The sequence below is a fragment of the Nonomuraea sp. N2-4H genome, from assembly GCF_045291505.1.
Taxonomy (GTDB): Bacteria; Actinomycetota; Actinomycetes; order Streptosporangiales; family Streptosporangiaceae; genus Nonomuraea; species Nonomuraea fastidiosa.
The window spans coordinates 623,712-680,724 of sequence record NZ_CP147987.1 but is presented as its reverse complement, the minus strand read 5'-3'; the positions used below and the strand labels follow the sequence as shown (position 1 = coordinate 680,724).

Below are 57,013 nucleotides of genomic sequence, written 5' to 3'. Positions count from 1 at the left end.
CTTCACCCACGGGCCCCGCGCTTGCCGTCGGGCACCGCGCTGAGCGCCCGGCCCGCACTGAGCGCCCGGCTTCACGCTGAGTGCCCGACTCCATGCATGCGCAGGGGCACCGGGACTCGACACGCGATGGTGCCTGCCCAGGTCGGGCCTCTTCCGACCCCGAGCAGCCAGGCCATCAACCGACAGCAGCCGAGGCGTCCCGGGCAGTGCCCGGCGCGCCGGCCGGAACGGACGAGGCAGCATCGGAACGGACGGGGCGGCGGCCGGAGCGTCCGGGGCGGCGGCCAGGACGGCCGGGGCGGGGGCCTGAGCGGATGGCGGGCCGATCGACCGCCCTGCACATGCCGGAGATTCGAGCAGGACGGCACCTTCACCCCACCGCAGTACTCCACAGGAGGCCACCGCCGAGAAGCGGGCTGCAGCTCATCACGCCGGATGGCGACAGCGCAAGGCGCACCGAAAGCAACACCCGGCCGGACGTCATCGACCGTCACGGACGTCTGCGATCACCTGCAGACGCCCGCTGCTCCCTGCGGGGCCGCCGAAAAGGGCGACACCCGCAAGCCCCCGAGCGCCACCGCAACGGGTGGGCGCCCCCAAAATCCCGCACACGCCACCGCAACGGGTAATCGCCCGCAGATCTCGCACACGCCACCGCAACGTGTGGACGCCCGCAAATCTCGCACACGCCACCGCACAGACAGACGCCCGCAAACCCGCGAGCGCTACCGCAACGGATAGACGTCCGCGAACCCACGAACGCCGCCAGACCGGATAGACACCCGCAGATCTCGCGCACACCGGCAGGCGGCGCGGACGACCACGGGACGCCTGGAATGCCCGCGGGGGCGACGAACAACACCCGCGGACATCCACGCATGAACGAACTAGTCGCGGTGGAGCTTGCGGTAGGTCACGCGGTGCGGGCGAGCCGCGTCGGGACCCAGCCTCTCGACCTTGTTCTTCTCGTAGTCGGCGAAGTTGCCCTCGAACCAGAACCAGCTCGACCCTTCCTCCCAAGCCAGGATGTGGGTCGCGATGCGGTCGAGGAACCACCGGTCGTGCGAGGTGATCACGGCGCAGCCCGGGAAGTCGAGCAGCGCGTTCTCCAGCGATGACAGGGTCTCGGTGTCGAGGTCGTTGGTGGGCTCGTCGAGCAGCAGCACGTTGCCGCCCTGCTTGAGGGTGAGCGCCAGGTTGAGCCGGTTGCGCTCGCCACCGGACAGCACGCCGGCCTTCTTCTGCTGGTCGGGGCCCTTGAACCCGAACGCCGCGATGTACGCGCGCGACGGCATCTCCACGTTGCCGACCTTGATGTGGTCGAGCCCGTCGGAGACGACCTCCCAAACGTTCTTGCTGGGGTCGATGCCGCCCCGGGCCTGGTCGGCGTACGAGATCTTGACGGTCTCACCGATGGTGATCGAGCCGGAGTCGGGCGTCTCGCTGCCGGTGATCATGCGGAACAGCGTGGTCTTACCGACACCGTTCGGGCCGATGACGCCGACGATGCCGTTACGCGGCAGATCGAACGTCAGGTTCTCCATCAGCAGGCGCTCGCCGAAGCCCTTGGTGAGGTTTTCCGCCTTGATCACCGTGGTGCCCAAGCGCGGGCCCGGCGGGATCTGGATCTCCTCGAAGTCGAGCTTGCGGTACTTCTCCGCCTCGGCGGCCATCTCCTCGTAGCGCTGGAGTCGGGCCTTGCTCTTGGTCTGGCGGGCCTTCGGGTTGGACCGGACCCACTCCAGCTCTTCCTCCAGGCGCTTCTTGCGCTTGGCGTCCTTCTGCCCCTCGACCTTGAGACGCTGGGCCTTCATGTCGAGGTACGTGGAGTAGTTGCCCTCGTAGGGGTAGCAACGACCCCGGTCGAGCTCCAGGATCCAGTTGGCGACGTTGTCGAGGAAGTAGCGGTCGTGGGTGACCGCCAGGACGGTGCCGGGGTACTTCTCCAGGTGCGACTCGAGCCACTGGACGCTCTCGGCGTCGAGGTGGTTGGTGGGCTCGTCGAGCAGCAGCAGGTCGGGCGCCTCAAGCAGCAGCTTGCACAGCGCGACCCGGCGGCGCTCACCACCGGACAGCTTCGTCACGTCGGCGTCGGGCGGCGGGCAGCGCAGCGCGTCCATCGCCTGCTCAAGCTGGCTGTCGAGGTCCCACGCGTTGCGGTGCTCAAGCTGCTCCTGCAGCTTGCCCATCTCCTCGAGGAGCTCGTCGCTGTAGTCGGTGGCCATCTGCTCGGCGATCTCGTTGTAGCGCTGGAGCATCGCCATCGTCTCGGCGACACCCTCCTGCACGTTGCCGAGGACGGTCTTCTCCTCGTTGAGCGGCGGCTCCTGCTGAAGCATGCCGACCGTGAAGCCCGGCATCAGCTTGGCCTCACCGTTGGACGGCTGCTCCAGGCCGGCCATCATCCGGAGCAGCGTCGACTTCCCGGTGCCGTTCGGCCCCAAAACGCCGATCTTGGCTCCGGGCAGGAACGACAGCGTGACGTCGTCAAGGACAACCTTGTCGCCGTGCGCCTTGCGCACGCGCTGCAGCGTGTAGATGTACTCCGGCATGCCATCTAGCTTAGGGGCTCTCAACCCGGGCTTCCGCCGCTCCTCAGCCCCGCCCGCCCCGGCTCTCGCCTCACGACGCGCCCACCGGCCGCCGACGTGCACGAACACACGTCGTAACGCCGTACGAGAACACCCAGCCGCAAGGATCCGCTACGTCAGCGCCCGCCGTCCACTGCCCCCGGGCGCATGAAACGGCGCTTGCGTACCCGCAGCCCGTTCCCAGCGCGGCTCGGACCGGAAGCTCACGGGCTCTGACCAGGGCGTGGGAGGTGACGCCACCGCATCAGGCGCTACGGGGTTGTGCCAGCGGCCGGTGACCGGCAGCCCAGTCCCTTGACAGCGCTGACACAACCCACGACGACGGTGCAGACGAGCTGGACGAGAAGGACGGACGACCTGGAAGACCAACGAGCGGAAGGCGAACGAGACGTAACAGGAGGGAGCGGAGGAAGAGCGAGAGGCCGGCGAACAGGTCGGCCGGCGAGGCAGATCAACTGACGGACAGGTCAGCCAGCGGACACATCAGCCGGCGGACAGGCCAGCCGGCGGACACATCAGCCGGCGGACAGGCCAGCCGGTGAACGAATCAAGAGGTCGGGTCCGGATCAGGATCGGGATCGGGATCGGGATCGGGATCGATGTCGGAGCCAGGGCCGGATTCGGGATCCTGCGAGGCGGCGTCGCCGGGGATCGCGCGGGGCGGCGTGGACTGGGAAGGCGGAGCCTGCGGGGGCACGGACTGGGGAAGCAGGCTCTGCGGAGGCACGGACTGGGGAGGCAGGCCCTGCGGAGGCACGGACTGGGGGGATGGAGCCTGCGAAGGCGGGGACTGCTGTACGGCGGGGATGCAGACGCGGTCGCGTCCCAGCTCCTTGGCCCGGTAGAGCGCCAGGTCGGCGGCCGCGAGGAGGTCGATCAGGTCGTCACCGTGGATGCTCAGCAACGCCACGCCCGTCGAGACCGTGACCTTGACCAGCGTGTCCTCGACGGGGACGGCCATGTGGCTGATGTGCACGCGCAGGCGTTCGGCGACGCGGCGGGCCTCGTCGATGTCGGCGCCCGGCAGCAGGACCACGAACTCCTCCCCGCCGAACCGGCCCACCACGTCGTAGTCCCGCAACTGGCTGCGCAGCGTGGACGCCACCCCGACCAGCACCTGATCGCCGACGAGGTGGCCGTGCGCGTCGTTGACGCGCTTGAAGTGGTCGATGTCGATGATGAGGAGCGCCAGTGACTCGCCGGTGCGCCGCGCCCGCACGATCTCGGTGTCGGCCTCGCGCTGCCAGGCGGCCGCGTTGAGCAGCCCGGTCTTGGCGTCCGTACGGGCGGCCGCCTGAAGCTGCGCATGCAGCAGGCTGCGCTGCAACAGCACCACGGGCGGGAGCGTGAACAGCAGCAGGGCCGGGTTGAGACCGCAGGCGATCGCGACCAAGATGCCCAAGCAGAGCTCGACGACGTCCAGCAGCACGCTCTCCCGGTCCCACAGCACTTCGCGCCAGCTCATGTCGGGATCGGCAGTGTGGGCGGCGATGGCGATGAGACCGGTGTTGAGCAGCGAGAAGAGCGCGGCGGCGGCCACCGCGAACATGAGCGGGCCCCCGCTCCCCCGCGCCAGCACCATCGGGTCGGGGACGAACCAGTGGAACATCAGGGACGCCGTGCACCCGGCGATCCCGATGGCGGCCGAGCTGAAGACCCGGCGGTAGAGGACGGTGGCGCGTACGCGTACCTGCAGCAGGATCTGCAGCACGATGGGGGCGAAGAGCGCGTACAACGGCGGCAGGAGCAACGCCACCGGCAGCCACCAGGCCGACAGCAAATCACGCGACACCCCGGCGGGCATGCCGAGCCGCCGGGTCGCCTCGATGCAGACGGCACCGCACGCCATGAGGGCGGCGAACGTCAGCACGTCCCGCCAGTGGAAGGCGGTGGACGCCGAGAGCAGGATGATCGCGACGAGATCCAGAGTGACGATCGCGCACAGGTAACCGACCAGGGGGCGGCGTTGCCCTAGCAACGGCCAGCGATCGGCCATTGTTGACACACCGTCGCGAGGTTTGATCGAGGCGTGACTGGTCACCGCCATCTCGTCTCCTCTCTGACTAACGATGTGTAACACAATAATTGCGGAGTGTGCGATGTGCGATGGGAACCGATACGTTTGGCAATGACCACACCTGCTCACATCGTGAGCGGGCCATGACGGACAGCCGTGTCGGAAAGGAGCGACCATGGAGCGGGGCGTGACCTGGACATGACAGGCGCCCAAGCCCACTAAGGCGGGTGCCACACCCACTGGCCGTCCCTCGGGGGCGTTCACGAAGCTCCGGCCGGTGCCCCCTCCCCCTCCCACACCTCCTGCTCCAGCCAGAACTCACCCTCACCCGCAGAACTCGTCCGCACCCCGCGGCCTGCGGCTCCGTCGCAATCCCCCTACTACCTGGGCCTCCCCTCGTCATCCTCTCCGGCCGACCCGGTTCCTGTTTCTCCGTCATTCTTTGTCGGCTCCGCTTCTTCTCCCTCCTTCGCACCTGCGACCTCCATCGGGTGAGGTGTTGATGGGATGCGGCCTTCGTTGAGGGCGGCGCGATCACTGGGTGGGGTGGCGGCCCAGGATCACGCCGCCGGAGGGGTAAGCGGAGGGGAGTCATGACGCGCCGGCCGGGGGTGCGAACTTCCGAATGCCAGTACGTTGCGACTCGGATGCCAGTACGGTGCGACTTCCGGATGCCCGTGCGGCGCGACTTTCGCATGCCAGTGCGGCGGGACTCTGGGATGCCCGTGCGGCGCGACTTCCGGATGCCAGTACGTTGCGACTTCCGGAAGCCGTTACGGTGCGACTCCTCCGCGCGGTTACGCCGCTGCTCGCTCTTCTGGCGCCGGGCGTTCCTTCTTCGCCGTGTCGGTGTCGCTCGTGTCGGTGGCGCTCAGGATTCGGACCCTGTCATTGTTCCGGCCCAGCGTGCGGACGACCTTGCCCTTTTCGGCCCGGGCCTCCGAGGTGGGTGGGTGTGCCTGGTCGGCGTCTGCAGTGATGGTCTCGTCGTCGCCGGGGCGCGGAGCGACCGGGGTTGCCGAAGCGGTCGGGCGGGCAGGGCTGTGGCTCATGGCCCAGTCGCGGGTTTCCTCATCGAGCTTGTCGCGCATCTCCTTGCTCAGCGAGCCGATGCCGCCGCGTTCGGGCTTGGTGAACACGCCCGTGCCCCAGCGCAGGTCGTGGCCGACGGCGCTGGCCTCGATCTCGGGCATGAAGCGGCGGTCTCCCTCGGTGCCGAACTCGCGGATGCGGAGCTTGCCCGACACCACCACCGGCTGGCCCGAACGTACGGAGGCCGCGACGTTCTCCCCGAGCGCGCGCCAGCAGCGGACCGTGAAGCAGACCTTCTCGCCGTCCGTCCACTGGCCGGTCTTCCTGTCGAAGTAGCGATGTGCGGTGAGGACCTTCAGAGAGGTGACCTTGGTGCCGTCGTCGAAGCTGTACTGCCTGGGCTCTGCTGCGACGTTTCCGGTGAGCGTGATGTAGATGTCGTTCATTCGATGCCTCCCATGCGGCGGGCCGGCTGCCCGCGACCTGGGCAGTAGGGTGCCGTGGAAGGGCAGGGGCCGAAGGCTCCGAACGGGGTTCTGTGGATGGGGAGGCAGGCGCGGTTACGCCTGTGGATAGCAGTTCCGCCCGTCGATACCTGTCGATACCTGTCGATAAGGGCGCGCGGGTCGAAGTGCCGGCGATACGGCGGGGGTCAAGAGACGCTTCTGGGGGCGGATAGGCGGCCCTGATGTGCCCGTGTCCGGGCGGGCCGTCGCTCTCAGAACCGGCCGTAGCGGGGCGGGCGCGGCGACCGCCGGCCAAGAAGTGCCCGTATCCAGGCGGGCCATCCCTCGCCAGAACCGGCAATAGCGGGGCGGGCGCGGCGACCGCCGGCCAAGAAGTGCCCGTGTCGGGGCCGGGCCGTCATCTCGCGAGTGGCCGTGGTGGGGTGCCTGCTCGTACGGACAAGCACCCCAGCCCGGGCGACAGCCTTCAGACCGACAGGTCTCGCAGCGCCGTGTAGAACGCGTGGTGCCGCTTCAGCTCCTGCTCCACCGGCTCCACCACCATGGTGGAGGATACGGCGGCGACTCGGCGGCGCATCTCGCGTTCGAGGCGTTCGCGTTCCCGCGATGCCCCCAGCTCGACGAAGTTGCGGGAGGCGATGCCGGACAGCGCGCCGAGCCCCAGGACGGACGCCGTCATGAGCCCCACCCACGGCAGTGTCGCGCTGTCGCCGAGCCACTCCAGCGACTGCGGCAGCCGGTCAGGCATGAGCAGCCCGACCGCCAGCCAGGCGAGCCCGGCCACGAACGCCACCACCAGCAGGTACTGCCACACCTTCAGCAGCCACCACCAGACCGGTACGCGGTCGAGCTGCGGCGCCACCTCGGCGAGGTCGTCGGTGAGCTTCTTCGGGAGGTCTCGGGAACGCGACCGCGCCGCCTTGTAGACGGCCGTGCGCCACACCGGGTGCATGCTCGCCGACAGACCGTCGGCCAGCGCCTGCACCGCGTTGGCGACCTCGGCCGACTGCGCGGAGACCGAGGTGGCGCTGATACCGCGGATCTCCTGCGCGATGTCGTTGAGCTTGAGGCTCTTCAGCGGGTCGGCACGGAACTTCGCCACCCACCGCGGGTACGGCCAGCCGACGTAGCGGTTCGACCGTTCTGCGTACATGTTCTCCATGGCCTCGCCCACGGCCAGGCACGCCCACGGCGTCGCACAGCGCGTCGGTGAGCCCCATGCGGCGGGCCTCGTCGACCGAGGACGGCACCGACAGGGCCTCGCCCAGCGGCATGGCCTGGCTGAGCTTCTGCTCGAGCCGCTGCAGGTCGGCTTCGAGCTTCTGGATGGCGGCGCGGCGCCGGGCGACCGCGGTGGCGATCACGCTCTTGAGGCTTTCGATGCCGCGTCCGGTGACGGCCGAGGTCGGTACGACGCTCGGGTGCTCGACGCCCTCCTTGCGCAGCAGGTCGTTGAGGTCGATGACCAGCTCGGCCAGCTCTTCGGTGGTCAGCCGGTCGGCCTGGTTGAGCGCGAACACGGTGACCGCGTCGTGCCCGGCCAGCTCGGTGACGTAGCGGCGGTGGGTGGAGGCGTCGGCGTACTTCTGCGGGTCGAGCACCCACACCACCAGGTCGGCGAGCCCGATGAGCCGGTCGGCCTCGGTGTCGGTGAGCGCTCTGATCGAGTCGTGGTCGGGCAGGTCGAGCAGGATCAGCCCGTGCAGCTGGCTGTCGCCCTTGTCGAGCGCGCTCGCCCGGGAGAAGCGGTGCCGCCACTGGATCTGCAGCCAGTCGAGCAGCGGGCCAGAGCCGTCGAGCCCCCACACGCAGGCGTGGGTACGGGCGGTGGTGGGGCGGCGTACGCCGGTGGGCGACAGCTCAAGCCCCGAGATGGCGTTGAACAGCGACGACTTGCCGCTGCCCGTGCCGCCCGCGAGGGCGACGACGGTGTGCTCCGACGACAGCTTGAGCCGGTCGCCGGCGCGCGACAGCAGCGCCTTGGCCTCCTCGAGCAGCTTCGGATCGAGCCGCCCTCTTCCATGCTCAACCACCTTGGCGAGCGCGGACAACCTCTGGGCGAGCCCAGGCCGGGTGGTCGTGGTCGTGGTGGTCATCGAGCGACCTCGAGATTGTACGTTGCCTGATAGAGGCGGGTTGCGACGGACTCATCCGGTATGCCGGCGGAGTCGAGCGCCTTCACGTAACGCATGGCCTCCTCATCGAAGAGCATGCCGATCCTGGCCCGCAGATCACTGAACGCCTTGGTGCCGATGCCGCGCAGGGACTCGGCGCCGAGCAGGGCGTTCACCAGCCGGTGCGGCACGCCCTCGCCGTTGCCCCCGCTGAACATGGCCACCATGAAGATCAGGGCCAGCGACTCGGGATCGAATGAGACGATCTTCGACACCGAACGCTTGGCCACGCCCTCCGTGCGTACCAGCTCGCCCAGGTGATCCTGCCAGGACGCGATGGCCCGGCCCGCGTGGCGTACGAGATCGTCCGACGGCCTGTCGAGGTCCTCCCCGAGCTTGGCCCCCAGCTCCGAACGGTGCCGCCAGCGCGCCGCCACCTCCTTCGACGCCCGGTTGGCCGCGGCGACGATCACCGATTCGAGCCCCGACCTGATCGCCGCCTTGAACGCGAGCACCCGCTCCGGCGCCTGCTTGGCCGCCCGGCCTTTCCTGCGCAGGTGCAGCGCCCGCATCAGGTCACCGGACCCGGCGAAGTCCTGCCAGCGCGCCAGCACCTCGCCGTGCAGCAGCGAGCCGTTCTTCGACGCGGCGTCGATGTCGCGCATCGCGCCCGTGAACGCCGTCTCGACGTCGCTGCGCAGCTCCGCCCTGAGCGCGGCCTGCGCCTCAAGGTGCTTGGCCAGCGCGGGCACGCGGGTGCGGAAGCTGTTGAGCACGCCGTTCAGCGTCTCGCGTACGGCCTGCGCCCGCCGCGCCTCGTCCACCGACAGCTCCGCGAGCCACAGCCGCAGCTCCGTCACCTCGCTGTCGGGCAGCCTGCCGTCGGTCACCTTCGACTCGTGGATGACGAACCGCTCGATCTCGCCGAGGCCGTACTCGGTCAGCATGCGGACGAAGTGCTTCAGCACCACGTCCGCCGACTTCTCCGGCACCCGCGACAGCACGATGGCCATCCGCGCGCCGCGCTCCTTGGCCAGGCGCAGCACATTCCAGGCCGGGGCGTCGGCGTAACGGGCGGCCGTCGTCACGAAGATCCACAGGTCGGCGGCGTCGAGCATGCGGCGGGCGATCTCGTGGTGCTCCTCGACCACCGAGTCGATGTCGGGGGTGTCGAGCAGCGCCACGCCCTGCGGCAGCTTCTCCGTCGGGACGATGACCACGCTGTCCAGGCCCGCGTCGGGGCCGGCTTGTCGAGCCGCCGCAGGCCGCCCAGCAGCTCGCCCTCGGCGAACCACTTGTGGTCCTCCGGATGGCAGACCAGCACCGGGACGCCGGTCGTCGGGCGGCGTACGCCCGTACGCGAGACGTTCTTCTCGGCCAGGCTGTTGACCAGCGTGGACTTGCCCGCGCCGGTCGAGCCCGCGACCACGATGAGCGCCGGGGCCGTGCTGGTCTTGATCCTCGGGACGACGTAGTTCTCCAGCTGGGCCAGCAGTGCCTGCTGCGCCTGCCGCGCCTCGGCCGAACCCGGGAGGTCTTCGCAGAAGCGCACGTCGGCGACGGTCTCGCGGAGGGCGTTCAGTGCCGAGGTGAGCGCTTCGACCGTCTCGGGCGGCAGCTCCTCCACACGCTCGCCGGGACCCGGCGGCGACACCTCCGGCCAGGAGTCGTCGCTCTCCTGCGCCTCGCTCTCCTGCGCCTCGGTCTCCTGCGCCTCGGTCTCCTGTGCCGCTGCTTCCGGTACGCCGGTCGCCTCCTCGGCCTGCGCCTCGCCCGCTGCGGCCGGCTCCTTGTCGTCTACGGTCTCGGCCTCGTCTTCCGCGCGCTCGTCCGAGCCCGGCTCCGCGTCCGAGCCCGGCTCCGCGTCCGAGCCCGGCTCCGCGCCGGAGACCGGCTGCTCCGCTGCGTCCGCCGGCTCGCCGGAGTCCGGCTCGCCCCGGCCTTCCGGCTCGTCCTGAGACTGAGGCGCGACGCTCTCGCCGGTCTCCGATGTTCCGGGTTCGTCCGTACGTACGGAAGCATCGGTCTCCTGAACGGGCGCGGCGGCGTCCCCGGCGTCGTCCTGCCGCAGCACGGCCGGCTTCTCGAACAACGAAGGACGCCCCGAAGGCGGCGCGGGCGCGCCGGAGGCGGGCCCGGCGGCCGGAGTGTCGATCGACGGGAACGACGGCCAGTCGATCGACGGCATGGACGGCGCGTCCGTGGACGGAAACGACGGCCCGTCGGTGGACGGCCGCTCGCCGGGCGGTGCGGGCTGACGCAGCGCGGCCGGCTTCTCGAACAACGAAGGGCGTCCCGAAGGCGGCTCGGGCTGCTGATCGACCTTGCGCGCCGGACGGAACGCCCACGAGGTCCCGTCATCGGACGCCGAGCGACTTTCCGCTGCGGGGCGGCTCTCACCGCCGCCTCGGGTACGGGGCGTTCCAGGCGGCCCGTCGCCGGACGGCGTACGGGGGCCGCGAGCCGCGGTGGCCGACCGGCCTGGCGCCGGTGGCGGGAACTCCGCTGAAGGGCTGTCGGTCGTAGAGGGGTCTTGCAGCACGGCTGGCTTTTCGAAGAGCGAAGGTCTGGGGGAAGAAGGTTGTTCGGAGAGCGAACGGGGGCCGCCAGGTTGCCCGCCGGACGCCGGCTTGCTGCTTTCGGCCTCGGCGCTCGGGCCCGGCGCGGCTCCGCTGAGCGCACCCAGCTCGGTGTCAACCGGCAGGCCGGCCGCGGCGACTTTGGCGAGCACGTCGGCCACCTCGGCCTTGAGGCCACCGCGGGCTCCTGCGCCGCCTTTCGAAGGCGCCTCGCGCTCCGAGGAAGCGGCGTCTTCGGTCTCATCGGCCCGGCCGGTCCCGGTCTCGCCGGAATCAGCCGCCGCCGCGCCTTCGGCAGCGGACGTCACGGCCTCCGGCGCGGGGCAGGCGCTCTCGGGTGCGGGCTCGGCTGACTCGCCGTCCGGGGCGGGCTGGGCGGTGCCTTCGCTCGCGCTCGCTGCGGGTGCCTCCGCTGCCGGCTCGTCGTCCAGAACGTCGCCCGGCACCCTCGGCTTGCCGGGTCCGGGCGACTCGGAATCCGCCGGCTCGGGCGTGTCCGCGGACCCGCCCGCGCCCTGGCCGGGGGTGGTGTCGTCGTGGACCTCGGAGAGATCCTCGTCGGTCACCGGGCGGAAGCTCACTGTCTGCTCCCCGGGCGACTCGGGCCGCCCGTCATCCATGGCCGTGTTCACGGCAAGCGCTCCGCTCGAACCATCTCGACCTCCTGGCCGATCCTCACGACGTCGCCGACGATGACGATCGCCGGCGGCCGGATCCCAGCCGCGGACACGCGGTCGGCCACGGTGGAAAGCGAAGCGGTGACCGCCCGCTGGGTCGGAAGGGTACCGTCCTGCACCACCATTACGGGAGTCTCCGGCGAACGTCCGTCACGGATGAGCGCTTCTGCGACCTTCGGGAGGCGTTCGAGGGCCATCAGCAACACCAGCGTGCCCTGGGAACGCGCCAGTGCGGGCCAGTCGACGGTGGAGCGGGGATCGTCGGGTGCGACGTGTACGGAGATGACGTGGAACTCCTGGCTCACCCCGCGATGGGTGACGGGCACGCCGGCCGCGGCGGGCACGGCGACGGCGCTGGTGAGGCCGGGCACGATGGTCACCGGGATGCCGGCTTCGGCGCAGGCGATGAGCTCTTCGCCGCCCCGCCCGAACACGAACGAGTCGCCGCCCTTGAGCCGGACCACGAACTTGCCCTGCCTGGCGCGATCCACGAGCAGCTCGTTGACGGTCTCCTGGGGCAGCGAGCGGCCGTAGGGGACCTTGGCGGCGTCGATCAGCTCGACGTCGGGGGCGAGCTCGTCGAGCAGCGCGCGGGGCGCGAGGCGGTCGGCGACGACGACGTCGGCCTGGGCGAGGAGCTGGCGTCCGCGCACGGTGATGAGGCCGGGGTCGCCGGGGCCGCCGCCGACGAGGGCGACGCCGACGGGTTTGGTGCGGTTTCGCCGGGCGTCGACAGTGCCGTCGCGCAGCGCGCCGACGACGGCGTCGCGGATGCCGGCTGCCCTGCGCGGGTCGCCGCCCGCGGTGACGGCCACGCTGATCTCGTCGACCCGTCCGGTGGCGGGGGTCCAGGCGGCGGAGGCGTCTTTGTCATCGGCGCGCACGCACCACACGCGCTTGGCCTCCGCCTCGGCGGCGACCGCCGTGTTGACCGATCGGTCGTCGGTGCACGCCTGTACGAGCCAGGCCCCGTCGCAGTCGCCGACCTCGTAGGGCCGGGCGTGCCACGTGACCCTTCCCGCGGCGATCAGGTCGTCGAGCGCCGGTGTGACGGACGGCGAGACGACCGTGACCTCCGCACCGGCCTCTAGCAGCGCGGGCACCCGGCGCTGGGCGACGCGGCCGCCGCCAACGACGAGAACCCGGCGGCCGGAAAGCCGCAGGCCGAGGAGGTAGGGACCCATGGGGGGAATCTCCCGTTCGCGAAGGTTGTGTTAAGAGGTAAACCTACCGGCTTCGCCTGTGTCATTTGCTGCGCACACGTTAACGACCGCTGTTGCGATCCCCGCGCCTCTCCCGCGAGGCCCGCCTTCATCGTGACCACGGCGTCCGGCCATCGCTGTCAGGGTCCCAGGATAACCCGCCTCCGCAGGTGAGCACCGGTGTCCACAGAATCGCGCCGCAGCCCCACAACGCGGCGTCCGGGAACGCGGCCGATCTCGCCCATCGCGCGACATCCGGGGAAACCGCACAGCGTCCCTCACCGCGCGACATCCGGGGAAGCCGCACAACCTCCCCCATCGCGCGGCGTCCCCGGGGAGGCCGCGCGGCCTCCCCGGGGACGGCCCCGTCCAGGTCCTTGAGGTCACACCTGCTTCTCGGTCACCCCCGCCGAGTCGAACGTCGCCACCTCGTGCAGCACCCGTACCGCCGCGCACACCGTCGGGTGCGCGAGCAGCCCGCCCGTGCCCTCGCCGAGCCGCAGCTCCAGGTCCATGATCGGGCGGAGCCCGAGGTGCTCGAGCGCGGCGCCGTGCCCGGGCTCCGCGGAACGGTGGCCGGCCACGCAGTGGTCGGTCACGGCCGGGTCGAGCGCGGCGGAAACGAGCGCGGCGGCGCCGGAGATGACGCCGTCGAGGATGACCGGCACGCGCAGGGCGGCCCCGCCGAGGATGAAGCCCGCGATGGCGGCGTGCTCGAACCCGCCGACGGCGGCGAGCGCCCGCAGCGACTCGCTGGGCGAGGAGGCCACGCCGGCGAGCGCGTGCGTACGCATGGCCTGGCGGACGATGCCGACCTTCAGCTCGTACGTCTCGTCGTCGATGCCGGTGCCCCGCCCGGTCACCTCGCCGGGGTCCCTGCCGGTGAAGGCGGAGACGAGAGCGGCCGATGCGGTGGTGTTGGCGATGCCCATGTCGCCGGTGATGAGGCAGCGGGCGCCGTCGGCGACGAGGTCCTTGGCCACCTGGATGCCCACCTCCAGCCCTCTGACGGCCTGGTCGACGGTCATGGCGGGGCCCTGCGACAGGTCGGCGGTGCCGTACGCGATCTTGCGGTTGACGAGGCCGGGCGCGTCGGGCAGGTCGGCCGCGACGCCGACGTCCACCACCGTCACCGACGCGCCCGCCTGGGCGGCGAAGGCGTTGGCGACCGCGCCGCCGTTCAGGAAGTTGGCGACCATCTGCACGGTCACCTCCTGCGGCCACGGGCTGACGCCGCGCGCGTGCACGCCGTGGTCGGCGGCGAAGATGGCCAGGGCGGCCGGCTCGGGCATGGGCGGCGGGCTGACGCCTGCCGCGCCCGCCAGGCGGATCGCGACCTCTTCAAGCGCGCCGAGGGAGCCGCGCGGCTTGGTGAGGCGGTCGTGGTGTGCGCGGGCGTCCGCGAGCGCCTGCGGGTCGGCGGGCCGGATGGCGGAGAGCGTCTCGGCGAGCACGAAAACCTCCACTTACGGGACGAGTTGGAGTGCTTCCTCGTATCGGTCGATGACGACGTCGGCGAGGGTTTCGCAGTCGCCGATCACCTCGGCGCAGCGGATGTCGAGATCGGGGTGCCCGGCGCCGTACGCCAGCGCCTGCGCCCACACGCGCTCCAGCAGCCCGCCGGCGAACAGCAGGTAGGGCACCACGATGACGCGCTTGGCGCCCAGCCGGCGGCAGCGTTCGAGCCCGCCGGGCACGCCGGGCGGGGTGACCGAGACGAACGCGGTCTCGACGGTCATGAAGTCGTAGGCGTGCGTCTCCCAGAACAGCCGGGAGACGCGGTGGACGTCGGCGTTGGCGGTGGCGTCGGTCGAGCCCTCGCCGACCAGGACGACGGCGGTCTCGCCCGGCTCGACGTGGGCGTGCGGGTCCTCCGACGGCGAGGAGTCGACGGCGCGCAGCCGGGGCCGCGCGCCCGCCAGCTCCAGCGAGCGCGGCCTGGAGATCTCGGTGGCCGCCTCGTTGAGCCGCTCGGCCAGCAGGGCGAGCACGCGCGGGTCCGGGCCGAGGGGGCGGCCGTAGTCGTAGACCAGCGTGGGGTGGCGCTGCTGCTCCAGGGCCATCGCGGCGGAGAACTCCTCGCCCATCCTGCTCAGGCTCAGCGGCAGCGCGACGAGCCTGTGGTGCCCCCTGGCGACCAGGGAGGCGACGGAGTCGCTCAGCCGGGGTGTGGCCCGCTCGAGGTAGCCACCCGAGACGTCGGCGCCGGTCTGGTCGAGGCGGCAGCGCAGGCGGTGTACGAACCTGCCGAACTCGGCGGCGTAGGCGTCGTCCTGGGAGCCCTGCCCGATCAGCAGGAGCGGTGGCTTCATCGTGGGGGAATCTCCGGTGCGGTGGACAAAGACACGCGAGGATAACCGATGGGCGCCGGTAGGGAACAGGTCACGCTGTGTGGGCGGGCCTCGCGTGCACGACGAAGACGGGATCCGCGGGGGTCAGGCCGTGCGCGCCGTCGGGTTCGACGCTGAGCCTCGACGCCAGGATCTGCGTGCCCTCGCCTCGGTAGCCCTGCTCGCGCAGCCGGTCGAGCACGGCGGGCACCTGCTCGACCTTGCGTAGCGCGCAGACGAGCGTGCGCGGCCTCCTGACGGCGCAGGCGTCGATCACGTCGAGCCCGCCGCCGCCGACGAAGACGGCGTCGGGGTCGGGCAGCGGCTCCAGGGCGGGCGGCGCCTGCCCTCTGGTGAGAGCCACTTTCACGCCGTGCGCGAGCACGTTGCGGCGCAGCTCGGCGCAGCGGGCCTCGTCCCGTTCGACGGCCACGACGGCCGCGCCGAGCCTGGCGCACTCGACGGCGATCTGGCCGACGCCCGCGCCGACGTCCCAGACCAGGTCGCCGAGGCGCGGCCCCAGTTTGGCCAGCACGTACGCCCTGACCTCCGGCGGCATGACGTCGTCGCCGAACGTCAGCGCCCATTCCCGCGGCCCCGGCTGGGCGCCCGCCACCCAGCCGCGTTCCCCGGGCCGGTGCAGCGGGTCGATGACGAGCACCACCTGGGGGTCCTTCCACGGCCGGGTGGTGGCCTCGCCCATGCGGCTGTGGGTGACGCGCTCGTCGGGGCCGCCGAGGTCCTCGCAGACGATCAGGGCGCGCGGCGTGGTGGGCGCCAGCTCCCTGGCGATCTCGGCGGGGCCGACGCCGGGCGCGACGAGCAGGGCGACCTTGGGGTGCGCGCGGCAGGCGTTGACCACGCGGGTGAGCTGCTCGGGGCCTGACGGCGCGACGACCAGCGCGTCATCCCAGTGCAGCCGGGCACCGGCGAAGGCCCGGCCGACGAGCGACGTGGCGGGCAGGACGTCCGGTTTGAGCCCGTGTGCGCGCAGTTCGCGTACGACGCCGAAGAAGCCGGGATCGCCGGGCGCGAGCACGACCGCGGGCCCTTCGCCGTGTTCGAGATGGTCGTCGATGGTCTGCAGCAGCGCGCCGTCTCCTGCGGTCGCCGCGTTCAGCTTGAGCCGCCCGAGAATGGCGTCGGGGCCGATGACGAGCCCCGCCTCGTGCAGCTTGGTCACCGCCTTGGCCGACAGCTCGGATCCGTCCCAGCCGACAACCGTGATCATGCGCCTCACCGTCCTCAATTCAAGGGTGACGGCTGCGGAGGGGTTTCACAAAGGGTGGCGAGGTCAGTCCGCCGTGCCTTCAGGCCAGGTCCGAGGGGATGAGACTGTAGACGATCAGGTCCTCGCCGGCCAGGGACGAGCGGGCGATGCCCTCGCGGACGAAGCCGGCCTTCTCGGCGACCCGCTGGGACGCGGTGTTGACGGTGGCGGCGCGGAGCTGGAGCCGGGCGAAGCCGTGCCGGTCGAACAGCCAGCGCGCGATGGCCCGCACGGCCTCGGCGGCGTAGCCGTTGCCGCGGGCCCAGGGCGCGGTCATGTAGCCGACCTCGGCGGTCCTGTTGTGCCAGTCGAGGTCGCGCAGGTCGACGTTGACCGCATACCGGCCGGTGGTGAGCTCCTCGGCGGTCCAGGCGATGCCGAGGCCGCGGATGCGCTGGCGTTCGGCGTGCGCGATGTAGGCGCGGGCGTGCTCCTCGGTGTAGCCGCGCGGGACGCCGGTGAACTCCTGGGTGACCGGGTCGGCGCCGGTGGCCGCCAGGTACGGCGCGTCGCGCGGCTCTTGGGGGCGCAGCCGCAGCCGCGGGGTGAGCAGGTCGTCCTTGGGCAGCATGGGGCCTGGTGCTGGGCTGTCGGTGCGCAGCAGGCCGAAGACCACGAGGTCGTGGGTGCCGTCGTCGTCCAGCACGCCGTCGCGGATGACGCCTTCCCAGGTGAAGCCAGCTTTGCGGGCGACGGCGAGCGAGGCGAGGTTGTCCAGGTTCGCGGTCAGCTCGATACGGCGCAGCCCGACCGTCTCGAACGCCCACTTCGTCAGCCCGCGCACCGCCTCGGTGGCGAAGCCGCGGCCCCGGTAGAGCGGGTGCACGCCGTAGCCGACCTCGGTCGTTCCGGTGCTCCACGAGGTCTTGAACAGGCTGATCGCGCCGACGATGAGCCCTTCGGCGTCGGTCATGGCCAGGTGGATGCCCTGCCCGCTGCGGCGCAGCTCGTGGACGCCGTGCCGCAGCCAGTGGTCGACTCCGCCGGTCTTGACGGGCGCGCCGGGCGGCAGGAACCGCGCCCCGGAGGCGACGATCTTGCGGATCCTGGGCGCGTCCTCGGGGCGGAACGGCCGCAGCGTCAGCCGTGCCGTAGAGATGCGCACATCGGGGTCGAACACGCTCGGCAGGGTACACAGCCGCGATGTTTGCCCACGAAAGCGGGGGTAGGGGCCGGGCTTGGAAGGAGTGTGGGAACCATGGAACGTGGGAGCGACAAGCACGGCCCGCGCCTGGACGAGCAGCAGAAGCACGAGACCGAGGGCATGGTGCGCGGCGGCGGCACGACGCACGCCGAGGAGTGGAGGGAGCCCGAGGCCATGTCGTCGTCCGGCGAGGAGACCCCGTCGTACGCGCCCGGCCACGCGCCCGGGGTCCCGCAGGGCATGACTCCGCATGACGTGGACGTCCGCAGCGATCTGGCCAAGTGGCTCAGCGACACCCACTGGCCGGCCTCCAAGAGCGAGCTGCTGGACCGCGCCCGGCGTGAAGGCGCTCCCGATCCCGTGCTCGACATGGTGGAGTCCCTGCCCGACCGCGACTACAGAAACATGGCCGACATCGCCAAGGCCCTGGGCCTCGGCGTGGAGCAGCGGAGGTTCTGAACCGTGCGGCTCGACTTCATCCGCCACCTGTACGACCGTCCCGGCCCGTACGCGTCGGTCTACCTGGGCGCGCTCACCGTCGCCGAGCGCAAGGCCCACTGGCGCAGCGTCCGCGACCGGCTCGATCACGACGTCGACGAGGCCACGATGGACGCCTTGGAGGAGGAGGCGCTGCAGGCGGCGGCCGGGCGGGCGCTGTTCGCCACGGACGGTTCGGTGGTGCTCGCCGAGTCGCTGGAGGAGCCGCCGTCGGAGCTGGTGACCTACACGCCGCTGCCGCACGTGACGCCGATGCTGATGCGGCGCGGTGAGAACGTGCCGCACATCCGGGTCATCGTGGACCATGCGGGGGCCGAGGTGACCGTGTTCGGCGAGGGCGCGCCGCGCCGTACGACGGTGCAGGGCGAGTCGTGGCCGCTGCAGAAGACCTCGCAGGGCGGCTGGTCGCAGCGCCGCTACGAGCGGGCCGTCGAGGAGACCTGGGAGAAGAACGCGGTGGCCGTGGCCCAGGAGATCGACGAGCAGGTGCGCAGGATCGGCGCCGAGCTGGTGCTGGTGGCCGGGCAGCCGAGGTCGCGCGCGTTCCTGCTGCGGCATCTCAGCACGCAGGCGGCCGATCGGGTGACGATCGTCGAGCACGGCAGCCGTGAGGACCACGGCCAGTTCGAGCGGGACGTGGAGCGCGCGCTCGACGAGTGGCTCGCGCGCCGCTGCGCCGAGCTGCTCGAACGCCACCAGGAGACGGACGCGCCCACCGGGCCGTGCCGGGTGTCGAAGGCGCTGCGCGAGGGCCGCGTGCACGCGGTGCTGATGCCCGGCGAGGTGCCCGCGCCCGTCTGGGTCGGCGAGGCCGGCACCCAGGTGGGCACCGACCCCAACGAACTGCGCCACTGGGGCGTGGCGGAGCCGGTGCGCGAGCGCGCCGACTCCGCGCTGATCAGGGCGGCCGCGATGACGGACGCCGAGGTGTGGTTCACCGACGCCGTGGACGACGTCGCGGCGGTGCTCAGGTACTGACGGCCGCTCCCGCCACCCGGGTACTGACGGCCGCTCCCCCGGCGCTCAGGCGCTGACGACCACTTCCAGGGTGCGGGGGCCGTGCACGCCCTCGACCCGGTTCAGCTCGATGTCGCTGGTCGCGGAGGGTCCGCTGATCCACGTCTGCGGCCGCGACGGGTCGAGCCTGGCGATCGCCTCGGGCACGCCGGGGACGATCTGGTCGGCGCGCACCACGCACAGGTGGTAGTCGGGCACCAGCGTCTGCGCCCGCGTGCCCTGCCCCGGGCCGTGGTCGAGGACGATGGTGCCGGTCTCGGCGATGGCGACGGCGCAGCCGGTGATGACGCCGTCGGCGGTGCGCAGGTCAGGCCAGCCGCCCTCGCGGTCGAAGCCCTCGGGAACGAACATCTTCCTGTCGCCCAGGCACGCGTCGATCTTGGCCGGCACCTCGGCCGCCGGTACGACGTGCACGATGGCCCGGTAGTCGTCCACCCGTTCGGCGAACAGCCGTACCAGCGCCTCCTGGTCCTCCACCTGCCGGCCGGCGCGGTAGCCGCGGGGGATCTCCACGTCGGGAGCCCCTGCCACGGCCTTGCCGATCCTGGCGAGGATCTCCTCGCGCGCGCTCACCGCTCCTCCTTCCGGTCGTGCCCGTCGCTCTCGCCGCCGCCGGTGCGCTCCCACCAGTCCCTGAACGGCTCGGCGGGGATGTCCGGCAGGTCCCTGGTGTCGGTCCACGCCGACAGCGGCCCCGGGAGCCGCTTCGGCACCAGCTTGCGCATGCGGGAGGCCGTACGCTGCGCCTTCGTCAGGAGCCGGTGGTCCTCCAGCACCCAGCCGGCCGCCCTCATGGCGGCCTTCTCCGCCGCCGCGTGCGGCGCCTTGGCGCGCAGGTCCACCAGGACCGACGGGATGTCGATGGCGACCGGGCACACCTCGTAGCAGGCGCCGCACAGGCTGGAGGCGAAGGGCAGCGAGGCGTCCAGGTCCGAGTGCATGCCCCTGAGCTGCGGGGTGAGGATCGCGCCGATCGGTCCGGGATAGGGCGAGCCGTAGGAGTGACCGCCGGCGCGCTCGTAGACGGGGCACACGTTCAGGCAGGCCGAGCAGCGGATGCAGCGCAGCGCCTGGCGGCCCACCTCGTCGGCGAGCACGTCAGTGCGGCCGTTGTCGAGCAGCACCAGGTGGAACTCCTGGCCATCGACGGAGCCCGTCCACGTGCTCGTGTACGGGTTCATCCGCTCGCCGGTGGAGCTCCTGGGCAGCAGCTGCAGGAACACCTCCAGGTCGCGCCAGGTCGGCACCAGCTTCTCGATGCCGACGACGCTGATGAGCGTCTCGGGCAGCGACAGGCACATGCGACCGTTGCCCTCCGACTCCAGCACGACGAGCGTGCCGGTCTCGGCCACCATGAAGTTGGCGCCGGAGATCGCGACCTTGCTCTTGAGGAAGCGTTCGCGCAGGTGCAGCCGGGCCGCCTCGGTCAGCGCGGGCGGGTCGTCGGTGAGGTCGCGCGAGACCTCGGGCATCTTGTCGAGGAAGATCTCCCGGATCTCCGAGCGGTTGCGGTGGATCGCGGGGACCAGGATGTGGCTGGGGTAGTCGTCGCCGAGCTGCACGATCAGCTCGGCGAGGTCGGTCTCGTACGCGGTGATGCCCTCCTTGGCGAGGGCGTCGTTGAGCCCGATCTCCTGGGTGGCCATCGACTTGACCTTGACCACCTCGGTCTCGCCGGTGGCCTTGACCAGGTCGGCCACGATGCGGTTGGCCTCGGCGGCGTCCCTGGCCCAGTGGACGGTGCCGCCCGCGCTGGTCACCGCCGCCTCGAGCTGGAGCAGGTAGCGGTCGAGGTTGCGCAGGGTGTGGTCCTTGATGGCCTTGCCCGCGGCGCGCAGGTCCTGCCAGTCGGGCAGCTCATTGACGACGGAGGCGCGCTTCTCCCGGATGGTGTGGGTGGCCTTGCGGAGGTTGAAGCGAAGCTGGGCGTCCTGTACGGCTTTTTCAGACTTTTTCGGGAACGCTTGGGGCATCCCGATGAAGGTCACGCTCATTGGGACTCCTCCGTGGACGCGAGGATCTCGGCCAGATGCATGGTCCTGACGCCCGCCCGCTGGCGGCTCAGCGTGCCGCCGATGTGCATCAGGCAGGAGTTGTCGGCCGCGCACAGCACCTCGGCGCCGGTGTCGAGGATGTTGCGGGTCTTGTCGGCGCCCATGGCGGCGGATACCGACGGGTTCTTCACCGCGAACGTGCCGCCGAAGCCGCAGCACTCCTCCGCGCCCGGCAGCGGGACGAGGTCGATGCCGCGCACGTTCCGCAGCAGCCGCAGGGGGCGGTCGCCCAGGTGCAGGCCGCGCAGCGAGTGACAGGTCGGGTGGTAGGTCACCCGGTGCGGGAAGTACGCGCCGACGTCCTCGACCTTCAGCACGTCGATGAGGAACTCCGACAGCTCGTACACCTTCGGCGTGACCTCCGCGATGGCCGCCGCGCCCTTGCTGCCGGGCTTGACCAGCTTCGGGTACTGCTCGCGCACCATGGCCGCGCACGATCCCGACGGCGCCACCACGGCGTCATAGCCGGCGAAGACCTCGGTGAAGTGCCGCGCCAGCCGTACGCCCTCCGTCCGGTAGCCGGTGTTGACGTGCATCTGGCCGCAGCAGGTCTGGGCGGCGGGAAAGTCCACTTCGCAGCCGAGCCTGCGCAGCAGCGACACGACCGCCTTGCCGGTTCCGGGGAAGAGCGTGTCGTTCACGCATGTGATGAACAGTGCGACTCGCACGACTCTCCTTCCAAGGTATGGTCCGACCACATTATGGTCAGACCATAGTCGAAGACATCATTTCGGGCCAGGGAGGGCTCTTGGACGTAAGCGGCTGGCGTCCGGTCAAGCGGACGCGGACGTTCGAGGACGTGCTCGCCCAGATCGAACGGCGCATCACCGAAGACGGCCTCACCGTGGGCGACCGGCTGCCCGCCGAGCGCCAGCTCGCCGAGCAGCTCGGTGTCAGCCGCTCCTCCGTACGCGAGGCCCTGCGCGTGCTGGAGACCCTCGGCGTGGTCTCCTCCCAGGTCGGCCGGGGCCCCGACGCGGGCGCGGTGCTCACCTCGCGCCCCGACGCGGCGCTGAGCGACCTGCTGCGGCTGCATCTCGGCCTGACCGGTCTCGAGCTGCGCGAGGTCATCGACGCCCGGCTCATGATCGAGCAGTGGGCCGCCGCCCGCGCGGCCACGGCGCGGGCCGACACCTCGGCGCTGGCGGCGGCGCTGACCGGGATGGACGCGGCGGGCTCGCCCGAGCAGTTCGTGGAGCACGACACGGCCTTTCATTGCGCGATCGCGGACGCCTCGGGCAACCGGCTCGTCGCCGCCATCATGCGGTCGCTGCGCGACTCGATGCGCAAGTACTCGGTGGAGGCGGTGCGGCAGGTCATGGACACCTCGATCCTGCGCGCCGACCACGTACGCATCTTGGAGGCCATCGAGTCCGGCGACCCCGAGGAGGCGGCGAGAGCGGTCTCCGAGCACTTGGCGCACGCCTACCCCACGCTCTTCCGCTGACACTCACTCCGCCATGTCGGCCTGGCGGCAGCTCGCGCCCGAGCAGGCGACCATCGCCGACAGCCGCTGGTCCAGCCGCGACAGCAGCGACAGGTCGGCGGACATGATGAGGTTGTCGAGCTGGTAGGGGTCCTCGTCGAGGTCGTAGAGCTGCCGCTCCCCCGTCTCGTACCGCACGTACGTGTACTGCTCGGTGCGCAGCGCCTGATAGGCGGGCACCGGCGTCTGCGCGGCCGACGTCCGGTTGGCCGGGCGGACGAACTCCACCAGCACCTGTTTTCGCCACTGCGGCGGCGGCTGCCCGCGCAGCAGCGGCACCAGCGAGCGCCCCTCGGCGAACGCCGGCACGGTGGCCCCGCCCAGCTCGGCGATGGTCGGCGCGAGGTCGATCGTGGCCGTCATGTGCGCGATCGTCGCGCCCGGCTCGACGCCTGGCCCCCTCACGACGAGCGGCACCCTGATCGCCTCCTCGAACGGCGTGGTCTTGCCGTGCTTGATCCGGTGGGTGCCGAGGTGGAAGCCGTTGTCGGAGGTGAAGAAGATGTAGGTCTTGTCGAGCTTGCCGGACTCCTGCAGCGCCGACATCACCGAGCCGACCAGGTCGTCCACGCCGAGCATCGAGCGCAGCCTGGTGCGGTAGCGCTCGTCGACGGCGGCCTCCGCGCGCCGCGACAGGGGCGGCAGCATCTGCATCCACAACGGCTCGGCGCTGATGTCCTCCTGGTCGAACGACGGGGTGCGGGGCGCGGCCTCCATCGGGAACGCGTCGGCGTGCCGGTAGGCGGGATTGGCCGGATTGTGCGGGCCCACCGGGTTCAGGAAGAGGAAGAACGGCTGGTCCGAGGCCTTGATGAAGGCGCGGGCGTGACCCGCGAGCACGTCGGACAGGTAGTCCCGCTCTCCCCAGCCGTAGTCGCGCAGCGTGCCGTTCTCATTGAGGCGGTAGCCGTACTCCTCGTACAGGGCGCGTACGGGGACCCGCCAGTCGTTCCAGCCGGGCGGCACGTACGTCTCGGGCGCCGAGCCCCCCGGATAGTGGTTGAGGAACTTGCCCATGAGCGCCGTGCGGTAGCCGGCCTGCTGCATCCAGGTGCCGAGCGTGGAGCGTTCCAGGCCCAGCTCGTGGAAGCGGTGGAAGCCGCCCTCGGGCGCGGTGTTGGTCAGCACGCCGTGGCTGTGGACGTGCTGCGAGCGCAGGATCGACGAGCGGGACGGGCAGCACCAGGAGTTCGTCACGAAGTGGCGGTCGAACGAGGTGCCCTGCTCCACGAGCTGGCGGGTGATGTTCGGGAAGTGCCGCAGCGTGCCGCTTTCGAGGTCGTCGGCCATGATGACGACGATGTTGGGCCGCGACTGGCTCTGGGCAACGGTGGGCTCGGCCGCCGGCAGAACAAGCAGCAGGCAGACGAGTCGACACAGGGCCTTGAGCACAGAGTGTGACTTCCCCGGAGCGTCCGTTATTGACACGTGAGGCCCGTCACGGCGGTAATAGAACTTAATTCCGGAGGTGGTCCTCGATGAAGCTCGGCTTGAACCTCGGCTACTGGCAGCGCCACGCCGACGACGCGACCGAATCGGTGCTCGCGGCCGAGCGGCTCGGCTACGACTCGGTGTGGACCGCCGAGGCGTACGGCAGCGACGTCTTCACGCCCCTCGCCTGGTACGGCGCGCGTACCAGGCGCATCAAGCTGGGCACCTCGATCGCGCAGATCTCGGCCCGTCCCCCGGTCACCACGGCGATGACCGCCATGACCCTCGACCACCTCACCGGCGGCCGGCTGCTGCTCGGCGTGGGCGCGTCGGGCCCGCAGGTCGTGGAGGGCTGGTACGGCCAGCCGTTCGCCAAGCCGCTGGCCAGGACCCGCGAGTACATCGAGATCATGCGCAAGGTCTGGCGCCGCGAGGAGCCGGTGACCAGCGAGGGACCGCACTACCCGCTGCCGCTGCCGGGCGGCCTCGGTAAGCCGCTCAAGCTCATCACGCACCCGCTGCGCCAGGACATCCCCGTCTATCTGGGCGCGGAGGGGCCGAAGAACGTCGAGCTGGCCGCCGAGGTGGCGCAGGGCTGGCTGCCGCTGTTCGCGTTCCCGGAGAAGATCGAGCAGATGTACGGCGACGCACTGTCGAAGGCCCCCGCGGACTTCGACGTGGCCGCCATGGTGCTCGTGGTGATCTCCGACGACGTGCGGGCCGCGCTCGACGGCGTCAAGACCATGCTCACCCTTTACATCGGCGGCATGGGGGCCAGGCAGCGCAACTTCCACGCCGACATCATCGGCCGCATGGGCTACGCCGAGGCCGCCGAGCACATCCAGTCGCTCTACCTGGCCGGGCGCAAGGACGAGGCGTTCCGCGCGATCCCGGACGAGCTGGCCGACGGCATCTCGCTCGTCGGCCCGCCCGGCCGGATCAAGGAACGCCTCGAACTGTGGCACCGCAGCCCGGTCACCACCCTGCTGGTGATGGGGGTGCGGGACGAGCCCTCGCTGAAGCTCGTCCGCGACCTCGTGCTCGGCTGAGCGCGTCAAAGGGCGCCGGGTCAGTCGGAGCGGGTCAGTCAGGGCGGGTCAGTCGGGGCGAGTCGGCCGGAGCGGGTCGATCGGGGCGGGTCAGTCGGGGCGGGGCGCGGGGTCCATGGTGACCGCGCGCAGCAGCGGCCGGCTCATCGCGCCCGCGCCGAGCACCCCGGCGAAGCCCACGACCACGCACGCCGCCAGCGTCAGCGCGCCGGTCAGGTTGGGCTCGTCGAGCATGAACGGCGCCGCGCAGAACACGCCCGTCAGGATCGACCCGCCGCCCATCACGATCAGCGGCAGCAGCGTCTCCGACCTGCGCGCCTTGTCCAGCACCTCCAGGGGCGTGCCGGCCAGGCGCAGCAGCGCGTACGTCTGCCGCCGGTCCAGCACCGACGACATCGCGGTGATCCCCGAGCTGGTGATGGCCACCAGGAACGACACCGACAGCACCACGATCGTCCCGACCCGGATGTCGGCCACGATGTCCGTGCCGAAGCGCCGGCTGTCCTCCGGCGTGGTGGGCGTGTGGCCGGGCACGAGATCGGCCAGCGCGGTGCGCGCCCTGTCCACGGTCGCCTCGTCGGCCGAGCTGCCCAGGGCGGCGACCACGACGTCCTCGCGCCGCTCGACGGTGGCGGTCACGCCGGCCGCCCGCAGCCGCTCGCGGGCCTGCGCGGCCGCCTCGGCGGGGCTGCCGTCGGTGACGTTCACGCTGAGCTGCGGCGGCCCCGGCACCTGCTCGAACGCCGCCGGGCTGAGCAGGCCGAGGAAGCCCGCGACGAACCCGGTCAGCGCGACGCCGCTCACCGTGCGCCAGGCCGAGCGCGGGTCGTCCACAAGCCTGCGGGCCGCCAGCAGCATGGCGGGGCCGCGCGCGGTCGAAGCCGCGATCCTGCCGATCATGCCGACCACCCAGGGCCCCGCCAGGTTGATGCACAGGAACGCCACGGCGAGCGCGATCAGGATGATGGTGACGCTGGTCTGCACGCCCAGCAGGGGGAAGACGGCGAGCGAGGCGAGCAGCGCGAGCACGCGGACGAAGCGCATGGCGGGCGGCGTCTCCCGCTTGGCCACGCCGAGCGGGCTCACCACGACCCGCCGCAGCCCGACCACGGCCGACAGGCCGACCAGCAGCGGCACCGCGACCAGCACCCCGGCCAGGGTCAGCGGACCGGGCAGCAGGTCGCCGGCGAACCACGGCCCGCCCTGCATCTCGATCCGCGTGAGCAGCGGCACGGACAGCGCGTACAGGACGGCCCCCGCGATCGCGCCGCCCAGCGCGACCAGCACCGCCTCCGTGACGGTCATCGCGACGACCTGGCCGGGCGTGGCGCCGACGAGCCGCAGCGCGGCGAGCCTGCTGTCGCGCCTGGCCACCGTGAGCCGGGCCGCCGCCCCGCCGAACACCAGCAGCGGCACCACCATGAGCACGCCGGCGATGGCCGACAGCCACTGGTAGGCGACCGCGTCCTCGCTGGGCTCTCCCGCCAGGCTCGCGACCTTGACCGGCGGCTGGGACTGGACCCAGTCGTCGACGCGCTGGGCCGTCATCGCGGGCGCGTCCGGCCTCTGGCCGAAGACCGCGACCAGCTCGCCCGGGTAGACCAGGGCCTCGTCGCCGAGCACGCCCGCGCGCCCGGGATAGCGGTCGGCCAGCTCGTTCGCGGGCAGCTCGTCGGCCAGCGCGGCCAGCCCGGGCGACAGCCACACCTCGCCGGGCTTGGGGAAGCGCGGCAGGCCGGGCGGCGCCTCCGGGTTCGCGCCGTCGAGCGCGGCCAGGTCGATGACGGTGATCTTCTTGTCGCGTACGTAGTCGAAGCGCATCGCCTCGACCGCGACCGCGGCCGAGGCGGAGGCGGCGGGCACCGGGTTGCGCCAGGCGCCGCGATCGGCCCTGGCCTGGAACGCGAGGTTGGCCGCCACCACGAACAGCAGCAGCGCCGTCGCCATCGCCACCGCCCCGAACGTCAGCCAGGTGCCGAGCATCCCCCTGCGCCCGCCACCCTTGATCAGTCGCCAGGTGAGATCGAGGTTCACGCCATCGCTCCGCTCTGCAGCAGGCGGCCGTCGCGCACCTCGACCGTGCGGTCGCACCAGGAGGCCACGTTGGGGTCGTGGGTGACGACGAGCAGGCTGGCGCCGTTGTGCTTGGTCGCCTCCACCAGCAGCCGCATGGTCTCCTGGCCGGTCCGCTGGTCGAGCGATCCGGTGGGCTCGTCGGCGAAGACCACCGCCGGCTTGGTGACCAGGGCCCTGGCGATGGCCACCCGCTGCGCCTGGCCGCCGGACAGCTCGCCGGGCCGCCTGACCTCCATGCCCTGCAGGCCGAGCGGCGGGAACCACTCGCGGGCCTGGCTCACCGCCTGCGCCCGTGACACGCCGCCCAGCATCAGCGGCAGGGCCACGTTCTCGTCGGCGGGCAGTTCGGGCAGGAGCTGACCGAACTGGAAGACGAAGCCGAAGCGGGTGCGCCGCAGGGCGCTGCGCTTGCGCTCGCCGAGGGTGTCGATGCGCTGGCCGAGCAGGTGCACCTCACCGCTGTCCGGCTTCATGATCCCGGCCAGGCAGTGCAGCAGGGTGGACTTGCCGGACCCGCTCGGACCCATGATCGCCACCGCTTCGCCCGCCTGCACCGTGATGTCCACGCCGGCCAGGGCCGTCGTCTGCCCGAACCGCTTCGTCAAGGCCCGTCCAACAAGTACCTCGTTCATAAGGTCAAGCCTTCCGCGAAGGCCGGTGCCCGGGGATCGGCCGTGCGTCCATTCCTGCATCGGCCGAACGGCCGATCCTTAGAGTTGACGACGTGACTATTCGGGTTCTCATCGCCGACGACCAACAATTGGTGCGAACCGGCTTTCAGATGATTTTGGACGCACAACCAGACATAGAGGTCGTGGCCGCCGTCGCCGACGGAGCCGAGGCGGTGGCCGAGGCCAGGAGGCTGCGCCCCGACGTGTGCCTGCTCGACATCCGGATGCCCAAGCTCGATGGGCTGGAGGTGACCAGGCTGCTGGCCGGGCCGGGCGTGGAGAACCCGCTGCGGGTCGTCATCGTCACCACGTTCGACCTCGACGAGTACGTCTACGGCGCGCTCCGCTCAGGGGCCACCGGCTTCCTGCTCAAGGACAGCGGCCCCACGCTGCTCGTGGAGGCGGTCAGGGCCGCCGCCGTGGGCGACGCGCTGGTGTCGCCGTCGGTGACCGTACGGCTGCTGCAGCACCTGGCCAAGCCCCGGCAGCCCGCCCTGCCGCCGGGCGCCGAGCCGCTGACCGAGCGCGAGCTGGACGTCGTACGCCTGGTGGCCAGGGGAAAGACGAACAAGGAGGTGGCCGCCGAGCTGTTCGTGTCGCTGTCGACGGTCAAGACGCACCTGGGGAGCATCCAGGCCAAGCTCGGCGTGCGCAACAGGGTCGGAATCGCGGCTTGGGCGTGGGAATCCGGCGTGGTGAGCTGATTAACAGCGGGGCTCCCGGGATACAAGTGAATCAGAACCTCAGCGCATGGCCCGGGGGAGAACAACGTGCGCTACACCCAGGCATCACCCACCAGAGCCGCTGCCGCCGTCTACGTGACGCTGACCGCCCAGGTACTCTCCCTCGCCGCCCTCGTGATCTTCGAAATGACCCGCGGCCGCGACCTCGCCGCGCGGCTCGCCGCGTTCGGCGGCCGCCCCCAGGGCGCCGACGCCGAGGCGGTGGTGGGCGCGGTGACCGCGTTCGCGGTGCTGATGATGCTGGTGGCGGGCACCACGCTGGCCGCGGCGGCCTCCTACCTGACCTGGCTGGTACGTGCCAGGCGGGCCAACGACCGCTCGGCCGCGACCGGCCCGGTGGCGGCGGCCTGGCTGATCCCGTTCGTCAACCTCGCCGCCCCCGCGGTGCTGGTGGACCAGGTGTGGCGGGGCGCCCGCCCGCCGGCCGGCCGCCGCGGCAGGTGGCTCGCGCTGCTGGCGGCGTGGTGGCTGAGCTGGCTGGCCACGCTGGCGCTGGTGACGATCCGGGTGCCGCTCGGCTCCTCGGCGGGCGACCTGACCGGGGTGGGCGTGCCGGAGCTGGGCTGCGCGGCGGTGGCGGCGGTGCTGTGCGCCGCCACGGTGCACGAGCTGACCGGGCTGCAGCGGGCCGCCCGCACGACCTGGTCCGCGGAGCCGTCCGCCCCGCGGACCCAGGCGCAGCCCGTGGCCCCGGCCCAGCCCGTGGTCCCCGCCCAGCCCGTGGTCCCCGCCCAGCCCGTGGTCCCGGCCCAGCCAGTGGCCTCAGCGCAACCGGTGGCCTCCGCGCAGCCGATGGTGCCGGCGCAGCCGCAGTCCTCGCCGCAGGACGCCGCCCAGAGCGCGCCCCAGACGCCGCTGCAGGCCCCGCTTCAGGCGCCACCCCAGACGCAGCCGCAGACGGGCTGAGCGGCCCCAGGCTGAGCGGCTCCGGCTGAGCAGCTCCGGGCCTCCGGGCGGCTCCGGGCGGCTCCGGGCCGCCGGGCGGCTCCGGGCGGCTCCGGGCCGCCGGGCGGCTTCAGGGCTCAGGCTCAGGCGGGTCGAGCGGCCCCCGTGCGACTCCGAACGTCTCCTCAAGGCTCTTGAGGGCTCAGGCGGCCGTCGGGCCCGAGCTGCCCGGGCTGGCGTGCCAGAGCCGCCTCGGCGGGTTCGCGGTGGCGGGCGGGGCGAGGTCGGAGTAGGGCGACAGGCGGAAGCCGTTGGCGTACTCGATCGGGCGCCCACCGACGCCGCCCGCCGCCTCCTCGGGAGCACGGTCGATGACGGCGCGCACCGCCTCGATGCCCCGCGAGCGCCACAGCGCGTCGAGGTCGGCCAGGTTCCAGCAGTCGAGCGCCCGCATCGTCACCGCCCGCGCGCCCGTGCGCCTGACCACGCCTCTGGCCAGCATCAGCCACGAGCCGAACACGATCGACGCGCACCGGCCCTGCACCGACTCGAAGAACGTCAGGTCGATCGGCCCGGTCGAGTCGTCGAGCGTGGTGAAGATTATCCGCTGGCCCGAGCGGATGGCCGGCGTCTGGGTGGCCACCTTGACCCCCGCGACCAGGATCTCCGCGCCGTTGCGCTGGCGGAGCAGGTCTTTGGAACGTACCACTCCGAGCGCGTCGAGCAGCTCCTCGTGGAAGCTGATGACGTGGCGGCTGACGTCGATGCCGAGGATCTCCAGCTCGGCCTCGACCATCTCCGTCTCGGTCATCTCGGGCAGCTCCCCCGGCGGCAGCCTCTCGCTGAACCCGAGCGGAAGCTGCACCGCCGGCGGAGCCGCGTCCTTGGCCGACGCACCCTGGGACATCGGGGACATGTGGGAGCTGCGGGAGCTGTGGGAGCTGTAGCGCCGGGACTTGCGCGGGCCCGCCTGCACCCCGATGGCCGACGCGCGGTCGAGCGCGCCCACCTGGGCGATCAGGTCGCGGCGGGTCAGCTCGCCCGGCCGCCAGCGCGGGCCGCCGGGGCGCAGGCCGTGGAGCGCGTCGAGGCCGCCGACCTGGACGATCCGCTCGATCGTGGGCCGCGAGGGCCGCGCGCGGTCCCAGAAGTCGGCCAGCGACGTGTACGGCTGCCCCGCCACCATCCGCTCGACCTCGGCCTCGCTCACGCCCTTGATGGCCGAGAACGGCACGCGCAGCGCGTACCCCTTGCCGATGTCGCCGATCCTGAACTCCCTGCGCACCCGCGAGCCGCCGCCCTCCAGCTCGGACGGCCGCACCCGCACCTGGACGCGCGGCCCGAGCCGCTCGACCTGCCAGTGCCTGCCCGACTTGTTGATGTCGAGCGGCAGGATCCGCACCCCGCACTGCCTGGCCTCGTCGATGATGACGCGCGGCGGGTACATGCCGGGCTCGTGCGTGAGCACCCCGGCGAAGAACGCCGCCGTGTGGTGCCGTTTGAGCCAGGCCGACTGGTAGGTGGGCAGCGCGAACGCCGCCGCGTGCGCCTTGCAGAACCCGAACGAGCCGAACGCGTCGAGCACCTGCCAGGCGCGCTCCACGGCCGCGTCGTCGAACCCGTTGGCCCTGGCCAGCGGCACGAACGCGCGGCGCACCCGTTCGCGGCCCTCCGGCGTGTCGAGCGTGCGGCGCAGCTTCTCGGCGTAGGACAGGTCGCGCCCGGTCATCACCGAGATGATCTTCAGCACCTGCTCGTGGAACACCACCACGCCGTGGGTCTCCTTCAGCGCCTCGCGCAGGCTCTCGTGCGGGTAGTACGGCTTCCGCCAGCCGCCCCTGGCCTCCAGGTAGGGGGTGACCATGTCGGAGTTGACCGGGCCGGGGCGGAACAGCGAGATGTCCACGATCAGGTCGTGCATCTTGCGCGGCTCCAGCTTGGCGACCAGCTCGCGCTGGCCCGGCGACTCGATCTGGAAGCAGCCGAGGGTGCGGGCGGCGCAGATCATGTCGTAGGTGTCCTGGTCGTCGTGGGGGACGTACTGGACGTCGGGGCGTTCGGGGCCGTGCTGGGTGTCCAGCTCGACCGTGATGCCGTCCACCCGCTTGATCTCGCTCAGCGCGTACGCCAGGGCCGACTGCATCCGCACGCCCAGCACGTCGAGCTTGAGCAGCCCGGCCTCCTCCACGTCGTCCTTGTCGAACTGCGACATCGGGAACTCCAGCAGGCTGCGCTCCACCGGCGTGCGGTCGCGCAGGCCGGCGTTGCCGATGAGCACGCCGCACGGGTGCAGCGCGATGTGCCTGGGCAGCCCGTCGAGCCTCTCCGCCAGCCGGAACACGCGGTCGAGCCCCGCGTCGCCGAGCCGGCTCTCGCGCAGCTCGGGCAGGTCGCGCAGGGAGGCGGTGATCTGCTTGGCCCTGATGTGCGGGAACGCCTTGGCGATGGCGTCGATCTCGTGTGGCGGCAGGCCCATCGCTCCCCCGACGTCGCGGATGGCGCTGCGGGCGCGGTAGGTCTCCATCATGGACACGCAGGCCACCCTGGACTCGCCGTAACGCTCGAAGATGGCCTGGTAGCACTCCAGACGGCGGGCCGACTCGACGTCCACATCGATGTCGGGCAGCCCGATGCGGCCCTCCGACAGGAAGCGCTCCATGAGCAGGCCGTGGTCGAGCGGGTTCACCTCGCCGATGCCGATGAGGTAGTTGACCAGGCTGCCCGCGCCCGAACCGCGGATCGCGCAGCGGATGCCCATGTCGCGGATCATGTCGGTGATGCCGGCCACCGCGATGAAGTAGCCCGACAGGCGCTTGCGCTCGATGATGGCGAGCTCGTCGTCCAGCCGCCGCCTGGCCTCGGCCGAGCGGTCGAGGCCGCGCCTGTGCAGGCCGTCCTCGACCCGGTTGCGCAGCAGCGGCACCGGGTCGCGGCCGATCTCCGGCAGGTGCAGGGCGGGCGGGTCGTTGCGCAGCGCCAGCACGTCGAGCGGGTCCATCGCGCACGCCTCGGCCAGCAGCCTCGTGGTGCGCAGCAGGCGGACCATCCGCTCCTGGTCGCCCGCGCACACCTTGGCCGCCACCTGAAGCATCTCCTTGGTGCCCTTGAGGTAGGCGTGTGAGGTCGTGCGGTCGAGGTGGCGCGGGTGCAGCGGGACGAGCTGGCGGGCCGCGTCGAGCACGTCGCCCACCTGGTGGTCGGCGGGGTCGAGGTAGCGCACGGCGTTGGTCAGCACGGCCGGCACGTCCATCGACTCGGCCAGGCCGAGCATGCGCACGGCCGTGGTGGCGTCGCGGAAGCCGTACTGGTCGACCAGCTCGATCACCACGCCGGGCACGGCGGCGCGCCACTGCCCGAGCAGCGCGCGCGCGTGCTCGTCGCGCCGCTCCGCCACCGCGCGGCCCACGTCGGAGCGGGGGCCGAGCAGCACCACGAGGCCGTCCTCCGCGCCGAACCCCGGCGTCTCCCTGCCGCCCGCCCACTCGGCGATCAGCTCGCGGGTCACCTTCGGCGCGCCGCGCTCGCCCGCGAAGTGTGCGGCCGTGACCAGGCGGCACAGCCGCGCCCAGCCCTTGCCGCGGGCCAGCACCGTGACGCGGTCTTCGGCGTCGGGACCGGTGCGCGGGCGGGGCGTGCGGATGCCGGGCGCCCTGACGGCCACTGTGGCGGGCGCTGTGGCGGGCCCTGTGGCGGGCGCTGTGGCGGGCGCTGTGGCGGGCGCGTCGAGCGCCAGGTTCACGCCGATGACCGGCGCGATCCCGGCGTCGGCGCACGCCTGCACGTGCTTCATCGCGCCGTAGAGACCGTCGCGGTCGGTCAGCGCCAGGATGTCCATGCCGTACTCGGCCGCCCGGCTCACCAGCGCTCGCGGAAACGCCGTGCCGTAGCGCATCGAGTAGGCGGAGCACACGTGGAGGTGTGGGAACGGGGGCGCCATCAGTCCCACGCCCTCAGCAGCAGCCAGCCGTTGCCGGCGGTGTCGTAACGCAGCTCGTAGGAGCCCACCTCGCGGCCCGGGCTCGCCTCCACCCGCCAGAACTGACGCTCGCCGGGATCGGCCTCGCTGGTCTTCCACCACTCGCGTGCGACCACCCAGTGGTCGAGCACGCGGCGGACGAGGTAGAGCCGGTCACGCCAGACGAACTGAGTCGGCTCCCCGTCTCGGGTCCACACCTCTATCGGATCGCCATAGAGTCTGCTCAAGACGCTTCTCCCCGCGGCTCTGGTGCCTGTGCTGAGCCACCCGGGGGAAGACGGGCGCTTATGACTCGAACATATGTTCTCCCGGCTCGAAACGCAAGTCGCCCGCATGCCTTGCGAGCCGGGTCGCGCCGATCGGGTTTCTGCTGCTGAAGACCGCGCTGCCAGGGCGGTGACGATCGCGGGACCGGACCGCGGGCCGCCGTCGCCGCGCTCGGCATGCGGCCGCATCGGGCGCTGAGTCCCGTCATGCGCCGAGGCGTGCGGGGCCTCCGACGGCGTACGCCGCGTGTCGGGGCGCAGAACTGCGACGATGACGCCTGTATCGGTAAGCTTGCGCGGCGTGAGCGGTGAAACCTCCCACATCGGGCGCTACAGACTGCTAAGCGTGCTGGGGCGAGGTGGGATGGGCACGGTCCACCTCGCCGAAGATCCCACGGGCCAGAAGGTCGCCATCAAGGTGATCAACCCTGAGCTCAGCCAGCACGAGCAGTTCCGGGCGCGCTTTCGCCGGGAGGCGGACGCGGCGCAGCGCGTGCGCAGGTTCTGCACGGCCGCCGTACTCGACGCCGCGCTCGAGGGCAACCAGCTCTACGTGGTCACCGAGTACGTCCCGGGCCCCAACCTCGACGAGGCCGTACGCCAGTCGGGCCCGCTGCGCGGCTCCAGCCTCGACGCGCTGGCCGTCAGCGTGGCCACCGCGCTCACCGCGATCCACGCGGCGGGGGTCGTCCACCGCGACCTGAAGCCGTCCAACGTGCTGCTGTCGCCGGTCGGCCCGCGCGTGATCGACTTCGGCATCGCCAGGGCGCTCGACACGATCGGCGGCGTCACCGGCACCGGCGAGGTCATCGGCACGCCCCGCTACATGGCGCCCGAGGTGCTGCGCGGCGACCCGGTCTCGCCGGCCTGCGACGTGTTCTCGTGGGGCTGCCTGGTGGCGTTCGCGGCCAGCGGGCGGGCGCCGTTCGGCGGCGACACGCTGCCGGCCATGGTCTACCAGGTGCTCAACACCGAGCCGAACCTCGACGCCATCGACCCCGGCCTGCGCGAGCTGGTCGCGGCGGCGCTGAACAAGGACCCGGCCAAGCGGCCCACCGCGCAGCAGCTCCTCGACCAGCTCGTGGGCCGGTCGGCGGCGCCCGAGCAGGCGGCGCACACCGTACAGGTGGCCTGGCAGCAGTCCACCGCCCCGTACACGATCCCTCCCACGGGAGGCGGCGATCGCGCGCGGCGCGGCAGGCTGTACGCGGGGCTGGCCGCCGCCGCGGCGGTCGTGGTCGCGGCCGGGGTGGGCGCGTGGGCGCTGTTCGGCCCCAGCGGGCCGCCCGACAACCTGGGGCTGCTGTACCAGGAGGACTTCACGCAGACGACGGGCGGCTGGAGCGGCACCTACGACCCGGAGAGCCCGGGGAGCGTCGGCTACCGGCCCGACGGCACGTACGGCATCGACGCCGAGCCCGACTACGAGGAGCGGTGGGCCAAGGCGCCCGTCCCCTTCCTGTTCTACAAGCCGACGCAGTCACCCGACCCGTCGGCGAGCCCGACGCCGATGCTGCCCGAATCGGTCGTCATGTCGGTCACCGCCGACGTCAAGAGGTCCGTCGGCACCGGCGAGTACGGCCTCTACTGTCACAACTCCGAAGACGGCGAGAACTACTACGAGTTCATCCTCGACACCAAGGGCAACGCCCGCATCCGGCGCATCGTCGACGGCTCCGGCGGCGTGATCGCCCAGCCCGTGAAGGTGGACGCGCTGCCCGGCAAGGCGCGGATCACCGTGGCGTGCGAGCAGAGCGGCAAGACCGTGCGGCTGTCGATGTGGGTCAACGACGAGCTCGTCCAGGAGGTCGAGGACCCGAACGGGATCGGCAACGGCTCGCTCGGGTTGTTCGCGCGCACGCCTAAGGATGACCGGTCGGTGGTGCGTACCACCTGGGACGACTTCGAGCTGCGCGGCAACCTGGAGCGCTGACCCTCCCCTCGCTGCGGCGCGGGTGTACCTTCGCCGGACGCCCGCGTCCGCGAGCCCTGCCGCGAACGCCCGTATCAGCCAGCGCCCGGACGGACGACGGCTTTCACGAGCGTCCGACGGACGGACATCGGCTTTCATGGGCGTCCGACGGGCGGACGGCGGCTTTCATGGGCGTCCGACGGGCGGACAGCGGCTTTCATGGGCCGTCCGACGGGCGGACGGCGCGAGAGACCGCCCAACGAACGGACGGCGCATGAGACCGCCCGACATGGACGCGGGGCTCAGAGGACGCCGGCGCGGGCGGCGGCGAGTGCGGCGTCGGCGGCGCGGTTCGCGTCGTCCTCGGTGACCGGCTCGTGGGCGACGAACAGCCGGTAGTAGACGGGCGCGACCGCCACCCTGATCACCTCTCGGGGATCGACGACGTCGGGCAGCTCGCCGCGCTCGATCGCCCGGCGCACGACGTCGGCCGACTGCTCGTTGCGCGAGACGAGGAAATCGTGCAGCGAACGGGCGGCCGCCTCGTTCTGCACGGCGGCGGCCACGAAGGCCGACGACACCGGCCCCAGCTCGGGATCGGCGAACCCGGACCGGACGAGCTGGACGATCCCCCGCAGGTCGCCTTCGATCGAGCCCGTGTCGGGGATGGGCCACGGCTCGTCGGCGGCGAGCTCGAGCGCGTCGGCGATGAGTCCTTCGACTCCGCCCCAGCGCCGGTAGACGGTCGTCTTGTGCACGCCTGAACGCTCCGCCACGCGCTCGACGGTCAGGCCGCTGTAGCCGTGTTCTGCCAGCTCGGCGAGTGTCGCCTGGCGCACGGCCATGCGTACGCGGGCGCTGCGCCCACCAGGGCGCTTCATGGGCTCTTTGTGCTCCAAAAACTACTCCAGTTGCGTTAACTCGGTTCGCATGCCATGCTAAAGCTACAACGGTTGCGATTGGAGTTCTATCCTGATCACCCTCCGCGGAGTTTCCAAGTCCTACGACGGGCGCGCCGTCCTCAGCGACGTGTCCGTGTCCGTACGAACCGGCGAGCGCGTCGGCATCGTCGGCGAAAACGGCTCGGGCAAGTCCACGCTGATGCGCCTGCTCGCCGGGGTCGAGCGGCCCGACGAGGGCGAGGTTCACCTGACCTCCGACCTCGGCTATGTCGCTCAGACGCTCGCCGAGACGCTGGGCCTGCCGCCCGGCAGCACGGTCCAGGAGGCCGTCGACGCCGCGCTGGCCGACCTGCGTGCCATGGAGCGCAGGATGCGCGAGCTGGAGTCGGCGCTGGCCGAGGAGGCGTCGCAGGAGGTCATGGACGAGTACGGCGAGCTGTGCACCGCGTACGAGCTGCGCGGCGGCTACGAGGCCGACGCCCGCGTCGACCGGGCCTTCCACGGGCTCGGCCTGGCCCACGTGGGCCGCGAGCGCACGCTCGGCAGCCTGTCGGGCGGCGAGCAGGCGCGGCTGGGCCTGGCCTGCGTGCTGGCGGCCGCGCCCCGCGCGCTGCTGCTCGACGAGCCCACCAACCACCTCGACGAGTCGGCCCTGACCTGGCTCGAAGACCGGCTGCGCGAGCATCGCGGCGCGGTGGCCGTGGTGTCCCACGACCGCGTCTTCCTCGACCGGGTGGCCACCGCGATCGTCGAGGTCGAGCAGGGTGCGGTGACCCGGTTCGGCGGGGGCTACACCGGTTACCTCGCGGCCAAGGCGGCGGCCAGGGCGCGGTGGGAGCAGGCGTACGCGGCCTGGTGTGCCGAGGTGCGCCAGGTCCGCGAACACGCGGCCACCACCGCCCATCGCGTCGCGGCCGGGCGCGCGATGCGCGACAACAACAAGATGGCGTACGACCGCAACGCCGGGCGGGTGCAGAGCTCGATCGCCAGCCGGGTCCGCAACGCCCACGAGCGGCTGCGCCGTCTGGAAGCCGACCCGGTCCCCCGCCCGCCGGACCCACTCCACTTCCGCGCGACGTTCGGCCCGGCGCCGACCCCGCCCCCGGACACCACCTCCGACACGCCGGCGATGTCGCGGACCACCACCGATGCCCAGACGGAGGCAGCACGCACCCAGCAACCCGGCACCGGCACCTCCGCGCAGCAGCCGGGCCCGCACGCCCTCGCCGGCAGCACTCCCACGAAGCCGACTGGCACGACCGCCCTTCGGCAGCAGGCCGGCATGGGCGCCCGCGCACAGACCGTACCGGCACCCCACCGCCCCGGCGCGAGCAACGTCACCCGCGACAGACGGGACGACCAAAACCACCAGGACAATCAGAACCAACGAAATGGCCAGGACGGTCAGGGCGACCAGAACACCGACCAGGTACTCGTACGACTGAGGAACGTCCGGGTCGGCGATCGGCTGCAGGTCGAGGAGCTGACCATCAAGGCAGGCGAGCGGATCCTGGTCAAGGGCGGCAACGGCGCGGGCAAGTCCACGTTGCTGGGCGTCCTGGCCGACCAGGCGCGCTGCCGGGTCGGTTACCTGCCGCAGGAGGTGAGCTTCGACCCGGCGCTGCCGGTGCTGGAGGCGTACGGAGAGGGTCATCCCGACGAGCGCAGGGCGGCGCTGCTGGCCACCGGCCTGTTCCGGCCGCACACCCTCGACCAGCGGGTGGGCGAGCTCTCGGTCGGCCAGCAGCGGCGGCTGGCGCTGGCCAAGCTGCTGGCCCGCGAGCACGACCTGCTGCTGCTCGACGAACCCACCAACCACCTGTCGCCGCTGCTCGCCGAGGAGCTCGAACGCGCCCTCGACGGCTACCATGGCACGCTCGTCATGGTCTCCCACGATCGCGCCCTCGTCCGCCGCTTCCGGGGCAGGGAGATCGAGCTCGCAGGAGGGCGCATCCTTTGACCACCACCATCGGGGGGACTCCCATGTTGACCATGATCGACTGCGGCTCGCCGTACGGCATCGCGACCGCCGCCGACGGCGCACTGTGGTTCACGCTCGTCCACGAAGGGCGCGTCGGGCGGCTGGTGCCGGGCGAGAAGCCTGAGATCCACCAGCTCGACCCGGCCGACGGGCAGCCCACGGTGATCGTGCGCGGCCACGACGACGCCATGTGGTTCAGCGAGTGGCAGGGCGGCCGGGTCACGCGCATCACCGCCGACGGGCGGCGTACGGTGCACACCGTCGACTCGCCGTACGGGCTGGCCGCCGGGCCGGACGGCGCGATGTGGCTCACCCACATGCAGACCGACAGCATCGGGCGCATCGCCGCCGACGGCACGATCACCTCCTACGAGGTGCCGGTCAAGGGCGGCATGCCGTCGTTCATCACGGCCGGTCCTGACGACGCGCTCTGGTTCACGCTCAACCAGGGCAACGCCATCGGCCGGATCTCGCTGTCGGGCGAGGTGACCGTGCACGCGCTGCCCACGGAGGGCGCGGCGCCGGTGGGGATCACGCGGGGGCCCGACGACGCGCTCTGGTTCGTCGAGATCGGCGCAGGCCAGATCGGCCGGATCGACGTCAACGGCAAGATCACCGAATACCCGCTCCCCGACCGCGCCGCCCGTCCCCACGCCATCATCCCCGGCCCCGACGGCGCCCTCTGGTTCACCGAGTGGGGCATCGGCCGCCTCGGCCGCATCACCGTGGACGGCCACATCACCGAACACCCCCTCCCTTCGGTGCCGGCTCCCACCGAACGCGGTGAGGAAGCGCAGGGGGTGAACGACGAGCGCGAGGACGCCTCGCGGGGAACGAGCGCTGGGCACGAAGACGCCTCGCGGGGAACGAACGCCGAGCACAAGGAGGCTGATCAGGGGCCGGCCACCGAACGCCGGGCAGAGCCCCACGGCCTGACCGCCGGCCCGGACGGCGCGATCTGGGTGGCCCTGGAAGCCGGCGCCCTGGCCCGAGTGGACCGCACCTCGTAACGCCGCAGCCAGGCCGACCGTCCCACGCCGCAGGGCAGACCCCACGGCCTGACCGCCGGCCCGGGCAGCGCGACCTGGGCGGCCCTGGAAGCCGGCGCCTTGGTCTGAGGACTGCACCGTGTAGCGCCGAGGCCGGGCCGACTGTGCCTCGCGCCGCCTCGGCGGCCCGAGCGCAGCGCCGTCTCAGTAACGCGTCGGCGACCCGGGCCGGCACCTCCCCAGCGACGCGTCGGCACCGGGTTAGCGCTGCCCGGCAAGGTTCGGCAGGCGACGAGAAAGCCGCGCCGCTGAGCGTTGCCCGGCAAATCCCGGGTTAGCGCCGCCCGTGTGAGGTTGGGTTAGCGCTGCCCCGATATTCAGCGGCAGGGCGAACCCGGCGCCACGCCCCGGCGGCCTCGCCGTAGCCGCCGGCACCCGGCAAAGCCCCGCTCGCCGGAGTGTGGAACTCGACGGTGGCCCGCTCGCCGGAGTGCGCCTGACCCGCAGGAGCACCCGTGAGCTCGCGAGGCGAGAACGGCTGCACGCGGGCATCGTCGCGCAACCCGCAACGGCACGCGGGCATCGTCGCGCAACCCGCAACGGCACGCAGATCCCACCGGCACCCCCGAAGGGCACGTGGCCTTCGCCCCCGCACCCAGAACGGCACCACGGACCACATCCCCCGCCCGAAACAGCACCACAGACCCATCCCCCGCCCGAAACGGCACCGCAGACCACATCCCGCGCCCAGACAGCACCACCAACCGCGTCCGCGCCCGGAACAGCACTACGGACCACATCCCGCGCCCAGAACAGCACCGCGGACCTCGCTCCGTGCCCTGGAAGCACCGCGCGGGCCTCTCCCGCGCCCCGGAACGGCGCTGCGGGCGGCCTCGCGCCGTCCACGCAACGGTGCGCGGTCCTCGCCCGCAGCTCGGAACGGCATGCAGTCCTCACTCCGTTGCCCGGAGCTGCGCGCGGGCAGCGCCCCTGCCAAGCTGGGCGGCCGACCGCGTACGGCGGGTGGCGGGGGTCGGCGGAGGCGGGGTTGACTAGGAGGTATGCATGCGATCATTGTCTCCGCCCACGGCGGTCCAGAGGTTCTCGAGTACGTCGAGCGTCCCGATCCGGTGCCCGGTGAGGGTGAGGTGGTGGTCGACGTGGCCGCCAGCGGCGTGAACTTCATCGACATCTACCACCGCTCCGGCGCCTACCCCCTCGACCTGCCTGCCACCATCGGTTCCGAAGGCGCAGGCACCGTGTCCGCCGTCGGCCCCGGCGTGCAGGACGTCAAGGTGGGTGACACGGTGGCCTGGGCGAGCGTGCTGGGCAGTTACACGGAGAAGGCCGTGGTGCCGGCCGACCGGGTGGTGCCGGTGCCGGACGACGTGCCGGCCGAGCTGGCCGCCGCGGCGATGTTGCAGGGCATGACCGCCCACTACCTGACGCACTCCACGTTCGAGGTGAAGGAGGGCGACCGGGTGCTGGTGCACGCCGGGGCGGGCGGCATGGGGCAGCTGCTGATCCAGCTTGCCAAGCTCAAGGGCGCCACGGTGTACACGACGGTCTCCACCAGCGAGAAGGAGAAGCTGGCCAGGGAGGCCGGGGCGGACGAGGTGCTGCGCTACGACGACTTCGCGCAGGCGCTGCGGGGCTCGATCGACGTGGTGTACGACGGCGTCGGCAAGGCCACGTTCGACGGCGGCCTGGAGGTGCTGCGCCCGCGCGGCCTGATGGCCCTGTACGGCGCCGCCAGCGGCCCCGTACCGCCGGTCGACCCGCAGGTGCTCAACAAGCAGGGCTCGCTCTTCCTGACCAGGCCGACGCTGGCGCACTACGTGGCGGAGCGGGCTGAGCTGCTGCAGCGCGCGTCCGACCTGTTCGGCTGGATCGAGAAGGGCCAGGTACGGATCAACGTCTCCCACCGCTACCCGCTGGCCGAGGCGCGGCAGGCGCATGAGGACCTGGCGGGGCGGCGCACCACGGGGAAGCTCCTCCTCATACCCTGACCTTCATGGACATCGCCACATCGATCTGGTCGTTCGCGGCCGTGGTCGCGCTGCTCACGGTCACGCCGGGTCTGGACACGGCGTTGGTCCTGCGTACGTCCCTGCTGGCCGGGCGGCGTCCGGCCGTGGGCGTGACGCTGGGCATCCAGCTCGGCACGTTGATGTGGGGTGTGCTCACCGCCGCGGGGCTGTCGGCGTTGCTGGCGGCCTCGCAGGTGGCCTACGACGTGCTGCGCTGGGCGGGAGCGGCGTACCTGGTGTGGATGGGGGTGCGCATGCTGCTGGCGCGGGACGCCTCCGGCCATGAGGGGGTGGACGGGCAGGAGGTCCGCTTCTGGAGGGGGTTCAGAAGAGGGCTGGTGACGAACCTGCTCAATCCGAAGGTGGGGGCGTTCTACGTGGCGATGCTCCCGCAGTTCATCCCTGACGGGGTGCCGCACGCGCTCATGGGGCTGGCGCTGGCCGGGGTGCACGTGGCCGAGGGGCTGGTGTGGAGCATGGCGGTGATCTGGTTCGCGTCGCTGATGAGCGGGTTCCTGCGGTCGGCTCGGGTGCGGCGGCTCCTCGATCGGGTGACCGGGGTGGTGATCGTCGGGTTCGGGGTACGGCTGGCGGTCAGCGACTGACTCCGGCTAAGACCTCGGCTCCTTGCCGAAGGCGTCCGGCCAGCCGAGGAGGCGGGCGCCCAGCACGGCCGTCTCCAGCGTGAAGCGCTGCGTGGGGTCGTCCGGGGAAGAAGCCGGTCAGGCGACGGATGCGTTCCAGCCGGTACGTCACCGCCTGATCTTCTGCCGGTTGCCCTTGGACAGCCTGCGCATGGGCACCGACAGGTCGGCGTCGAAGCGTTCCGCCAGGGCCTCGATGCGGGCGGCGGGCACGCCACCGCGAACCCGGCCGAGGAAGCGCAGGTAGTCGGCGGCCCGGTCGCGACCCTCCAGCACCAGCTCGCCGGGCAGGTAGCCCATCCTCGCGCGGACGGCGGGGTCGCAGGGGTGGCCGCCGAGCACGCGTACGGTGCCCCTGGTGGGCCATGATGACGTCGAGGAGGAGCCTGAGCGTCGTGGTCTTCCCCGCGCCGTTGGGACCGAGGTAGCCGAAGACCTCCCCCGGCCGGATGCCGAGCGTGAGGTCTTCAAGGCCGCGGCGGTCGCCGTAGTACTTGGTCAGACCTTCGGCCTGCACCGCTGCTGTCATGCCCGCATCGTCGCGCCGGCGGCGGTTCGGCGTCATGGGGCGAGTACGGCAGTTTGCGGGGCCTTTCGCTGCCGATTTCCGGCAAAGACATCAACCCAGGTTGGCGGGGTAGGGGGCGGACGTAACCGATAGAAACGGGGAAATGGTCATGAGCCGCATCGGAGAGTGGCTGAAGAAGGCAGAGGATTTCGCCAGGGGGCACTCCAAGCAGGCCGACCAGATCGTCGACCGCGCCGAGGAGTACGCCAAGGAGCGCACCGGCCACAAGTACGACGAGCACATCAGCAAGGGCGCCGACACCATCCAGCAGCGCTACGGTGGCGGACAGGAGCAGCAGCCCGGTGAGCAGGCGGAGCAGCAGCAGCCTCCGACGCAGGAAGAGCGGGAACGGCGCATGCCGCCTGAGGGCTGAGCAGCGAAAGGTTCCGGCGGCGGGCGTCCTCGTGGGGTGCCCGCCGCCGAGCTTCAGCGGCGGGCGTCCTCCAGGACCTTCGCCGCGTCCCGCTCGAACGACGGCCTGGCCCCCAGCGTGAGCAGGCCGCCTGCGACCATGGGGATGATCAGGACGTACATGCCGGTCAGCAGCGAGCCGGTCGCGTCGGAGACGATGCCGACGACCAGCGAGCCGAAGGCCGTACCGACGGTCAGGAAGAGCTGCAGGACGGCGAAGCCCAGCCCGCGGGAGGCGGCGGGAACCACGTCGGCCAGGCAGGCCGTCATGTTGGGGATCGCGATCGACATCAGCGCGCTCGACACCAGCGTCAGCCCGGCCAGCGTGCCGATCGAGTCCATGGACAGCGCTCCGGCCAGCACCACCGAGCCTGCCGTGATGCCGCCGCCGCCCGCGAGCAGGCGGCCGCCCTTGATCGTGCCGTGCCACTTCCTGCCCAGCCAGGAGCCGATGAGGGTGCCGGTGAGCGTGCCCGCGATGGTGAGCAGGCCGCTGATCGTACCTGCCGTGGCGACGTCCGCGCCGAGGGTGCGCACCATGAACGTGGGCAGCCAGAAGAACACCCCGGCCAGCCCGAGACTGAGCAGGGCGAGCCCGACGCAGACGAACAGCAGTGTCGGGATGACCGCCACGCTGCGGATCTGCTTGAGGAACGGCGGCTTGCCCTCCCGCGATGCCCCGGACCCGGCCCCGGTTGTGAAGGCCCCGGACGCGGTCGTAAAGGCACCGGATGCGGACTCGCCGGACCCGGACCCGGTCGCGAAGGTCCCGGACGCGGAATCGCCGGCCCCGGAGGTGGCCCCGCCGGATGCGGTCCCTGACGGGTGGGGGCGATCGCGCCGGCGGCGATCAGCCGGTCCAGCTCGCCGCGCCGCGGCTCGCGCAGCATCCAGACCAGCAGCGCCGTGAGCACGCCCGGCACGACCATGATGAGGAACGCCGTCCGCCAGGAGAACGCGGCGGCGAGCTGCGCGCCGAGCAGGGTGCCGACGCCGCCGAGGTACGTGGTGACGCGGGTGAGCCCGTACGCCTTGGCCCTGCTGGCGGGCGGGTAGTAGTCGGCGAGCAGGCTGCCCGCGGCCGGGTTGTCGATGTTCTCGGCGGCGGCCAGCAGCACGCGCATCAGGTAGAACATGGCGAACCCGGTGGCCAGGCCGGAGCCGAGCGTGGCGAGCGCCCAGCAGAAGACGACGATCGCGATGATCCGGGTACGGCTGAAGCGGTCGGCCAGGTAACCGGCCGGCAGGGAGACCACGGCGGCGGCCAGAGCCGCGGCGGTCGGGATGGAGCCCGCCGCGGTGTCGCTGAATCGCCATTCCTGCTGGATGAGCGGGAGCACGCCCGACAGCAGGTTGGCCTCCATCCTGTCCACGAGCCCGACGATGAACAGCACCACCAGCGGTGCCCAGCCGAACGGTGCGCGGGACCGCGCGTCGATGGTGCCCGTACGTGGCGAGCCGAACGTCCCGACCATGCCCACCCTTTCGCTAGCTAACTCTAGAATCCAGTTCTAGGGCGATGTTCTAGACAGAGTGACAGAGATCACAGCGTTCGTAAATGGCCGGTTACCGGGAAATTTCGTGATCTGCGGCTTCGGTACCGTGTGGGCCATGGTCAACGGCGCACTCCTGGTGGCGGGCACCACCTCCGACGCGGGGAAGAGCGTGGTCACGGCGGGCATCTGCCGCTGGCTGGCCCGCCAGGGCGTGCGCGTCGCGCCCTTCAAGGCGCAGAACATGTCGCTCAACTCGTACGTCACGGCCGACGGTGCCGAGATCGGCCGCGCGCAGGCCGTTCAGGCGCGGGCCGCCGGCCTCGAACCGACCGCCGGCATGAACCCGATCCTCCTCAAACCGGGCAGCGACCGCCGCAGCCAGGTCGTGCTCATGGGCCGCCCGGTCGCGGACGTGGACGCCATGGAGTACGGCGCGCTGAAGGACCTGCTGCGCACGACCGCGCTGGAGGCGCTGGAGCGGCTCAGGAAGCAGTACGACGTGGTGGTGTGCGAGGGCGCGGGCAGTCCGGCGGAGATCAACCTGCGTCGCGGCGACATCGCCAACATGGGCCTGGCCAGGGCCGCGAACCTGCCCGTCATCGTGGTCGGCGACATCGACAGGGGCGGGGTGTTCGCCGCCTTCTACGGCACGGTCGGCCTCCTGGACGCCGCCGACCAGGCGCATGTGGCGGGGTTCGTGGTCAACAAGTTCAGGGGCGCGAAGGAGCTGCTCGAACCGGGGCTCGACATGCTCAGGAAGCTCACCGGCCGCGAGGTGTACGGAGTGCTGCCCTGGCTGGACGGGCTCTGGCTGGACGTCGAGGACTCGCTGGCGCTCGACGGGCGGCAGGTGGCCGTGCGGCCCCCGTACGGGCGGCAGACGCTGCGGGTCGCCGTCGTACGGCTGCCGCGCATCTCGAACTTCACCGACGTGGACGCGCTCGCCGCCGAGCCCGGTGTGGTCGTGCGCTTCGCCACCGGGGCCGCCGAGCTGGACGACGCCGACCTCGTCGTGCTGCCCGGCTCCCGGGCCACCGTCGCCGACCTCGCCTGGCTGCGGGAGAACGGCATGGCCGCGGCCCTGCGCGAGCGAACCGGGCCGATTCTCGGGATCTGCGGCGGCTTTCAGATGCTCGGACGGGAGATCGTGGACGACGTCGAGTCGGGGGCGGGCCGGGTCGAGGGGCTCGGGCTGCTGCCGGTGCGGTTCGTGTTCGGGGCGGACAAGCGGCTCGGCAGACCCGCGGGGACGGCGTACGGGGAGCCGGTGCGCGCGTACGAGATCCACCACGGGATCCCGACCGTGGAGGGCGGCGAGCCCTTCCTCGACGGCTGCCGCTCGGCGAACGTCTTCGGCACCACCTGGCACGGCGCCCTGGAGAACGACGGCTTCCGCCGCGCCTTCCTCACCGACGTGGCCCGCCGAGCCGGCCGGGACTTCACCCCCGCCCCGGACACCGACTTCGCCCGGCTACGCGAGCACCGCCTGGACGCCCTCGCCGACCTGGTGGAGCAGAACCTGAACACGGACGCCCTCCTCCGCCTCATCGACCAGGGCCCCCCGAAGACCCTCCCCACCCTCCCACCCGGCGCCCCACCCGCGTAACGGGACAACCGCCGAAAACGGGCGCCACCGCGCGCCAGGGCTGACACCGGAGACGCCGAAGCAAGCCGCGCGCGACGAGACATGATGACACCGCGGACGGAGGGCGAGAGGGAGCAACGCCGCAGGCCGGAAGTGACGCCGACGCGCCTAGGAGGCCGCACGCGGCCACGGCAAGGCGACACCCACGGACAGTGGGCGGTGCCGCAGCGAGCAGCACCCGAACGGCGCACCACCCGCCGGGCACCGGACAACGCGACAGGCCGGGGCAGCGCCACGGGCCGAGGACGACACAGCCGGCTGGACCATGCGGCGGACAACGCGGCCGGGCGAGAGGCGACGCCAGGGCCGGCGAGCGGCGCCAGGCGGGCCGGTGAGGCGACGCCGCAAGCGACGCGCCGAAGGGGACGACACGGCGGGCAGGCGCGCCTGAGCGCGCGACGCGGCGGGCCGGGGTCAGTCAGGCCAGGGCTTCGGCGATGGCGGCGCGGTCCTGGTACTCGCGCCAGTGCACGATCCGCCCGTCCCTGGCGCGCAGCACCACGACGAACGCGGCGTGGGCTCGCGCGCCGGTCCCCGGGACGGTGCCGACCAGCCGGTACTCGGCGACGATCACCTCGGGGTCGGCGGTGTCGTGGATGGTCACGTCCCTGAACTCCTCGAACGTGACGGGGAGGGACGCGCGGCCCGCCCGGGACATCGCCACGACCTTCTCGCGTCCCTCGATCGTGCCCCGCCCGTCAGGGGCGTGCGGCTGCTCCACCACGACGTCGGCGGCCAGCATCTCCTCGTCGAGGGCGGGCGCTCCGGACAGGACGTTGCGTTGGAAGCGGGCGAAGAGGTCGCGCGAGGTTCGCTCGGACATGGCTTTCCTCCGGAGGCGAGGATAAGGTGAGTAACAGACTCACTTTATGAATATGAGTCCACGACTCACTTTTGTCAACGAGCAGACGGATGACCGACAGCAAGCCCATGCGCGCCGACGCCCGGCGCAACCGCGCCCGCATCCTGGCCGCCGCCGAGGAGGTGTTCGCCGAACGGGGTGCCTCCGCGTCCACCGAGGAGGTCGCCGCCCGCGCCGGCGTGGCCATCGGGACGGTGTTCCGCCACTTCCCCACCAAGCGCGACCTCCTCGCCGCGATCATGAAGGATCTGCGGCGCCGGCTGCATCGAGAAGGCGGAGGCGCTCATCGCCGGCGGCGATCCGGCCACCGCGTTCTTCGAGTACTTCACGTTCCTCGTCGGCAGCTCGGCCGGAGCCGGTGCCGTGGTGAGCCTGCTCGCCGATGAAGGCACGCCCATCGAGCCGGGCGAGCAGATCATGGCGCTCGACCACGTCTTCGCCAGGCTGCTCGACGGGGCGCGCGAGGCCGGGACGGTCCGCGCGGACGTGCGTCTCGACGAGGTCATGGCCCTGCTGACCGCCGTCACCCACGGCGCGCTCGCCGCCGGCTGGCCGGACGACCTCCGGCACAGAACGGTGAACCTGCTCCTCGACGCCTTCCGCCCCCGCTGAGGCCCACCGGCTCCGAGATCAGCGCGGGCAGGGCCTGCCCTTGTGGGCGGCCGCGTCGGCGCCGGCGAGGATGGCGTCGAGCTTGTCCCTGGCCGCGATCAGCTCGTTGATCTTGGCGTCCATGCGCTCGCGCTCGGCGCGCAGCCGTTCGAGCAGCTCGGGCACGACCTCGCCGGTCACCACGCACGGCATGATCGGCTCGATGGCCTTGCTGGCGAGCCCGGCGGCGAAGAGCTGCCGGATGAGCCGGACCCGCTCCACCGCGCTCTCGGGGTAGACGCGCTGCCCGCTGGCGGTGCGCTCGGAGGCGAGCAGGCGCTGCTCCTCGTAGTAGCGCAGCGCGCGCACGCTCACGCCGGTCCTGGCGGCAAGCTCGCCGATTCGCATCCCGTCCCCCTCCGCGGCCCGTGCCGTGACCTGTGCCTTTGACGTCGGCGTCAGGGATTCAGCGTAATCCCCGCCCTCAGGGCACGGCCGGGCCCGCCTACCATACGCGGCATGACCACGCACGAGTTCACGCTGACCGCCGAGGGCCCGTTCGATTTCGCCGACTCCCTGCGCTTCGTGGAGGACTGGCCGGTCACGAGCAGGCTGCCGTCCGACGGGCGGACGCTGCGCTTCGCGTACTGCGCCGAGGCCGACTGGCGGCCGATCGGCGTGCGCGTGACGGCCGCCCCGGGCGGCGTGCGGGTCGCCACGACGCGTCCGGCCGGTCCGGCGATCAGGGGCGAGGTGGCGCGGATCCTGTCGCTCGACGTGGACGGCACCGGCTTCGCCAAGGTGGGCGAGGCCGACCCGGTGCTGGGCGACCTGCAGCGGCTGCGTCCCGGGTTGCGGCCGGTGTGCTTCTGGAGCCCGTGGGAGGCGGCCTGCTGGGCGGTGATCGTGCAGCGCTCGTCGATGGTCGTGGCGTCCGCGATCAAGCAGCGCATCGCGGAGCGGTACGGCGCCGAGGTGGAGGTGGACGGGCACCGGCTCGTCGCGTTCCCGCCGCCCGTCTCGCTGCTGGACGCGGGCGGGCTCGGACTGCCCGCGCAGAAGGAGGAATGGCTGCGCGGCCTGGCCAGGGCGGCGCTCGACGGCCTGCTCACCACCGAGCACCTGCGCTCGCTCGCGCCCGAGGAGGCGCTGGCGCAGCTTCGGGAGCTGCCGGGCGTGGGGCCGTTCTCGGCGGGGCTGATCCTCATCAGGGGCGCGGGCGCGCCGGACGCGTTCCCCGGTGACGAGCCGCGGCTGTTCGCGAACCTGCGCGAGGCGTACGGGCTGCCGGAGGACGCTCCGCCGTCGGCGTACCGGCGGCTGGCCGACGCCTGGCGGCCCTACCGGTCGTGGGCGTCGTTCCTCTTCCGCGCGACGGCGTACGGCGTCATGGACGAGCGCGGCTGACGCACCCGAGCCGCGCCCCGTCCCGCGCCGGCTACACGAAAGCCGCGGCGAAAATCAGGACCTGCGGCGGTGCACGCCGACCAAGTGCCCGTTCTGCCGGATCCTGGCCTCCTCGTACGGGCACAGGGGCCGGGTGACGTACGACTGCGCGATGGAGTCGGCCTCGCTGCGATCCACGCCCCAGCCGATGGTGTGCCAGTGCGGATCCCCGCCGGTGGTGTCCAGGACGGCGATCTCGAACAGCTCGGCGGCGGCGGGTGGCGTGCAGCGTACGTGGCCGCGCGCCTCTCCTGTGGCCGCCTGGGCGTTCCGGCTACCGGTCCCCGGCTGTTCCATGTGGGCTCCTTCCTCGGTGGCACAAACCTGGTCCGGATCTGCATGTGCCCCGATCGCCCCCAAGTCAGTCATGCCGCCGGCCGCGCTCGCGCCACAACCGCTCGCGCCACAACCGCTCGCGTCACGACCCGCTCGCGTCCCGGCAGAGCGGGGTCAGTCCTCGAGGATCGGCAGGCGCAGCACGAACCGGGCGCCGACGTCGGAGTCCTCGATGGTCAGCGTGCCGAGGTGGGCGGTCGCGATCTCCCTGGCGATGGGCAGGCCGAGCCCGGTGCCGCCGGCGTCGCGGTTGCGTGCGGCGTCCAGCCGGGTGAAGCGCTGGAAGACGAACTCGCGCTGCTCCGGCGCGATGCCCGCGCCGTCGTCCACGACTTCGAGCACGGCCTCGTCGCCCTGCCGCCGCACGGTCACGATGATCTTCCGTTCTGCGTGCCGTTCCGCGTTGTCGAGCAGGTTCGTCAGCAGGCGGGCCAGCTGCAGCCGGTCGCCGGTGACGACGACGCCGGTCTGCAGGGTGGTGACGACCTCCTTGCTGCGCGGCCGCGCGGTCTCGGCGGCGACCAGCTCGCCGAGGTCGATGGGCGCGCGCTCGTCGGGGGCGCCGGCGTCGAGCTTGCTGAGCGTGAGCAGGTCGTTCACGATCGCCTGGAGCCGGTCGAGGCTGGCCAGCACCTTCCTGCCGGTCTCCTCCCAGTCGGCGTCCTCGGGGTAGAGCAGGGCGTCCTCCACCTGCGTGCGCATCGCGGTGATCGGGCTGCGCAGGTCGTGTGAGGCGTCGGTGGCGAACCTGCGCTGCCGTTCCATCGCCTCCTGCAGCCCGGTGAGCGCGCCCTCCAGTCGTTCCAGGGTCTGGTTGCTCGTCTCGGCCAGCTCCCTGATCTCGTCCTCGGTGTCGGGTACCGGCACCCGCAGCCCGCCGCCGCCCGCGCTGATCTCGGCGAGCTTCCTGGTGATGCTGCCGACGGGGGCCAGCGTCTTGGCCACGATGCGGGAGACCCCGAACCAGGTGAGCCCGATCAGCGCGACCGACACGCCGAGCTGGAAGAGGACGGTCTGCGGGCTGACGTACCACGGCACGGCGGGGCCGAAGGCGTAGACGAGCCACTCGCCTTCCGGCTGGTACGCCGTCACCGTGACGACGATCTTGCACTCACCGGGGAAGGCCGGCAGGTTGCACAGCGTCCCGGTGTCGTTGGCCTGGGTGCGGCCCGGCAGGGCGGTGGTCAGGCGCGGCTGCCCCGCCAGGCTGGGCGTCCAGGCCACCGGCCGGCCGGTCTGGTCGATGACCTGAATGCCGTCGGTGCCCGCGGGCTCGAGCACCTGCGGCAGCCGCTGCTGCTTGATCATGATGAGCACGCGCACGGACACGACGGACAGGTCGTGCGCCCGGATGTCGGCGACCTCGTCCCTGATTCCGACCAGCACGAAAGCGCTCACGATGACGTTCAGCAGCAGCATCGTGACACTGGCGAACATCGCAAGCCGCGTCCGCAACGACCGGCCCCACAGTCTGCCCACGCGTCTCCCCCGGAGGCCAGAACATCACAGCGATGACGTTGGCCGCCATCTTCGGGAGATTCCCTGACAAAGACTTTTAAGGAGCGGCGGCCTACTCGATGACCAGCTCGACCGGCATGTTGCCCCGCGTGGCGTTGGAGTACGGGCACACCTGGTGGATGGCTTCGACGAGCGCGCGGCCCTCCTCGGGGCCGATGTGGTCGGGCAGCTCGACCCGGAGCGGACGGCCGACCTGCTGCTCGTGCTGCGCGACGGGCTCGTCGTCGGCTTCGACCTCGACGATCCCGCCGCCGTACGGGCGACCGCGCAGGAGGCGCTGGCCAGGCTGGTCGGCCCCGACGCGGGGCTCGACGTCAGCGGGCCGGTGGCGGCCCCACCGACTCGCCGGGCACCAGCGCACACGGAATGAGCACGCTGGGCGGCGCCTCTCCGGCTCCTTCGAGCCGGTCGATGAGCGCGTCGGCGGCCATCCGGCCCAGCTCGGCCGCGGGCGCGGCCATGACGGTGAGCGAGGGCTCGATCATCTCGCCCAGCTCGCGCGTGGTCGCCGCCGAGATGATCGACAGGTCGCCGGGCACGTGCCTGCCGAGCGCCCGCGTGCCCTTCACCAGCCCGGCCGCGGCGCCCTCGTTGACCAGGACGGCGGCCGTGACCTCGGGGAAGTCGTCGTGCAGGCGGCGGGCGGCGTCCCGGCCGCCCGCGCTGGTGCTCTCCACGGCGATCACCGCGGGCGGGTGGCCGAGCGGCGCGATCGCGTCGCGGTAGGCCGACTCCACCCGCTTGATGCGGCCCGGCTCGCCGGCCGCGCCGGTCTGCTGGGTGACCAGCGCGACGCGCTCGTGGCCGTGACCGCGCAGGTGCTCGACGGCCTGGTGGATGGTGGTGGCGAAGTCGATGTCGACGTACGGCAGGTCGTCGTCCTCGGTGCGGCCGATCAGCGCGAACGGCACCTGTGCGGCGAGCAGCCGCTCCACCCGCGCGTCGCGGATCTGCACCTCCATCAGCAGCACGCCGTCGACCAGCCCGCCGGCCAGCAGGTGCGACATCTGCTCGTCGTCGTTCACCGGCCACAGCACCAGGTCGTAGCCGCGCTCGCGGGCGCCGTGGGCCGCACCCATGACGAACTGGATCACCGTGGCGTTGGGCTTGGGCTCGAGATCGGGGTGCGCCAGCGCGAGTATGCGGGTGCGCGAGCTGGCCAGGGCGCGGGCGACGACGTTGCGCCGGTAGTTGAGCTCCTGGATGGCCGCCTCGATGCGGGCGCGGGTCTCGGGCGCGACCCGCTTGGTGCCGTTGATGACGAACGAGACCGTGGCGATCGAGACGTTCGCCCGCTCGGCGACGTCGCGCATCGTGACCATGTGATGCCGCCTCCCGACTCGTCAGGGCCGCGCGAAGCACCTGTGACTATATCGCCCGCCGGAGTTTCGTAAAGCGCTTAACTTGTTATTGACATCACGGTGAGATAGGCGCAACATAGCGGTCAAGCCAGCGCGGTTAAGCGCTTTACATCAAGCAGCGTCCGGCCCCGCCCCGAGCGGCCGGATCACTTCCCGCAGCCCTTTTCTCCTTGTCACCGATCCATTTCCGACTTTGTTCGACCCCTGATCGACTCCGTGGCGACCCCCAAGGAGTGGCTCACATGGAGACAGCACGAAAGCGTCACGGGAAGGCGCCCACAGTGGCTGTCGCGGCGGTCCTCGTTCCCCTCACCCTGTCGGCGTGCGGCGGGGCGGCCGCCGGCGTACGCAACACCGGCCCGCTCGTCATCCAGGACTACTACGACGAGCTGCGCGACCCGCTCTACCAGGCGTGCGCGCGCAGGACCGGTCTCGACATCCAGGTCAATCACATCGCCGGCCCCGGCCTGATCCCCAAGGTGCTGCAGCAGAGCTCGTCGCGCACGCTGCCCGACGTGCTCATGCTCGACAACCCCGACGTCCAGCAGATCGCCGAGTCAGGCGCGCTGTCACCGCTCTCCGACTACGGCATGCACGGCGAGGGAATGACGCCGGGCGTGGTGAAGGCGGGCACGTACGCCGGAGAACTCTACGGCCTCGCCCCCTCGGTGAACACGCTCAGCATCTTCTACAACAAAGCGCTGTTCAAGGCGGCCGGCATCACGAAAGTCCCCAGAACCTGGGACGAGCTGCGCGCCACCGCGAAAAGGCTCACCGCGCCCGGCCGGTACGGCTTCGCGATGAGCAACATCAACACCTACGAGGGCTCCTGGCAGTTCCTGCCGTTCATGTGGGGCAACGGCGGCACCGAGGAGGACATCACCACCCCCGAGACCGTGCAGGCCCTGCAATTCCTGGTCGATCTGCGAAACGACGGCTCGATGTCGAAGAGCTCGATCATCTGGAGCCAGGACGACGTCATCGACCAGTTCATCGCCGGCAAGGCCGCGATGGTGGTCAACGGGCCCTGGCAGATCCCGGCGCTCAGAAAACAGCGGGACGTCGACTGGGGCACGTTCACCATCCCGACCCGGCTGGCCTCGCAGACCACGGTCGCCCCGCTCGGCGGCGAGCTGTTCACGGTGCCGCGCACCGGCGACCGGGCCAGGATGGCCGACGCGGGACGGTTCGTGAAGTGCCTGGTCTCACCGGAGCAGCAGCTCGAAACGGCCAAGGTCACGCAGACCGTACCGACGAACCCTGAGGTGGCCGAGCGCGCCGCGGCCGAGGACCCGGCGATCGCGACGTTCGTCACCACCGTGCGGACCGCGCGCTCACGTACCGCGATGCTCGGGCCCGACTGGCCGAAGGCGGCCACCAAGATCTATAACGGCGTCCAGCTCGCGCTGACCGGCAAGGCCCCGCCCGCGCAGGCCCTGCGCCTGGCACAGGGCGAAGGAGCGGCGCGATGACCTCGGCACCGCTCAGCCTCTCCCCCGCCGCCGCGCGCGGCCGCCGCAACCTGCTGTGGGCGCGCCTGCTCAGGCGGGCCACGCCGTGGCTGTTCACGCTGCCCGCGATGGCGTTCGTGGCGATGTTCTTCGGCTATCCGATCGTCCAGAACGTCGTCATGAGCTTCCAGGAGTACACGACCTCGACCTTCTACAGCGGTCACGCGCCCTGGGTCGGGCTCGGCAACTACGTGACGATCCTGTCGAGCTACCTGTTCACGACCACGCTGGTGAACACCGCGCTGTTCACGGTCGGCTCGATCACCTTCCAGTTCGCGATCGGGCTCGCGCTCGCGCTGTTCTTCAAGCGGAACTTCCCGCTCAGCGGCTTCCTGCGCTCGTTGCTGCTGCTGCCCTGGCTGCTGCCGCTGATCGCATCCAGCGCGGTCTGGAAGTGGCTGCTGGACCAGGGGAGCGGCGCGCTCAACCAGTTCCTCGGCCTGTTCGGCATCCCGGCCGTGCCGTGGCTGGTCGATCCGACGCTCGCACTCGCCGGGGTGATCGGCGTGAACATCTGGCTGGGCATCCCGTTCAACGTCGCCATCCTCTACAGCGGCCTGCAGGCCGTGCCGAAGGAGCTGTACGAGGCGGGCGCGCTCGACGGCGCCACCGGCTGGACCGCGTTCCGGCACATCACCTGGCCCAACATCCGGTCGGTGGTGAGCATCGTCATCGTGCTCGGCGTGGTCTACACGCTCAAGGTCGTCGACATCATCCTCGGCCTGACCGGCGGCGGCCCCGCCAACTCCACGCAGACGCTGGCCACGAACGCCTACAACAAGTCGTTCGTCGAGTTCGACTTCGGCCAGGGCGCGGCCATCAGCAACGTCCTCGTCGTGGTCTCGCTCGTCTTCGCCCTCATCTACCTGTTCATCTCGCGCCGCGAGCCGCACGAGTGAGGTGACGCACGTGAACCCCACCTCCACCGCACGCACGCTGCCCATGACGATGCTCGGCGTGCTCTTCCTGGCCGTGATGATCTTCCCGGTCTACTGGATGGTCAACACCAGCCTCCAGGCCGCCTCCGGGGCCGCCGCCGCCGACTTCTTCCCCGTACGTCCAGATCTCAGCGGTTACGTCACCGCCGTCACCGAGCAGGGCCGCAACTTCGTCACCAGCCTGGTCATCGCGCTCGGCACCGTGGTGCTCACCCTCGCCGTCGCGACGCCCGCCGCGTACGGGCTGGCCCGCTTCCGTACCAAGACCGGGAACGTGTTCCTGCTCGTGCTGCTGATCACGCAGATGATCCCGGCGATGGTCATCGCCAACGCCCTCTACCCGCTGTTCAACGCGCTCTTTCTGATCAACAACGTCTTCGGGCTGATCCTGGCCAACTCCGCCGCGGGCATCCCCTTCGCGGTGCTGCTCATCAGGGCGTTCATGGGCTCCATCCCGCCGGCGCTGGTGGAGGCGGCGATGGTGGACGGCGCGGGCAACCTGCGGGCGTTCCTCGCGATCGTCGTACCGATCAGCAAGAACGCGATCGTCACGGCCGCCCTGTTCACCTTCCTGTCGGCGTGGAGCGACTTCCTCTTCGCCCTCACCCTGACCAGCACGCCCGAGGTCAGGCCGATCACGCTCGGCATCTACGACTACATCAGCGCCAACTCGCAGGACTGGGCCGCGGTCATGGCCACGGCCGTGCTCGCGTCCATCCCCGCGGGGCTGTTGCTGATCTTCGCACAGCGCTACATAGCGGCCGGCGCCGTCAGCGGCGCGGTCAAATGACGACGGGAAAGGACGTCCGCATGAACGCTCGAACCCTCAACGTCCTGGTGTGGGGCGAGAACCGGCACGAGCAGGTCGAACCCCACGTGAGGGAGATCTACCCCGACGGCATGCACAACGCCATCAGGCGCGGCATCGAGGCCCGGCTGGGCGAGCGGGCGAAGGTCTCCACCGCGACCCTCGACGACCCCGAGCACGGTTTGACCGAGGAGGTGCTGGCCGGCACCGACGTGCTGACCTGGTGGGGCCATGCGGCGCATGCCGAGGTGGCGGACGAGGTGGTCGAACGCGTGCACCGGCACGTGCTGTCCGGCATGGGCCTGGTGGTGCTGCACTCCGGCCACTGGTCGAAGATCTTCACCAAGTTGATGGGCACGACCTGCACCTTGCGCTGGCGCAGCGAGAACGACCGCGAGCTGATCTGGACGGTCAACCCGACGCACCCCATCGCACGCGGCGTGCCGCACCCCATCGAGATCCCCGCCCAGGAGATGTACGGCGAATTCTTCGACATCCCCACCCCCGACGAGCTGATCTTCATCAGCTCGTTCACCGGCGGCGAGGTGTTCCGCAGCGGCTGTACGTTCCGGCGCGGCAACGGCAAGATCTTCTACTTCAGCCCGGGTGACCAGGACTATCCCGTCTACCACCACCCCGACGTGCTGCAGGTGATCGCCAACGGGGTCGAGTGGGCCGCAGGAGACCCCGACCGGCGGGCGCTGCCGACCCTGCTGCGCTACGAGATGGGCGACTTCTTCAACGGGCACGGCTACCGGGGCGCGATGCACAACAAGGACGCCGAGTGAGCGGGAGGCTGCGCGTCGTCCAGGTGGGCGCGGGCGCGATGGGCATGGCCTGGCTGCGCACGCTGACGGCGTCGGCCGACGTCGAGGTGGCCGGGGTGGCCGACCTCGATGTCGAACGGGCGCGGGCCGCCGTACGCGAGGTGGGCTGTGCGGCGCCGGTCGCGGGCTCGCTCGGCGAGCTGCTCGCGCGGGTCGAGCCGGACGCGGTCGTCAACGTCACCGTCCCCGCCGCGCACACCTCCGTCAGCGTCGAGGCGCTGTTCGCCGGCGTGCCCGTGCTGTGCGAGAAACCGGCAGCGCCGACCCTGGCCGAGGCCATGCTGCAGGCCGCCGCATCCGAGGCGTCGGGGCGGCTGCTGATGATCAGTCAGTCGCGCCGCTACTACGCCGCGCTGGCCGAGTACCGGCGGCTGATCGCCAGGCTGGGCCCGCCCGGCCTGCTCGCCACGTCGTTCTTCCGCGGGCCGCGATTCGGCGGGTTCCGCGAGGAGATGCCCCAGCCGCTGCTCGTCGACATGGCCATCCACGCCTTCGACGCGGCCCGCTACCTGCTCGGCGCCGAGCCGGTGTCGGTGACGTGCGAGAGCTGGAACCCGCCGTGGAGCTGGTACCGCGGCGACGCCTCCGCCACCGCGACCTTCCGCTTCGAAGGCGGCACCCGCTACGTCTACAACGGAAGCTGGTGCGCCGACGGGCTGGAG

The 57,013-nt window shown here is 71.6% G+C and carries 49 protein-coding genes and 2 pseudogenes (1 of these 51 running past the window's edge); 22 read left to right on the top strand and 29 right to left on the bottom strand.

Annotation, left to right across the window (positions count from 1 at the left end; all coding sequences use genetic code 11):
* Positions 1-887: 887 nt before the first annotated feature.
* From ettA to WBK31_RS03060, 11 genes are all read right to left on the bottom strand, one after another.
* Positions 888-2,552: an energy-dependent translational throttle protein EttA gene (ettA, locus tag WBK31_RS03110; RefSeq protein ID WP_364057843.1), complete on the bottom strand. Its 1,665-nt coding sequence runs from the start codon at positions 2,550-2,552 to the stop codon at positions 888-890.
* A gap of 586 nt (positions 2,553-3,138) precedes the next feature.
* Positions 3,139-4,587 carry a diguanylate cyclase gene (locus tag WBK31_RS03105; protein ID WP_406674302.1) on the bottom strand — a complete coding sequence of 483 codons (1,449 nt, stop codon included), beginning with the start codon at positions 4,585-4,587 and terminating at the stop codon, positions 3,139-3,141.
* A gap of 818 nt (positions 4,588-5,405) precedes the next feature.
* The gene (locus WBK31_RS03100) at positions 5,406-6,086 is read right to left on the bottom strand and encodes a single-stranded DNA-binding protein (RefSeq protein WP_406674301.1); all 681 of its coding nucleotides are present in this window, start codon (positions 6,084-6,086) and stop codon (positions 5,406-5,408) included.
* A gap of 487 nt (positions 6,087-6,573) precedes the next feature.
* A complete protein-coding gene (locus WBK31_RS03095; RefSeq protein ID WP_406674300.1) occupies positions 6,574-6,921 on the bottom strand; it encodes a hypothetical protein in 348 nt (115 codons plus the stop codon).
* Positions 6,848-8,203 (bottom strand): GTP-binding protein, encoded by a 1,356-nt coding sequence (locus WBK31_RS03090; protein ID WP_406674299.1) that lies wholly within the window; start codon positions 8,201-8,203, stop codon positions 6,848-6,850. The genes WBK31_RS03095 and WBK31_RS03090 overlap by 74 nt, the downstream gene beginning before the upstream one ends.
* A 1,102-nt stretch (positions 8,204-9,305) precedes the next feature.
* Complete coding sequence (locus WBK31_RS03085; RefSeq protein WP_406674298.1) at positions 9,306-11,366, bottom strand: hypothetical protein; 2,061 nt, start codon at positions 11,364-11,366, stop codon at positions 9,306-9,308.
* A gap of 62 nt (positions 11,367-11,428) precedes the next feature.
* Positions 11,429-12,661, bottom strand: coding sequence for a uroporphyrinogen-III C-methyltransferase (gene cobA, locus WBK31_RS03080; protein ID WP_378784749.1), 1,233 nt, complete (start codon positions 12,659-12,661; stop codon positions 11,429-11,431).
* Between the two features lie 401 nt (positions 12,662-13,062).
* A complete protein-coding gene (gene cobT / locus WBK31_RS03075; protein ID WP_364057861.1) occupies positions 13,063-14,133 on the bottom strand; it encodes a nicotinate-nucleotide--dimethylbenzimidazole phosphoribosyltransferase in 1,071 nt (356 codons plus the stop codon).
* Between the two features lie 12 nt (positions 14,134-14,145).
* Positions 14,146-14,991, bottom strand: coding sequence for a sirohydrochlorin chelatase (locus tag WBK31_RS03070; RefSeq protein WP_378784751.1), 846 nt, complete (start codon positions 14,989-14,991; stop codon positions 14,146-14,148).
* Positions 14,992-15,061: 70 nt separating this feature from the next.
* Positions 15,062-16,240, bottom strand: a complete 1,179-nt coding sequence (locus tag WBK31_RS03065) for a precorrin-6Y C5,15-methyltransferase (decarboxylating) subunit CbiT (protein ID WP_406674297.1) — start codon at positions 16,238-16,240, stop codon at positions 15,062-15,064.
* A 79-nt stretch (positions 16,241-16,319) separates the two neighbouring features.
* Positions 16,320-17,399 (bottom strand): GNAT family N-acetyltransferase, encoded by a 1,080-nt coding sequence (locus tag WBK31_RS03060; RefSeq protein WP_378784754.1) that lies wholly within the window; start codon positions 17,397-17,399, stop codon positions 16,320-16,322.
* Positions 17,400-17,477: 78 nt separating this feature from the next.
* Between WBK31_RS03060 and WBK31_RS03055 the strand changes: the two genes are divergently transcribed.
* Together WBK31_RS03055 and WBK31_RS03050 are read left to right on the top strand one after the other, a co-directional pair.
* Complete coding sequence (locus WBK31_RS03055; RefSeq protein WP_364057873.1) at positions 17,478-17,882, top strand: DUF2795 domain-containing protein; 405 nt, start codon at positions 17,478-17,480, stop codon at positions 17,880-17,882.
* A 3-nt stretch (positions 17,883-17,885) separates the two neighbouring features.
* The gene (locus WBK31_RS03050; protein ID WP_378784755.1) at positions 17,886-18,899 is read left to right on the top strand and encodes a Vms1/Ankzf1 family peptidyl-tRNA hydrolase; all 1,014 of its coding nucleotides are present in this window, start codon (positions 17,886-17,888) and stop codon (positions 18,897-18,899) included.
* A 45-nt stretch (positions 18,900-18,944) separates the two neighbouring features.
* Here the strand turns inward: WBK31_RS03050 and WBK31_RS03045 are convergent, their stop codons facing one another.
* Genes WBK31_RS03045 through WBK31_RS03035 form a run of 3 tightly spaced genes read right to left on the bottom strand, consistent with a single transcriptional unit; the run spans position 18,945 to position 21,660 of the window.
* The gene (locus WBK31_RS03045) at positions 18,945-19,511 is read right to left on the bottom strand and encodes an LUD domain-containing protein (RefSeq protein WP_364057879.1); all 567 of its coding nucleotides are present in this window, start codon (positions 19,509-19,511) and stop codon (positions 18,945-18,947) included.
* Positions 19,508-20,932, bottom strand: coding sequence for a lactate utilization protein B (locus tag WBK31_RS03040; RefSeq protein WP_364057882.1), 1,425 nt, complete (start codon positions 20,930-20,932; stop codon positions 19,508-19,510). The genes WBK31_RS03045 and WBK31_RS03040 overlap by 4 nt, the downstream gene beginning before the upstream one ends.
* Entirely contained in the window at positions 20,929-21,660 is a 732-nt protein-coding gene (locus WBK31_RS03035; RefSeq protein WP_364057885.1) for a (Fe-S)-binding protein, read from the bottom strand. The genes WBK31_RS03040 and WBK31_RS03035 overlap by 4 nt, the downstream gene beginning before the upstream one ends.
* Positions 21,661-21,740: 80 nt before the next feature.
* Between WBK31_RS03035 and WBK31_RS03030 the strand changes: the two genes are divergently transcribed.
* Positions 21,741-22,439, top strand: a complete 699-nt coding sequence (locus WBK31_RS03030) for a FadR/GntR family transcriptional regulator (protein ID WP_364057888.1) — start codon at positions 21,741-21,743, stop codon at positions 22,437-22,439.
* Between the two features lie 3 nt (positions 22,440-22,442).
* On the opposite strand, the gene WBK31_RS03025 is transcribed toward WBK31_RS03030, so the two are convergent.
* A complete protein-coding gene (locus WBK31_RS03025) occupies positions 22,443-23,870 on the bottom strand; it encodes a sulfatase (protein WP_406674296.1) in 1,428 nt (475 codons plus the stop codon).
* An 86-nt stretch (positions 23,871-23,956) separates the two neighbouring features.
* On the opposite strand from WBK31_RS03025, the gene WBK31_RS03020 reads away from it, so the two are divergent.
* Positions 23,957-24,958, top strand: coding sequence for an LLM class F420-dependent oxidoreductase (locus WBK31_RS03020; RefSeq protein ID WP_364057894.1), 1,002 nt, complete (start codon positions 23,957-23,959; stop codon positions 24,956-24,958).
* Positions 24,959-25,048: 90 nt separating this feature from the next.
* Here the strand turns inward: WBK31_RS03020 and WBK31_RS03015 are convergent, their stop codons facing one another.
* A complete protein-coding gene (locus WBK31_RS03015; RefSeq protein ID WP_364057897.1) occupies positions 25,049-26,992 on the bottom strand; it encodes an FtsX-like permease family protein in 1,944 nt (647 codons plus the stop codon).
* Positions 26,989-27,666, bottom strand: a complete 678-nt coding sequence (locus tag WBK31_RS03010; RefSeq protein WP_364057900.1) for an ABC transporter ATP-binding protein — start codon at positions 27,664-27,666, stop codon at positions 26,989-26,991. The genes WBK31_RS03015 and WBK31_RS03010 overlap by 4 nt, the downstream gene beginning before the upstream one ends.
* Positions 27,667-27,758: 92 nt before the next feature.
* On the opposite strand from WBK31_RS03010, the gene WBK31_RS03005 reads away from it, so the two are divergent.
* Both WBK31_RS03005 and WBK31_RS03000 read left to right on the top strand, forming a co-directional pair.
* The gene (locus WBK31_RS03005; protein WP_364057903.1) at positions 27,759-28,409 is read left to right on the top strand and encodes a response regulator transcription factor; all 651 of its coding nucleotides are present in this window, start codon (positions 27,759-27,761) and stop codon (positions 28,407-28,409) included.
* 66 nt (positions 28,410-28,475) lie between these two features.
* A complete protein-coding gene (locus tag WBK31_RS03000) occupies positions 28,476-29,354 on the top strand; it encodes a DUF4328 domain-containing protein (protein ID WP_406674295.1) in 879 nt (292 codons plus the stop codon).
* A 181-nt stretch (positions 29,355-29,535) separates the two neighbouring features.
* Here the strand turns inward: WBK31_RS03000 and WBK31_RS02995 are convergent, their stop codons facing one another.
* The gene (locus WBK31_RS02995) at positions 29,536-33,270 is read right to left on the bottom strand and encodes a DNA polymerase III subunit alpha (RefSeq protein WP_406674294.1); all 3,735 of its coding nucleotides are present in this window, start codon (positions 33,268-33,270) and stop codon (positions 29,536-29,538) included.
* Positions 33,270-33,536, bottom strand: coding sequence for a DUF6504 family protein (locus WBK31_RS02990; protein WP_364057912.1), 267 nt, complete (start codon positions 33,534-33,536; stop codon positions 33,270-33,272). Before WBK31_RS02990 ends, WBK31_RS02995 begins: the two co-directional genes overlap by 1 nt.
* A 310-nt stretch (positions 33,537-33,846) precedes the next feature.
* Here WBK31_RS02990 and WBK31_RS02985 point away from each other — a divergent pair, with 310 nt between their 5' ends.
* Positions 33,847-35,508 (top strand): serine/threonine-protein kinase, encoded by a 1,662-nt coding sequence (locus WBK31_RS02985; RefSeq protein ID WP_364057915.1) that lies wholly within the window; start codon positions 33,847-33,849, stop codon positions 35,506-35,508.
* Positions 35,509-35,789: 281 nt separating this feature from the next.
* On the opposite strand, the gene WBK31_RS02980 is transcribed toward WBK31_RS02985, so the two are convergent.
* The gene (locus WBK31_RS02980) at positions 35,790-36,368 is read right to left on the bottom strand and encodes a TetR/AcrR family transcriptional regulator (RefSeq protein ID WP_364057918.1); all 579 of its coding nucleotides are present in this window, start codon (positions 36,366-36,368) and stop codon (positions 35,790-35,792) included.
* A gap of 148 nt (positions 36,369-36,516) precedes the next feature.
* Between WBK31_RS02980 and WBK31_RS02975 the strand changes: the two genes are divergently transcribed.
* The 4 genes from WBK31_RS02975 to WBK31_RS02960 all read left to right on the top strand — a co-directional run bounded on the left by WBK31_RS02975 (position 36,517) and on the right by WBK31_RS02960 (position 41,994).
* Positions 36,517-38,349: an ABC-F family ATP-binding cassette domain-containing protein gene (locus WBK31_RS02975; RefSeq protein ID WP_378784763.1), complete on the top strand. Its 1,833-nt coding sequence runs from the start codon at positions 36,517-36,519 to the stop codon at positions 38,347-38,349.
* A 32-nt stretch (positions 38,350-38,381) separates the two neighbouring features.
* Complete coding sequence (locus WBK31_RS02970; protein WP_406675442.1) at positions 38,382-39,380, top strand: virginiamycin B lyase; 999 nt, start codon at positions 38,382-38,384, stop codon at positions 39,378-39,380.
* Between the two features lie 1,040 nt (positions 39,381-40,420).
* Positions 40,421-41,368, top strand: coding sequence for a quinone oxidoreductase (locus tag WBK31_RS02965; protein ID WP_364057927.1), 948 nt, complete (start codon positions 40,421-40,423; stop codon positions 41,366-41,368).
* 5 nt (positions 41,369-41,373) lie between these two features.
* The gene (locus WBK31_RS02960; RefSeq protein ID WP_364057930.1) at positions 41,374-41,994 is read left to right on the top strand and encodes a LysE family translocator; all 621 of its coding nucleotides are present in this window, start codon (positions 41,374-41,376) and stop codon (positions 41,992-41,994) included.
* A gap of 147 nt (positions 41,995-42,141) precedes the next feature.
* Here WBK31_RS02960 and WBK31_RS02955 read toward each other — a convergent pair whose 3' ends face one another.
* Entirely contained in the window at positions 42,142-42,375 is a 234-nt protein-coding gene (locus tag WBK31_RS02955) for a hypothetical protein (RefSeq protein WP_378790277.1), read from the bottom strand.
* Positions 42,376-42,436: 61 nt separating this feature from the next.
* Positions 42,437-42,562: pseudogene (locus WBK31_RS02950) on the bottom strand (ABC transporter ATP-binding protein); the annotation flags it as partial.
* Positions 42,563-42,710: 148 nt separating this feature from the next.
* On the opposite strand from WBK31_RS02950, the gene WBK31_RS02945 reads away from it, so the two are divergent.
* The gene (locus tag WBK31_RS02945; protein WP_364057936.1) at positions 42,711-42,974 is read left to right on the top strand and encodes an antitoxin; all 264 of its coding nucleotides are present in this window, start codon (positions 42,711-42,713) and stop codon (positions 42,972-42,974) included.
* A gap of 53 nt (positions 42,975-43,027) precedes the next feature.
* Here the strand turns inward: WBK31_RS02945 and WBK31_RS02940 are convergent, their stop codons facing one another.
* Complete coding sequence (locus WBK31_RS02940; protein WP_406674293.1) at positions 43,028-43,645, bottom strand: MFS transporter; 618 nt, start codon at positions 43,643-43,645, stop codon at positions 43,028-43,030.
* A 281-nt stretch (positions 43,646-43,926) separates the two neighbouring features.
* Positions 43,927-44,376 (bottom strand): annotated as a pseudogene (locus WBK31_RS02935) (MFS transporter); the annotation flags it as partial.
* A 247-nt stretch (positions 44,377-44,623) separates the two neighbouring features.
* Between WBK31_RS02935 and WBK31_RS02930 the strand changes: the two are divergent.
* Positions 44,624-46,114: a cobyric acid synthase gene (locus WBK31_RS02930; protein WP_406674292.1), complete on the top strand. Its 1,491-nt coding sequence runs from the start codon at positions 44,624-44,626 to the stop codon at positions 46,112-46,114.
* 457 nt (positions 46,115-46,571) lie between these two features.
* Here WBK31_RS02930 and WBK31_RS02925 read toward each other — a convergent pair whose 3' ends face one another.
* A complete protein-coding gene (locus tag WBK31_RS02925) occupies positions 46,572-46,976 on the bottom strand; it encodes a nuclear transport factor 2 family protein (protein WP_406674291.1) in 405 nt (134 codons plus the stop codon).
* An 89-nt stretch (positions 46,977-47,065) separates the two neighbouring features.
* On the opposite strand from WBK31_RS02925, the gene WBK31_RS02920 reads away from it, so the two are divergent.
* Complete coding sequence (locus WBK31_RS02920; protein ID WP_406674290.1) at positions 47,066-47,401, top strand: helix-turn-helix domain-containing protein; 336 nt, start codon at positions 47,066-47,068, stop codon at positions 47,399-47,401.
* A complete protein-coding gene (locus WBK31_RS02915) occupies positions 47,301-47,627 on the top strand; it encodes a hypothetical protein (RefSeq protein WP_406675441.1) in 327 nt (108 codons plus the stop codon). The genes WBK31_RS02920 and WBK31_RS02915 overlap by 101 nt, the downstream gene beginning before the upstream one ends.
* Positions 47,628-47,645: 18 nt before the next feature.
* Here WBK31_RS02915 and WBK31_RS02910 read toward each other — a convergent pair whose 3' ends face one another.
* Entirely contained in the window at positions 47,646-48,014 is a 369-nt protein-coding gene (locus WBK31_RS02910; protein ID WP_364057951.1) for a MerR family transcriptional regulator, read from the bottom strand.
* Positions 48,015-48,125: 111 nt separating this feature from the next.
* Between WBK31_RS02910 and WBK31_RS02905 the strand changes: the two genes are divergently transcribed.
* On the top strand, positions 48,126-49,013 hold the full coding sequence (locus WBK31_RS02905) for a DNA-3-methyladenine glycosylase family protein (protein WP_378784774.1): 888 nt from the start codon (positions 48,126-48,128) through the stop codon (positions 49,011-49,013).
* A gap of 54 nt (positions 49,014-49,067) precedes the next feature.
* Here WBK31_RS02905 and WBK31_RS02900 read toward each other — a convergent pair whose 3' ends face one another.
* Together WBK31_RS02900 and WBK31_RS02895 are read right to left on the bottom strand one after the other, a co-directional pair.
* A complete protein-coding gene (locus tag WBK31_RS02900; RefSeq protein WP_364057957.1) occupies positions 49,068-49,349 on the bottom strand; it encodes a hypothetical protein in 282 nt (93 codons plus the stop codon).
* 153 nt (positions 49,350-49,502) lie between these two features.
* Complete coding sequence (locus WBK31_RS02895) at positions 49,503-50,825, bottom strand: HAMP domain-containing sensor histidine kinase (RefSeq protein WP_364057960.1); 1,323 nt, start codon at positions 50,823-50,825, stop codon at positions 49,503-49,505.
* A 196-nt stretch (positions 50,826-51,021) separates the two neighbouring features.
* Here WBK31_RS02895 and WBK31_RS02890 point away from each other — a divergent pair, with 196 nt between their 5' ends.
* Entirely contained in the window at positions 51,022-51,276 is a 255-nt protein-coding gene (locus tag WBK31_RS02890; RefSeq protein ID WP_378784778.1) for a hypothetical protein, read from the top strand.
* On the opposite strand, the gene WBK31_RS02885 is transcribed toward WBK31_RS02890, so the two are convergent.
* The gene (locus tag WBK31_RS02885) at positions 51,221-52,228 is read right to left on the bottom strand and encodes a LacI family DNA-binding transcriptional regulator (protein ID WP_364057966.1); all 1,008 of its coding nucleotides are present in this window, start codon (positions 52,226-52,228) and stop codon (positions 51,221-51,223) included. The two genes, WBK31_RS02890 and WBK31_RS02885, sit on opposite strands and share 56 nt — an antisense overlap.
* Before the next feature lie 320 nt (positions 52,229-52,548).
* On the opposite strand from WBK31_RS02885, the gene WBK31_RS02880 reads away from it, so the two are divergent.
* The 5 genes in view from WBK31_RS02880 to WBK31_RS02860 are tightly spaced (at most 20 nt apart) and all read left to right on the top strand, a layout consistent with a single transcriptional unit that may run on beyond the window.
* The gene (locus WBK31_RS02880; RefSeq protein ID WP_364057969.1) at positions 52,549-53,739 is read left to right on the top strand and encodes an extracellular solute-binding protein; all 1,191 of its coding nucleotides are present in this window, start codon (positions 52,549-52,551) and stop codon (positions 53,737-53,739) included.
* On the top strand, positions 53,736-54,677 hold the full coding sequence (locus WBK31_RS02875; RefSeq protein WP_406674289.1) for a carbohydrate ABC transporter permease: 942 nt from the start codon (positions 53,736-53,738) through the stop codon (positions 54,675-54,677). Before WBK31_RS02880 ends, WBK31_RS02875 begins: the two co-directional genes overlap by 4 nt.
* Positions 54,678-54,687: 10 nt before the next feature.
* Positions 54,688-55,506 carry a carbohydrate ABC transporter permease gene (locus WBK31_RS02870; RefSeq protein WP_364057975.1) on the top strand — a complete coding sequence of 273 codons (819 nt, stop codon included), beginning with the start codon at positions 54,688-54,690 and terminating at the stop codon, positions 55,504-55,506.
* A 20-nt stretch (positions 55,507-55,526) separates the two neighbouring features.
* On the top strand, positions 55,527-56,312 hold the full coding sequence (locus tag WBK31_RS02865; RefSeq protein WP_364057978.1) for a ThuA domain-containing protein: 786 nt from the start codon (positions 55,527-55,529) through the stop codon (positions 56,310-56,312).
* Positions 56,309-57,013: the 5' portion of a Gfo/Idh/MocA family oxidoreductase gene (locus WBK31_RS02860; protein WP_364057981.1), read on the top strand. It continues 378 nt past the right edge of the window; 705 of the gene's 1,083 nt are visible here — the first part of the coding sequence; it begins with the start codon at positions 56,309-56,311; its stop codon lies off the right edge, out of view. Before WBK31_RS02865 ends, WBK31_RS02860 begins: the two co-directional genes overlap by 4 nt.

Bases quoted from the DNA above. Each gene is read 5' to 3' on its own strand.
- WBK31_RS03055 (WP_364057873.1), top strand. From the start codon at position 17,478: ATGGAACGTGGGAGCGACAAGCACGGCCCGCGCCTGGACGAGCAGCAG.
- WBK31_RS02925 (WP_406674291.1), bottom strand. From the start codon at position 46,976: ATGTCCGAGCGAACCTCGCGCGACCTCTTCGCCCGCTTCCAACGCAAC.
- WBK31_RS03100 (WP_406674301.1), bottom strand. From the start codon at position 6,086: ATGAACGACATCTACATCACGCTCACCGGAAACGTCGCAGCAGAGCCC.
- cobA (WP_378784749.1), bottom strand. From the start codon at position 12,661: ATGGGTCCCTACCTCCTCGGCCTGCGGCTTTCCGGCCGCCGGGTTCTC.
- WBK31_RS02945 (WP_364057936.1), top strand. From the start codon at position 42,711: ATGAGCCGCATCGGAGAGTGGCTGAAGAAGGCAGAGGATTTCGCCAGG.
- WBK31_RS02905 (WP_378784774.1), top strand. From the start codon at position 48,126: ATGACCACGCACGAGTTCACGCTGACCGCCGAGGGCCCGTTCGATTTC.
- ettA (WP_364057843.1), bottom strand. From the start codon at position 2,552: ATGCCGGAGTACATCTACACGCTGCAGCGCGTGCGCAAGGCGCACGGC.
- WBK31_RS03090 (WP_406674299.1), bottom strand. From the start codon at position 8,203: ATGACCACCACGACCACGACCACCCGGCCTGGGCTCGCCCAGAGGTTG.
- WBK31_RS03010 (WP_364057900.1), bottom strand. From the start codon at position 27,666: ATGAACGAGGTACTTGTTGGACGGGCCTTGACGAAGCGGTTCGGGCAG.
- WBK31_RS03040 (WP_364057882.1), bottom strand. From the start codon at position 20,932: ATGAGCGTGACCTTCATCGGGATGCCCCAAGCGTTCCCGAAAAAGTCT.
- WBK31_RS02885 (WP_364057966.1), bottom strand. From the start codon at position 52,228: ATGGTCACGATGCGCGACGTCGCCGAGCGGGCGAACGTCTCGATCGCC.
- WBK31_RS02995 (WP_406674294.1), bottom strand. From the start codon at position 33,270: ATGGCGCCCCCGTTCCCACACCTCCACGTGTGCTCCGCCTACTCGATG.
- WBK31_RS02875 (WP_406674289.1), top strand. From the start codon at position 53,736: ATGACCTCGGCACCGCTCAGCCTCTCCCCCGCCGCCGCGCGCGGCCGC.
- WBK31_RS02980 (WP_364057918.1), bottom strand. From the start codon at position 36,368: ATGAAGCGCCCTGGTGGGCGCAGCGCCCGCGTACGCATGGCCGTGCGC.
- WBK31_RS02900 (WP_364057957.1), bottom strand. From the start codon at position 49,349: ATGGAACAGCCGGGGACCGGTAGCCGGAACGCCCAGGCGGCCACAGGA.
- WBK31_RS02895 (WP_364057960.1), bottom strand. From the start codon at position 50,825: ATGTTCGCCAGTGTCACGATGCTGCTGCTGAACGTCATCGTGAGCGCT.
- WBK31_RS02910 (WP_364057951.1), bottom strand. From the start codon at position 48,014: ATGCGAATCGGCGAGCTTGCCGCCAGGACCGGCGTGAGCGTGCGCGCG.
- WBK31_RS03070 (WP_378784751.1), bottom strand. From the start codon at position 14,991: ATGAAGCCACCGCTCCTGCTGATCGGGCAGGGCTCCCAGGACGACGCC.
- WBK31_RS02985 (WP_364057915.1), top strand. From the start codon at position 33,847: ATGACGCCTGTATCGGTAAGCTTGCGCGGCGTGAGCGGTGAAACCTCC.
- WBK31_RS03065 (WP_406674297.1), bottom strand. From the start codon at position 16,240: ATGATCACGGTTGTCGGCTGGGACGGATCCGAGCTGTCGGCCAAGGCG.
- WBK31_RS02965 (WP_364057927.1), top strand. From the start codon at position 40,421: ATGCATGCGATCATTGTCTCCGCCCACGGCGGTCCAGAGGTTCTCGAG.
- WBK31_RS02865 (WP_364057978.1), top strand. From the start codon at position 55,527: ATGAACGCTCGAACCCTCAACGTCCTGGTGTGGGGCGAGAACCGGCAC.
- WBK31_RS02930 (WP_406674292.1), top strand. From the start codon at position 44,624: ATGGTCAACGGCGCACTCCTGGTGGCGGGCACCACCTCCGACGCGGGG.
- WBK31_RS02970 (WP_406675442.1), top strand. From the start codon at position 38,382: ATGATCGACTGCGGCTCGCCGTACGGCATCGCGACCGCCGCCGACGGC.
- WBK31_RS03105 (WP_406674302.1), bottom strand. From the start codon at position 4,587: ATGGCCGATCGCTGGCCGTTGCTAGGGCAACGCCGCCCCCTGGTCGGT.
- WBK31_RS02920 (WP_406674290.1), top strand. From the start codon at position 47,066: ATGACCGACAGCAAGCCCATGCGCGCCGACGCCCGGCGCAACCGCGCC.
- WBK31_RS03020 (WP_364057894.1), top strand. From the start codon at position 23,957: ATGAAGCTCGGCTTGAACCTCGGCTACTGGCAGCGCCACGCCGACGAC.
- WBK31_RS02960 (WP_364057930.1), top strand. From the start codon at position 41,374: ATGGACATCGCCACATCGATCTGGTCGTTCGCGGCCGTGGTCGCGCTG.